Origin of the sequence: Martelella radicis (genome assembly GCF_014196625.1) — a bacterium.
Taxonomy (GTDB): domain Bacteria; phylum Pseudomonadota; class Alphaproteobacteria; order Rhizobiales; family Rhizobiaceae; genus Martelella; species Martelella radicis.
In genome coordinates this window covers 1-52,988 of sequence record NZ_JACIDZ010000015.1, presented here as the reverse complement: position 1 = coordinate 52,988, position 52,988 = coordinate 1, and the positions used below count along the sequence as shown (strand labels likewise).

General features: G+C 61.8%; 66 protein-coding genes (1 of these 66 running past the window's edge). 19 read left to right on the top strand and 47 right to left on the bottom strand.

What is annotated here, in order from left to right; all coding sequences use genetic code 11:
* The 10 genes from murJ to sppA all read right to left on the bottom strand — a co-directional run.
* A protein-coding gene (gene murJ, locus GGR30_RS19075) for a murein biosynthesis integral membrane protein MurJ (RefSeq protein ID WP_183489766.1) crosses the window boundary here: on the bottom strand, positions 1–280 show its 5' end (the start). The gene continues 1,289 nt to the left of window position 1, outside the view; 280 of the gene's 1,569 nt are visible here — the first part of the coding sequence; it begins with the start codon at positions 278–280; the stop codon falls past the left edge of the window.
* Positions 277–3,189, bottom strand: a complete 2,913-nt coding sequence (locus GGR30_RS19070; RefSeq protein ID WP_183489763.1) for a [protein-PII] uridylyltransferase — start codon at positions 3,187–3,189, stop codon at positions 277–279. Before GGR30_RS19070 ends, murJ begins: the two co-directional genes overlap by 4 nt.
* Before the next feature lie 54 nt (positions 3,190–3,243).
* A complete protein-coding gene (gene mutS / locus GGR30_RS19065; protein WP_343066523.1) occupies positions 3,244–5,973 on the bottom strand; it encodes a DNA mismatch repair protein MutS in 2,730 nt (909 codons plus the stop codon).
* Positions 5,974–6,427: 454 nt separating this feature from the next.
* Entirely contained in the window at positions 6,428–7,303 is an 876-nt protein-coding gene (gene olsB, locus GGR30_RS19060) for a l-ornithine N(alpha)-acyltransferase (protein WP_183490025.1), read from the bottom strand.
* 313 nt (positions 7,304–7,616) lie between these two features.
* Positions 7,617–8,105, bottom strand: a complete 489-nt coding sequence (gene lspA, locus GGR30_RS19055; RefSeq protein WP_183489757.1) for a signal peptidase II — start codon at positions 8,103–8,105, stop codon at positions 7,617–7,619.
* Positions 8,102–8,971 (bottom strand): TrmH family RNA methyltransferase, encoded by an 870-nt coding sequence (locus GGR30_RS19050; RefSeq protein ID WP_183489754.1) that lies wholly within the window; start codon positions 8,969–8,971, stop codon positions 8,102–8,104. The genes lspA and GGR30_RS19050 overlap by 4 nt, the downstream gene beginning before the upstream one ends.
* Positions 8,968–10,086: an RsmD family RNA methyltransferase gene (locus tag GGR30_RS19045; protein WP_183489751.1), complete on the bottom strand. Its 1,119-nt coding sequence runs from the start codon at positions 10,084–10,086 to the stop codon at positions 8,968–8,970. The genes GGR30_RS19050 and GGR30_RS19045 overlap by 4 nt, the downstream gene beginning before the upstream one ends.
* Before the next feature lie 81 nt (positions 10,087–10,167).
* A complete protein-coding gene (locus GGR30_RS19040) occupies positions 10,168–10,515 on the bottom strand; it encodes a LapA family protein (RefSeq protein ID WP_183489749.1) in 348 nt (115 codons plus the stop codon).
* Between the two features lie 47 nt (positions 10,516–10,562).
* Positions 10,563–10,859 (bottom strand): integration host factor subunit beta, encoded by a 297-nt coding sequence (locus GGR30_RS19035; protein ID WP_138750217.1) that lies wholly within the window; start codon positions 10,857–10,859, stop codon positions 10,563–10,565.
* A 25-nt stretch (positions 10,860–10,884) separates the two neighbouring features.
* On the bottom strand, positions 10,885–11,838 hold the full coding sequence (gene sppA / locus GGR30_RS19030) for a signal peptide peptidase SppA (RefSeq protein ID WP_183489746.1): 954 nt from the start codon (positions 11,836–11,838) through the stop codon (positions 10,885–10,887).
* Positions 11,839–12,079: 241 nt separating this feature from the next.
* On the opposite strand from sppA, the gene GGR30_RS19025 reads away from it, so the two are divergent.
* The 6 genes from GGR30_RS19025 (at position 12,080) to ptsN (ending at position 17,264) form a co-directional block, all read left to right on the top strand.
* Positions 12,080–12,733, top strand: coding sequence for an LPS export ABC transporter periplasmic protein LptC (locus GGR30_RS19025; protein ID WP_183489743.1), 654 nt, complete (start codon positions 12,080–12,082; stop codon positions 12,731–12,733).
* An 8-nt stretch (positions 12,734–12,741) separates the two neighbouring features.
* Entirely contained in the window at positions 12,742–13,305 is a 564-nt protein-coding gene (locus tag GGR30_RS19020; RefSeq protein WP_183489740.1) for an LptA/OstA family protein, read from the top strand.
* A gap of 6 nt (positions 13,306–13,311) precedes the next feature.
* Complete coding sequence (lptB, locus tag GGR30_RS19015) at positions 13,312–14,133, top strand: LPS export ABC transporter ATP-binding protein (protein WP_246414032.1); 822 nt, start codon at positions 13,312–13,314, stop codon at positions 14,131–14,133.
* Positions 14,134–14,276: 143 nt separating this feature from the next.
* On the top strand, positions 14,277–15,812 hold the full coding sequence (gene rpoN, locus GGR30_RS19010) for an RNA polymerase factor sigma-54 (RefSeq protein ID WP_183489736.1): 1,536 nt from the start codon (positions 14,277–14,279) through the stop codon (positions 15,810–15,812).
* Between the two features lie 349 nt (positions 15,813–16,161).
* Positions 16,162–16,737: a ribosome hibernation-promoting factor, HPF/YfiA family gene (gene hpf / locus GGR30_RS19005; protein WP_183489733.1), complete on the top strand. Its 576-nt coding sequence runs from the start codon at positions 16,162–16,164 to the stop codon at positions 16,735–16,737.
* A 62-nt stretch (positions 16,738–16,799) separates the two neighbouring features.
* On the top strand, positions 16,800–17,264 hold the full coding sequence (ptsN, locus tag GGR30_RS19000; RefSeq protein WP_183489730.1) for a PTS IIA-like nitrogen regulatory protein PtsN: 465 nt from the start codon (positions 16,800–16,802) through the stop codon (positions 17,262–17,264).
* A 92-nt stretch (positions 17,265–17,356) separates the two neighbouring features.
* On the opposite strand, the gene grpE is transcribed toward ptsN, so the two are convergent.
* The gene (gene grpE / locus GGR30_RS18995; RefSeq protein WP_183489727.1) at positions 17,357–17,980 is read right to left on the bottom strand and encodes a nucleotide exchange factor GrpE; all 624 of its coding nucleotides are present in this window, start codon (positions 17,978–17,980) and stop codon (positions 17,357–17,359) included.
* Positions 17,981–18,083: 103 nt separating this feature from the next.
* Positions 18,084–19,166 carry a heat-inducible transcriptional repressor HrcA gene (hrcA, locus tag GGR30_RS18990; RefSeq protein WP_183489724.1) on the bottom strand — a complete coding sequence of 361 codons (1,083 nt, stop codon included), beginning with the start codon at positions 19,164–19,166 and terminating at the stop codon, positions 18,084–18,086.
* Positions 19,167–19,326: 160 nt separating this feature from the next.
* Between hrcA and rph the strand changes: the two genes are divergently transcribed.
* The 5 genes from rph (at position 19,327) to GGR30_RS18965 (ending at position 22,966) form a co-directional block, all read left to right on the top strand.
* Positions 19,327–20,049 (top strand): ribonuclease PH, encoded by a 723-nt coding sequence (gene rph / locus GGR30_RS18985; RefSeq protein WP_183489721.1) that lies wholly within the window; start codon positions 19,327–19,329, stop codon positions 20,047–20,049.
* Positions 20,050–20,060: 11 nt separating this feature from the next.
* Positions 20,061–20,468, top strand: a complete 408-nt coding sequence (locus tag GGR30_RS18980) for a VOC family protein (RefSeq protein ID WP_183489718.1) — start codon at positions 20,061–20,063, stop codon at positions 20,466–20,468.
* 217 nt (positions 20,469–20,685) lie between these two features.
* Positions 20,686–21,330, top strand: coding sequence for an RdgB/HAM1 family non-canonical purine NTP pyrophosphatase (rdgB, locus tag GGR30_RS18975; protein ID WP_183489715.1), 645 nt, complete (start codon positions 20,686–20,688; stop codon positions 21,328–21,330).
* On the top strand, positions 21,327–22,514 hold the full coding sequence (hemW, locus tag GGR30_RS18970) for a radical SAM family heme chaperone HemW (RefSeq protein ID WP_210288116.1): 1,188 nt from the start codon (positions 21,327–21,329) through the stop codon (positions 22,512–22,514). The genes rdgB and hemW overlap by 4 nt, the downstream gene beginning before the upstream one ends.
* A 104-nt stretch (positions 22,515–22,618) precedes the next feature.
* Positions 22,619–22,966, top strand: a complete 348-nt coding sequence (locus GGR30_RS18965; protein WP_138750153.1) for a hypothetical protein — start codon at positions 22,619–22,621, stop codon at positions 22,964–22,966.
* Between the two features lie 276 nt (positions 22,967–23,242).
* Here GGR30_RS18965 and mnmA read toward each other — a convergent pair whose 3' ends face one another.
* The 3 genes from mnmA to wrbA all read right to left on the bottom strand — a co-directional run bounded on the left by mnmA (position 23,243) and on the right by wrbA (position 26,141).
* The gene (mnmA, locus tag GGR30_RS18960; RefSeq protein ID WP_183489711.1) at positions 23,243–24,436 is read right to left on the bottom strand and encodes a tRNA 2-thiouridine(34) synthase MnmA; all 1,194 of its coding nucleotides are present in this window, start codon (positions 24,434–24,436) and stop codon (positions 23,243–23,245) included.
* 95 nt (positions 24,437–24,531) lie between these two features.
* Positions 24,532–25,398: an N-acetylmuramoyl-L-alanine amidase gene (locus GGR30_RS18955; RefSeq protein ID WP_183489708.1), complete on the bottom strand. Its 867-nt coding sequence runs from the start codon at positions 25,396–25,398 to the stop codon at positions 24,532–24,534.
* A 143-nt stretch (positions 25,399–25,541) separates the two neighbouring features.
* Positions 25,542–26,141 carry an NAD(P)H:quinone oxidoreductase gene (gene wrbA, locus GGR30_RS18950; RefSeq protein ID WP_183489705.1) on the bottom strand — a complete coding sequence of 200 codons (600 nt, stop codon included), beginning with the start codon at positions 26,139–26,141 and terminating at the stop codon, positions 25,542–25,544.
* Between the two features lie 214 nt (positions 26,142–26,355).
* On the opposite strand from wrbA, the gene GGR30_RS18945 reads away from it, so the two are divergent.
* From GGR30_RS18945 to gpt, 3 genes are all read left to right on the top strand, one after another.
* On the top strand, positions 26,356–27,099 hold the full coding sequence (locus tag GGR30_RS18945) for a competence/damage-inducible protein A (RefSeq protein ID WP_183489702.1): 744 nt from the start codon (positions 26,356–26,358) through the stop codon (positions 27,097–27,099).
* A gap of 142 nt (positions 27,100–27,241) precedes the next feature.
* Positions 27,242–28,084 carry a universal stress protein gene (locus tag GGR30_RS18940; protein ID WP_183489699.1) on the top strand — a complete coding sequence of 281 codons (843 nt, stop codon included), beginning with the start codon at positions 27,242–27,244 and terminating at the stop codon, positions 28,082–28,084.
* Between the two features lie 215 nt (positions 28,085–28,299).
* The gene (gpt, locus tag GGR30_RS18935) at positions 28,300–28,797 is read left to right on the top strand and encodes a xanthine phosphoribosyltransferase (protein WP_183489696.1); all 498 of its coding nucleotides are present in this window, start codon (positions 28,300–28,302) and stop codon (positions 28,795–28,797) included.
* Positions 28,798–28,980: 183 nt separating this feature from the next.
* On the opposite strand, the gene GGR30_RS18930 is transcribed toward gpt, so the two are convergent.
* The 3 genes from GGR30_RS18930 to GGR30_RS18920 form a co-directional block, all read right to left on the bottom strand.
* Positions 28,981–29,187 carry a hypothetical protein gene (locus tag GGR30_RS18930; protein ID WP_024708259.1) on the bottom strand — a complete coding sequence of 69 codons (207 nt, stop codon included), beginning with the start codon at positions 29,185–29,187 and terminating at the stop codon, positions 28,981–28,983.
* Positions 29,188–29,262: 75 nt separating this feature from the next.
* Positions 29,263–30,576: a replication-associated recombination protein A gene (locus tag GGR30_RS18925; RefSeq protein WP_183489692.1), complete on the bottom strand. Its 1,314-nt coding sequence runs from the start codon at positions 30,574–30,576 to the stop codon at positions 29,263–29,265.
* Positions 30,573–32,021: a Do family serine endopeptidase gene (locus tag GGR30_RS18920; RefSeq protein WP_183490015.1), complete on the bottom strand. Its 1,449-nt coding sequence runs from the start codon at positions 32,019–32,021 to the stop codon at positions 30,573–30,575. The genes GGR30_RS18925 and GGR30_RS18920 overlap by 4 nt, the downstream gene beginning before the upstream one ends.
* Positions 32,022–32,211: 190 nt before the next feature.
* On the opposite strand from GGR30_RS18920, the gene GGR30_RS18915 reads away from it, so the two are divergent.
* Positions 32,212–32,595: a lysozyme inhibitor LprI family protein gene (locus GGR30_RS18915; protein ID WP_425488367.1), complete on the top strand. Its 384-nt coding sequence runs from the start codon at positions 32,212–32,214 to the stop codon at positions 32,593–32,595.
* 303 nt (positions 32,596–32,898) lie between these two features.
* Here GGR30_RS18915 and ilvD read toward each other — a convergent pair whose 3' ends face one another.
* Positions 32,899–34,734, bottom strand: a complete 1,836-nt coding sequence (gene ilvD, locus GGR30_RS18910) for a dihydroxy-acid dehydratase (protein ID WP_183489689.1) — start codon at positions 34,732–34,734, stop codon at positions 32,899–32,901.
* 251 nt (positions 34,735–34,985) lie between these two features.
* On the opposite strand from ilvD, the gene GGR30_RS18905 reads away from it, so the two are divergent.
* The 4 genes from GGR30_RS18905 to msrQ all read left to right on the top strand — a co-directional run bounded on the left by GGR30_RS18905 (position 34,986) and on the right by msrQ (position 37,238).
* Positions 34,986–35,228 carry a DUF1902 domain-containing protein gene (locus tag GGR30_RS18905; protein ID WP_183489686.1) on the top strand — a complete coding sequence of 81 codons (243 nt, stop codon included), beginning with the start codon at positions 34,986–34,988 and terminating at the stop codon, positions 35,226–35,228.
* A 6-nt stretch (positions 35,229–35,234) separates the two neighbouring features.
* Entirely contained in the window at positions 35,235–35,429 is a 195-nt protein-coding gene (locus tag GGR30_RS18900) for a type II toxin-antitoxin system HicA family toxin (RefSeq protein WP_183489683.1), read from the top strand.
* Positions 35,430–35,578: 149 nt separating this feature from the next.
* Entirely contained in the window at positions 35,579–36,562 is a 984-nt protein-coding gene (gene msrP, locus GGR30_RS18895) for a protein-methionine-sulfoxide reductase catalytic subunit MsrP (protein ID WP_183489681.1), read from the top strand.
* A gap of 16 nt (positions 36,563–36,578) precedes the next feature.
* A complete protein-coding gene (gene msrQ / locus GGR30_RS18890; protein WP_183489678.1) occupies positions 36,579–37,238 on the top strand; it encodes a protein-methionine-sulfoxide reductase heme-binding subunit MsrQ in 660 nt (219 codons plus the stop codon).
* A gap of 528 nt (positions 37,239–37,766) precedes the next feature.
* Here the strand turns inward: msrQ and rplQ are convergent.
* From rplQ to GGR30_RS18750, 28 genes are all read right to left on the bottom strand, one after another.
* Entirely contained in the window at positions 37,767–38,195 is a 429-nt protein-coding gene (rplQ, locus tag GGR30_RS18885; RefSeq protein ID WP_183489676.1) for a 50S ribosomal protein L17, read from the bottom strand.
* Between the two features lie 45 nt (positions 38,196–38,240).
* Positions 38,241–39,251: a DNA-directed RNA polymerase subunit alpha gene (locus GGR30_RS18880; RefSeq protein WP_138748399.1), complete on the bottom strand. Its 1,011-nt coding sequence runs from the start codon at positions 39,249–39,251 to the stop codon at positions 38,241–38,243.
* Positions 39,252–39,349: 98 nt separating this feature from the next.
* A complete protein-coding gene (gene rpsK, locus GGR30_RS18875; RefSeq protein ID WP_018065590.1) occupies positions 39,350–39,739 on the bottom strand; it encodes a 30S ribosomal protein S11 in 390 nt (129 codons plus the stop codon).
* Between the two features lie 138 nt (positions 39,740–39,877).
* Positions 39,878–40,246 carry a 30S ribosomal protein S13 gene (gene rpsM / locus GGR30_RS18870; RefSeq protein WP_106313074.1) on the bottom strand — a complete coding sequence of 123 codons (369 nt, stop codon included), beginning with the start codon at positions 40,244–40,246 and terminating at the stop codon, positions 39,878–39,880.
* A 316-nt stretch (positions 40,247–40,562) separates the two neighbouring features.
* The gene (locus GGR30_RS18865) at positions 40,563–41,213 is read right to left on the bottom strand and encodes an adenylate kinase (protein WP_183489674.1); all 651 of its coding nucleotides are present in this window, start codon (positions 41,211–41,213) and stop codon (positions 40,563–40,565) included.
* Entirely contained in the window at positions 41,210–42,547 is a 1,338-nt protein-coding gene (secY, locus tag GGR30_RS18860; protein WP_183489672.1) for a preprotein translocase subunit SecY, read from the bottom strand. The genes GGR30_RS18865 and secY overlap by 4 nt, the downstream gene beginning before the upstream one ends.
* 221 nt (positions 42,548–42,768) lie before the next feature.
* Positions 42,769–43,245 (bottom strand): 50S ribosomal protein L15, encoded by a 477-nt coding sequence (gene rplO / locus GGR30_RS18855; protein WP_183489670.1) that lies wholly within the window; start codon positions 43,243–43,245, stop codon positions 42,769–42,771.
* 14 nt (positions 43,246–43,259) lie between these two features.
* The gene (rpmD, locus tag GGR30_RS18850; RefSeq protein WP_024708091.1) at positions 43,260–43,460 is read right to left on the bottom strand and encodes a 50S ribosomal protein L30; all 201 of its coding nucleotides are present in this window, start codon (positions 43,458–43,460) and stop codon (positions 43,260–43,262) included.
* 12 nt (positions 43,461–43,472) lie between these two features.
* The gene (rpsE, locus tag GGR30_RS18845) at positions 43,473–44,042 is read right to left on the bottom strand and encodes a 30S ribosomal protein S5 (protein WP_183489667.1); all 570 of its coding nucleotides are present in this window, start codon (positions 44,040–44,042) and stop codon (positions 43,473–43,475) included.
* A gap of 173 nt (positions 44,043–44,215) precedes the next feature.
* On the bottom strand, positions 44,216–44,578 hold the full coding sequence (gene rplR, locus GGR30_RS18840) for a 50S ribosomal protein L18 (protein WP_183489664.1): 363 nt from the start codon (positions 44,576–44,578) through the stop codon (positions 44,216–44,218).
* A gap of 12 nt (positions 44,579–44,590) precedes the next feature.
* A complete protein-coding gene (gene rplF / locus GGR30_RS18835; protein ID WP_183489661.1) occupies positions 44,591–45,124 on the bottom strand; it encodes a 50S ribosomal protein L6 in 534 nt (177 codons plus the stop codon).
* Between the two features lie 42 nt (positions 45,125–45,166).
* A complete protein-coding gene (gene rpsH / locus GGR30_RS18830; protein WP_106313051.1) occupies positions 45,167–45,565 on the bottom strand; it encodes a 30S ribosomal protein S8 in 399 nt (132 codons plus the stop codon).
* 11 nt (positions 45,566–45,576) lie between these two features.
* The gene (rpsN, locus tag GGR30_RS18825; protein WP_183489658.1) at positions 45,577–45,882 is read right to left on the bottom strand and encodes a 30S ribosomal protein S14; all 306 of its coding nucleotides are present in this window, start codon (positions 45,880–45,882) and stop codon (positions 45,577–45,579) included.
* A 32-nt stretch (positions 45,883–45,914) separates the two neighbouring features.
* Positions 45,915–46,472 (bottom strand): 50S ribosomal protein L5, encoded by a 558-nt coding sequence (gene rplE, locus GGR30_RS18820; RefSeq protein WP_183489643.1) that lies wholly within the window; start codon positions 46,470–46,472, stop codon positions 45,915–45,917.
* Positions 46,465–46,776, bottom strand: coding sequence for a 50S ribosomal protein L24 (gene rplX, locus GGR30_RS18815; protein WP_183489640.1), 312 nt, complete (start codon positions 46,774–46,776; stop codon positions 46,465–46,467). The genes rplE and rplX overlap by 8 nt, the downstream gene beginning before the upstream one ends.
* A gap of 13 nt (positions 46,777–46,789) precedes the next feature.
* Positions 46,790–47,158, bottom strand: a complete 369-nt coding sequence (rplN, locus tag GGR30_RS18810) for a 50S ribosomal protein L14 (RefSeq protein ID WP_024708099.1) — start codon at positions 47,156–47,158, stop codon at positions 46,790–46,792.
* Positions 47,159–47,521: 363 nt separating this feature from the next.
* Positions 47,522–47,758, bottom strand: coding sequence for a 30S ribosomal protein S17 (rpsQ, locus tag GGR30_RS18805; RefSeq protein ID WP_183489637.1), 237 nt, complete (start codon positions 47,756–47,758; stop codon positions 47,522–47,524).
* Between the two features lie 21 nt (positions 47,759–47,779).
* Positions 47,780–47,980 (bottom strand): 50S ribosomal protein L29, encoded by a 201-nt coding sequence (gene rpmC / locus GGR30_RS18800; RefSeq protein WP_183489634.1) that lies wholly within the window; start codon positions 47,978–47,980, stop codon positions 47,780–47,782.
* Positions 47,981–47,992: 12 nt separating this feature from the next.
* Complete coding sequence (gene rplP, locus GGR30_RS18795; protein WP_106313035.1) at positions 47,993–48,406, bottom strand: 50S ribosomal protein L16; 414 nt, start codon at positions 48,404–48,406, stop codon at positions 47,993–47,995.
* Positions 48,407–48,443: 37 nt separating this feature from the next.
* Positions 48,444–49,157 carry a 30S ribosomal protein S3 gene (gene rpsC / locus GGR30_RS18790; protein ID WP_183489630.1) on the bottom strand — a complete coding sequence of 238 codons (714 nt, stop codon included), beginning with the start codon at positions 49,155–49,157 and terminating at the stop codon, positions 48,444–48,446.
* Positions 49,157–49,540, bottom strand: coding sequence for a 50S ribosomal protein L22 (gene rplV, locus GGR30_RS18785; RefSeq protein WP_024708104.1), 384 nt, complete (start codon positions 49,538–49,540; stop codon positions 49,157–49,159). The genes rpsC and rplV overlap by 1 nt, the downstream gene beginning before the upstream one ends.
* Before the next feature lie 2 nt (positions 49,541–49,542).
* Complete coding sequence (gene rpsS / locus GGR30_RS18780) at positions 49,543–49,821, bottom strand: 30S ribosomal protein S19 (RefSeq protein WP_024708105.1); 279 nt, start codon at positions 49,819–49,821, stop codon at positions 49,543–49,545.
* A 15-nt stretch (positions 49,822–49,836) separates the two neighbouring features.
* Positions 49,837–50,673 carry a 50S ribosomal protein L2 gene (rplB, locus tag GGR30_RS18775; protein WP_183489626.1) on the bottom strand — a complete coding sequence of 279 codons (837 nt, stop codon included), beginning with the start codon at positions 50,671–50,673 and terminating at the stop codon, positions 49,837–49,839.
* Positions 50,674–50,714: 41 nt separating this feature from the next.
* The gene (locus GGR30_RS18770) at positions 50,715–51,008 is read right to left on the bottom strand and encodes a 50S ribosomal protein L23 (protein WP_024708107.1); all 294 of its coding nucleotides are present in this window, start codon (positions 51,006–51,008) and stop codon (positions 50,715–50,717) included.
* Entirely contained in the window at positions 51,005–51,625 is a 621-nt protein-coding gene (gene rplD / locus GGR30_RS18765) for a 50S ribosomal protein L4 (RefSeq protein WP_183489623.1), read from the bottom strand. Before rplD ends, GGR30_RS18770 begins: the two co-directional genes overlap by 4 nt.
* Positions 51,625–52,320 (bottom strand): 50S ribosomal protein L3, encoded by a 696-nt coding sequence (gene rplC, locus GGR30_RS18760; RefSeq protein WP_024708109.1) that lies wholly within the window; start codon positions 52,318–52,320, stop codon positions 51,625–51,627. Before rplC ends, rplD begins: the two co-directional genes overlap by 1 nt.
* 129 nt (positions 52,321–52,449) lie before the next feature.
* Positions 52,450–52,758 carry a 30S ribosomal protein S10 gene (gene rpsJ, locus GGR30_RS18755; RefSeq protein ID WP_018065614.1) on the bottom strand — a complete coding sequence of 103 codons (309 nt, stop codon included), beginning with the start codon at positions 52,756–52,758 and terminating at the stop codon, positions 52,450–52,452.
* Between the two features lie 148 nt (positions 52,759–52,906).
* On the bottom strand, positions 52,907–52,988 hold an 82-nt coding region (locus GGR30_RS18750; protein ID WP_010051863.1), incomplete at its 5' end, for an EF-Tu C-terminal domain-related protein.

The window sequence follows — 52,988 nt, the reverse complement described above, 5'->3', positions numbered from 1 at the left end:
AGGAAAACAGGACGCCGAACACCTGCTCGGAAAAGCGCTTGGCGCCGTCAACACCGTTCTCCTCGATCTCCTTGGAGAACAGCGGCACGAAGGCGGCGTTGAACGCGCCTTCGGCGAAAAGCCGGCGGAACAGATTCGGGAAGCGGAAGGCGGCGTAGAACACGTCGGCCATGGCACCGTTGCCAAGCGCCGCCGCCATCATCGTCTCGCGGGCAAAGCCGAGAAGCCGGCTTGCGAATGTGGCGCCGCCGACAGTGGCGAACTTGCCGACGAGGCTCATTTACGGTTTCCGTCGTCTTTGGGCGGCGTGTTGTCCTGCCCGTTTTCCGCCGGCAGCAGCATGCCCTGCGGCATGCCCTTGCGATAGGCATCGCCCTTGTCTTCCAGCACCGCCTTCATCCGTTCCACGATCGCCGCCTGGCGGTTCTCATTGGTGATCTTGGCGCCAACCAGGTCGGTCACGTAGAAACTGTCGATCACCTTCTCGCCGAAGGTCGTGATCCGCGCCGTCTGGATATCGAGCGAAAGCTCTGAAAGCGTCTGAGTGACGTCGGCGAGAAGGCCCGTCCGGTCCAGGCACTCGATCTCGATCACGGTGAAGATATTGGAAAGCTTGTTGGTGACCGAGACATGGGTCGGCACGGAGAAGGCGTGCACCGTGCGGCGCTCGCGCGTGCGCGCGGCGATCAGGTCGTTCAGATGCTTGCGGCCGGTCAGCACGTCCTCGATCAGCCGGCCGATGGTTTTGGCGCGGCGCAGTTCATCCGCGTCGTCGTCGAAAGCGCGGTTGAGAAGGATCGTGTCCAGCGCGCGGCCGTCTGTGGTGGTGAAGATCTGCGCATCGGCGATATTGGCGCCGGTTGCCGCGCACGCGCCGGCGATGATCGACAGAAGGCGCGGATGGTCGGGCGCGAGAAGCGTGATCTCGGTGATGTCGTGGAAGGCGTGGGTGCGCACCATGGTCGCAAACAGCCTGCGCTCCTTGTCGGCATCGCGGATGAAGCGGGCATGGCGCACCTGGTCTTCCAGCGGCACGGAGAGCATGTAGTTCTGGTAGTGCAGATTGGCGTATTTGTGCCTCTCATTGTCGCCCCAGCCGTCCAGTGCATTGTCGAGCGCCTCGATCGCCCGTTCCGTGCGGGCCTTGCGGGAGACGGCGGAGAACCCGCCGGAGAGCAGGATCTCGGTCTCGTAATAGAGCGTGCGCAGAAGCTGCCCCTTCCAACCGTTCCACACATCCGGACCGACGGCGCGGATGTCGCAAACCGTCAGGATCAGCAGCATGTTGAGCCGGTCGAGCGATTGGACGTTGTCGGCAAAATCCACCACCGTCTTGCGGTCGTTGAGATCGCGGGTCTGCGAGGTCATCGACATCAGCAGGTGGAATTCGATCAGCCAGGAAACGAGCTCCGTCTGCTTGACGGAAAGGCCGAGCCTCGGGCAGATCTTGCGCGCAAGCCGGGCGCCGGCAATCGAATGATCCTCCTTGCGGCCCTTGGCGACGTCATGCAGCAGCACGGCGACATAAAGCGCCGTGCGGTCCTCAACCGAGGAAATCAGCCGAGCAGCGAGCGGATGCATCTCGCTCTCGCCGCCGGCATTGTCGATCTCGGACAGAACGTCGACGGCGCGGATCAGATGCTCGTCCACCGTGAAGTGGTGATACATGTTGAACTGCATCATCGAGACGATGCGGCCGAATTCCGGCAGGAAACGGCCGAGCACGCCGGCCTCGTTCATGCGCCTCAGATAAAGGGCCGGCTTGTTGCGCGAGGTCAGGATCGAAAGGAACAGCCTGTTGGCCTCCTCATTCTCGCGCAAGTCCGCATTGATCAGCGACAGCGAGCGGGTGACAACCTTCAGAGCGTCTGGGTGGAATTCGAGATCGTTGATGACGGCGACATAGAAGAAGCGGATGATCGCAACCGGATCCTTCTTGAACACGTCCGGCTCGGCAAGCGCGATACGGCCGCTGTCGGAGACGAACTCGATCGAACCGGGGATCTTGCGCTGGCGCTTGGCGAATTTCGACCAGACGGCGCGGGGAAGTGTCGGGGCAGCCTTGGCCTGTTGCTCCTCAAGGTCGGAGCAGAAGATGCGGGTCAGATCGCCGACGTCCTTGGCCACCAGGAAGTAATGCTTCATGAACCGCTCGACGGCGGAAAGGCCGGGCCGGTCCTGATAATCGAGCGCCTCGGCGATCTCGCGCTGGATGTCGAAAGATAGCCGCTCCTCCGCCTTGCCGGTGAGGAAATGCATGTGGCAGCGCACGGCCCAGAGAAAATCCTCCGCGCGCAGGAAAAGCTTCATTTCCTGGCGCGACAGCACGCCAAGATCGACAAGCTCGGTCGGCTCGGGCACCCGGTAGAAATATTTGGCGATCCAGAACAGCGTGTTGAGATCGCGAAGCCCGCCCTTGCCCTCCTTGACATTGGGAACGACCAGATAGCGCGTGTCGAAGGATTTCTGGTGGCGCTGGTCGCGCTCGGCAAGCTTGGCGGCGATGAACTCGGGCGCGGTATTGGCAACCACCTCATCGTCAAAACGATGTTCCAGCGTATCGGCAAGCGACTTGCGGCCAGCGACATAGCGCATCTCCAGGATCGAGGTGCGGATCGTCATGTCGGACTTGGAAAGCTTGATGCATTCGGCAACGCTGCGGGTGGCGTGGCCAACCTTCAGCCCCATATCCCACAACATGTAGAGCACATACTCGATCGACTTCAGCGTCTCGGCGCGATCGCCGCCGTCAATCAGGAACAGAAGGTCGATATCCGATCCCGGCGCCAGCGTGCCGCGCCCATAACCGCCGACGGCAGTGATGGTGAATTCATTATTGGCCTCGGGATAGACCGACTGGACCACCAATGTGTGGAGCGCAATCAGGATCTGGTCCTGAAGCCACGAAATCCGGCGCGCGCATTCCAGCCCGCCGCCATTTTCCTTCAATATCTCATAGGCGCGCTCGCGGCCGGCAGCATTTACCTCCTTCAGGCGAGTAAGCACGTCCTGGCGCAGCTTGTCAGGGTTTACGGCATGTTTTCTGGCAATTGCCCGCAACTCTGCCCGGAGCCTTGATGGATCAAGCGCTTCCGTCATCGCATAGGGACTGGACAGCGGCCTGTCGGCGCCGCTCTTGACTGTCTCACCGGTAGCGCGTTCACGCTGCTCGCTTGCGGGTCTCTGCATCGACTTGCCTTTTCACCTGCGGTTCTTTCGCCGCCGGTGTCGTCTTAAAGCAAATCACCCTTCAATGGAAACATCATCGTGCAATTTCCGCTTCAGCGCGTAGAGCGCCTCCAGCGCCTCGCGCGGGGTCATGTCGTCCGGCTTCAGCCCGTCAAGCATGGCTTCGACCCCGGACGTCCTCGGCTCGGCCTCGGGCGCGCGCATCGACGCCTGAAACAATGGCAAGTCGTCGATCAGGCTTGCCGCCGGGTTCTTGCGGTCGGCATCCTCCAGCCGCGCCAGAACGTTCTTCGCGCGTTTGACGACGACGGAGGGAAGGCCGGCGAGTCGCGCGACCTGAATGCCATAGGACCGGTCGGCCGCCCCCGGCCCGACTTCATGCAGGAAGACGACCTCGCCCTTCCATTCCTTCACCCGCATCGTGGCGTTGACGAGGCGCGGCAGCTTTTCCGAAAGCGCTGTCAGCTCGTGAAAATGCGTGGCGAACAGACCGCGGCAGCAATTGACGTCGTGCAGATGTTCGACCGCCGCCCAGGCGATCGACAGGCCGTCGAAGGTCGCCGTGCCGCGTCCGATCTCATCGAGAATGACCAGCGAGCGCGGCCCTGCCTGGTTGAGGATCGCAGCCGTTTCCACCATCTCGACCATGAAGGTCGACCGACCCCGCGCCAGATCGTCGGAGGCGCCGACGCGCGAGAACAGCCGGTCTACCACACCGATATGGGCCTTTGCCGCCGGCACATAGGCTCCGGTCTGCGCCAGAATGGCGATCAGCGCGTTCTGGCGCAGGAAGGTCGACTTGCCGCCCATGTTCGGCCCGGTCAGAAGCCACAGCCGCCCCTTGTCGCCGCTTTCGGGCGACAGCGTGCAGTCATTGGCAACGAACGGCCCCGCCGACTGGCGCGCCAAAGCCTGTTCGACCACCGGGTGGCGGCCGCCCTCAATCTCGAAGGCCGTGGTGCCGTCCACTGCCGGCCGGCAATAGGCCTCGGCCTCGGCAAGAACGGCAAAGCCAGCGGAAACATCGAACGCGGAAAGGGCATGGGCGCCCCGCTTCAAGAGTTCAGCACTGTCGATCACGGCCTGGCGCAGCGCCTCGAAGGCTTCCAGTTCGATTGCCAGCGCCTCGCCTGCGGCATTGGCGATCCGGCTTTCCAGATCGGCAAGCTCGGCGGTGGTGAACCGCATGGCGTTCGCCATGGTCTGGCGGTGGATGAACTTCGCCTTGGCCTCATCGCCTTCCGTCAGCGACTTCGAATTGCCGGCCGTCACCTCGATGAAATAGCCAAGCATGTTGTTGTGCTTGATCTTCAGAGCCTTGACACCGGTCTCTTCGGCATATTGCGCCTGAAGGCCTGCGATCACGCGCCGCGAGGCATCGCGAAGCCCGCGCGCTTCATCGAGGCGCTGATCCGCCCCCTCGCGCACGAATCCGCCGTCGCGTTTCAGGAGCGGCAGTTCATCGGAAAGCGTCGCGGCGAGTTCTGTCTCAAGCCTCGCGGGCAGGCCGGCGAGCGCTTTGAGCGCGCCCGAAAGCTCGTCAGGCAGCAACGCAGGCCTCAGAAGCTCCGCGATAGCGCGGGCCGACTCGAGCCCTTTCAGAATCGCTCCGAGGTCGCGCGGCCCTCCGCGATCAAGCGCCAGTCGAGACAGGGCGCGCGGCATGTCCGGCAATTGCTTGAGATGATCGCGAAGCGAAGAGGCAAGGTCGACTTCATCGAGAAAGAAACCAACCGAATCAAGCCGCCTATGTACCTCCTCAGGGTCCGTCAGCGGCGACATCAGCCGCTCGCCCAGAAGCCGCGCGCCGCCGCTGGTGACCGTCCGGTCGATGGCCTTGAGGAGCGAGCCGTCGCGACCGCCATTCATGGTGCGCACGAGTTCGAGATTGGTGCGGGTCGCCGGATCGATGAACATTGACGCCGAAGCGCCGTCCTGCTCGGGAATGCCGAGTGCCGGGCGTTCGTTGATCTGTGTCTTCTCGACATAGGCAACGGCGGCGGCGGCGGCCGAAAGCTCAGGCCGCGAAAACCGGCCGAAGCCGTCCATCGTCGCCACGCCGAAGAAGCGCGACAGCCGGTCCTTCGCCGTGGCGCTGTCGAACAGTACGGCCGGCTGCGGCGCGACCGCGCGGCCGAGAAGATCGAAGACCGGCCGCAGCCTCTCCTCGGCGAAAAGCGTATCGGAGACGATCAGTTCGCGCGGTTCGACCCGCATGATGTCGGCGGCCAGGCGGCTTTCCGAGGTGGCGCACAGGCGAAAGACGCCGGTGGAAATATCGATCCAGGCGAGCCCGTAGGCCGCATCACCCTCGCCCTTCACCCGCGCAAGCGCCATCAGGAAATTGCTCTCGCCGGGGGCGAGCAGCTTTTCCTCCGTCAGCGTGCCGGCGGTGACAAGCCGGGTGACATCGCGCCGGACAACGGACTTCGCGCCGCGCTTCTTCGCCTCGGCGGGGTCTTCCGTCTGCTCGCAAACGGCGACGCGAAAGCCGAGGGCGATCAGCTTCTGCAGGTAATCATCGGCCGCATGGACCGGCACGCCGCACATCGGGATATCGCGGCCGAGATGCTGGCCGCGTTTGGTCAGCGTGATCGACAGCGCCCGCGCCGCCTCGACGGCGTCATCGAAAAACAGCTCGTAGAAATCGCCCATACGATAGAACAGCAGGAGATCCGGATTGGCCGCCTTGATCTCGATATACTGCTCCATCATCGGCGTCGCCGATGCCCGGCTTTCCTCTGAAATCAGTTCTTCGGTCGGAATACGATTATCGTCTGCCACGGTCACTTGCTTGCATGGATTGATGATTGCGCCGGACGGGTCCAAACGACCGCATCCTTGCCTCCCTTTCATGTGTCATGAAATCGGAAGCGTCGGAAGAGCGGGAAAAGAGAAAGCTGGGCAAAACCTTCAGCACGACGACGAGCGGTCGCCTGAGGTTCAACGCGGAACCGCAATCACCGGAGAGCCGCCTCCAAGGCGGCCCAGGCTGCCGACAAAGCCATCCTTTTTGCGGTCGTCATCCTCGGGCTTGACCCGAGGATCTAACCACCGTTCCGCACGAACGGTGTTCGCGTTTCATAAAATATTGAATTTAAATAGATTTTTCGTCCGAGACGCTTGTTACGGGGATGCGTGCTTAGATGCTCGGGTCAAGCCCGAGCATGACGAATGAGGGCGAGGTGAGCTTTGTCAACAAACCAGGCCACATCAAGGCGGACGACGCTCCGAAAATTCAGCTCGCGAAACGGCCGGCGTCGGCGCCGTAATAGTTCAGATAGCGGTCGGAGATCGACGAGATCGGCAGAACCACGAGCACATCGGTCGTGTTGAAGGCATGGTCGATCACCGCACCGTCGCCAACCATCGCGCCGAGGCGCAGATAGCCCTTGATCAGCGGCGGCAGACCGGTCAGCGCCCGGCGTCCGGACGCTTCCTCGGCGCTCATCAGGTTCATGTCCACGGCAAGTTCCGGCCGCGCATTGACCGCCCATTCGCCGGTGGCGCGGGCATTGTGGTAGAGGAAGGAGAGCGCCATGGCGTGCTCTGCCGGGTCCGTGCCGTGGAACGAGGCGCAGCCAAACATGACGCCGATATTGTGCTTCAACGCATAGGCCCAGTTGCCCTGCCAGAGCAGTTCGACCGTGCGCTTGCTGCGATAATCCGGCAGCACGCAGGAGCGGCCGAGCTCCATGAAACGGGTATCGGGATGACGGGCGACGAGCTTGTCGGTCTGGTATTCCGCATCGGAATAGAACCCGCCATGCTCCATCGCCACCTCGTGGCGCAGCAATCGGTAGGTTGCCACGATCTGGTCCTCGACATCGCCGTCAAGCTTGGTGTCGAGCACGAGCAGATGATCGCAGATTTCGTCCCACTGGTCGAAATCGCGCTTGGCGCGCATGGCGTCCGCTGGAAGGCGCGCCTGCATCTCCTCGACGAAGACGCGATAGCGCACCGCCTGCGCGGCCTCGATCTCGCCTGGCGTGCGCGCAATGCGGGTCTCAAGGGAGCCTATGCGACCCAGGATACCTTCCTGCAGAAGTTCCGTGCTCACGGCCGGGGCCGCGCCGGCGCGTTCGGCAGCCTGAAGAAGATCGAGCGCTTCCATGGTCATCGCGTGTTCCGGATCGTTCATCTTGGATGTCATAAACCATCTAACTGCGACACGTTCGTGACAGTCGCATCCCGCCATTCTGGAGGTCACTTCGTTTGGAAGAGGTCCTCTCGCGTCAATTTTCCGCCGCCTCTCATGTGCCGCAACGGCACGGTCCCAACGTGTAAAAGACTAGTACATGGCGGAAGCGAGGTCCAGAAGGTTTTGACGCCTCATCAACATCCGAAGACGCCACGGGACCTCGACAGCGCCCGGACAATGCCTTGATGTTCAAGCGCTTTCTAATTTGAAGGCGGGCATGAACGGCTCAGTCGCCCTCACGATCGGGCCTTTTGAACAGAAACTCCTGGACGAAGATCATCACCGCTCCGACCGTGATGTAGCTGTCGGCGAGGTTGAAGATCGGGAAGGTCCAGCCGCCGACGTGAAAACGGATATAGTCGACGACATGCCCGTAGATGAAGTGATCGAGAATATTGCCAAGAGCGCCGGCTACCACCAGCGCAAAGCCGAGGAGCGCCCAGGTCTGCCGGGAATCGGTCTTCAGCCAGAGATAGATGACGACCGCGACGATGACGAGCCGCATGCCGACCAGCGCCCAGCCGTTCGTATCCGACAGAAGCGAGAAGGCAATGCCGGGATTATAGGTCTTGAACAGGCCCAGGAAGGGCAGGACGTCGATCGTCCGGTGAAACGGCAGATAAAGCTCGACCGCATATTTGACCGCCGCATCGATGAGGAGCGCGATGACGACGAAGGCGATGGCCGGGCCGGGGCGCGAAAGCGGCGATCTCATCGGCTTTTCTCCGGTGCGTCGAGCGAAAGAAGATGCCGGCGCGCCTCGTAGAGCATCACCCCGGTGGCAACCGCAAGATTGAGCGAATCAGCCCTGCCCTGCTGCGGAATGCGGGCAAGCCGCCCTGCGCCTTCGGCGAGTTCCGGAGGAAGCCCCTGCTGCTCATTGCCCATCAAAAGCACGACCGGCCTTTTCGTGTAGTCGATGGTTCGGTAGTCGACCGAGCCCGCGAGATGCGTGGCGACGACCTCGACGCCGCTTGTCCGCGCCCAGTCGAGAAATTCGCGCGGTTCGGCCCGCGAGACCGGAAGGGCGAAGACCGAGCCCATGGTGGCGCGCACGGTCTCCAGCGAAAACGGATCGGTCGTCTCGCCGACGAGAATCACCCCTGCCGCGCCCGCCGCATCGGCGGTACGGATAATGGTGCCGAGATTGCCCGGATCGCGCACCCTATCAAGCGCCACATAGGTCTCGGTCTTCGCCGGTCGGATATCGGCAAGCGGGCGGTAATGGCTTTCGAACACGCCGACGACCATTTGCGGGTTGTCGCGCCGCGTGATTGCCGAAAGCACCTTCTCCGAAACCTCCAAGACCAGGCCGCCGGAGGCGATCGTCTTGGCGGCGACCTTTTCCACCTGCGCCTTGCCCTTGGCCGCCTTGGCATAGATCAGCGTGCGGATCGACCAGTTGAGTTCCAGCGCGTCGATGACCAGCTTTAGCCCCTCGGCCATGAAGGTTCCGGTCTCCTCGCGGTGCTTCTTCTGCGACAGCGCGCGGATATCCTTGATGATCGGATTGGAAAGGGATGTGACTTCCTTCACCGTGCCGACGCGCGGCGCGCGCCTGTCGTCTCGCTCGAAGCTCATTGGGGCAACCACCGCGCATAAAGGGATGTTGAAAGGGCGCGGCCGGGCTGATCGCCGGAAAGCCCCGCCTCGCGAATGACAAGTTCGCCCGATTCGACCACGCCGCCGAAACCGCGCATCGTCTCCATCATCAGTTCGTGAACCGAATAGAAGCTGGCGCGGATCGAATAAGCCGTCAGGACGAAGCCGAGCGCATCCGGCTTCAGGATGGAGCGGCAGAGATCCAGCATGCGCGGCAGATGCTCGAACAACTGCCAGACCTCGCCATTCGGCCCGCGTCCGAATTTCGGCGGATCGGTGAGGATGATGTCGTAGTGGTTGCCGCGCCGTTCCTCGCGCTCGATGAACTTCATCGCATCGTCGCAGATCCAGCGGATCGGACGATCGTTGAGGCCGGAGAGCGCCTGGTTCTCGCGCGCCCAGCCGATCGCCTTCTTCGACGCATCGACATGGGTCACTTCAGCGCCGGCGGCAGCGGCGACCAGCGAGGCGACGCCGGTATAGCCGAAGAGGTTGAGCACTTTGGGCGGGTTCTTGCCGCCGCGAGCCGTCTCCAGCACATCGCGCATCCACTGCCAGTGGGCGACCTGTTCGGGAAAAACGCCGACATGGCGGAAGGCGGTGAAACGGCCGAGGAAATCGATATCCATGATCCGCAGCGGCCAGGTCTCGCCAAGGGCAGCCTTGGGAAAGCGCCAGCGGCCCATGCCGTCCTCGTCCGTGTCGCCGGTAAAGATGGCATCGGCGTTGGCCCAGATCTTTTCATCAAGGAGCGGCGGCCACAACGCCTGCGCCTCGGGACGGACGATGCGGTAGTCGCCATATTGCTCGAGCTTCAGGCCATGGCCGCTGTCGATCAGGTGAAAGCCGTCGGCGGAAATGGACTGGAGAATAGTCGGCACGCGTTCTGCCGGGCGCTCGCCTTCGCGCATCGCGATCCACTGCGGCTCGGGCTGGCGGCTGCGGCGTTCGGTCTGCTTGTCCGCCGGGGCTCCGGCCTTGCGCCGCTCGGCGCGGCCATCGGGACGCACGCCCTTGCGCTGCCGGTCAGGCTTGGCCTGCGGCTTGCCGCCAGCCTTGTTGCGGCGGGTCTTGTCGGCTCTGGAAGGCGTCATGAAAGGCGATTATCCCGCGAGTGTTGGAAAGCTGCGGTTTATCAGCCCTGTGACGAAAATGGCAAGTCTTCTCGCATCGTCTCAGGAGGACGGCAGCTGATCAAGCGGGCGGACAGACGAAACTTCGGTGCTCCGCGCCTTCTGCTTGTCGGCCTCCGCGCGCCAGAGAGCGGCCTCGCGCTTGCTAGACTTTGCGGTCTTGCGGTGCTTGCGCTGGGAGATCCAGGTGAACAGCGCGCCCAGCAGAATGCCGAGAATGAAGGCGATGAAGATGTAGACGAAGAAGGGCGCGGAGACGGAGAGCACGTTATCGCTGGCATTGAAGGGGTTCAGCGCCATGGTGACCGATTGCCGGTTGGCAACCGACAACAGAACCAGAACCACCCCGATGGGCAGAAGGATGATGAGATTGACAAGCTTTGACATCATGCGCCTCGAACGCGTTTCATTATTTCCGGCGATCCGGCCCGCAGCCGTTAGTCGTCGTCTTTCTGGTCGGGATTGAGGCGCTCGCGCAGCTCCTTGCCGGTCTTGAAGAACGGCACCCACTTCTCTTCAACGAAAACGGTGTCGCCGGTGCGCGGGTTCCGTCCCGAACGCGAAGGGCGGTTCTTGACCGAAAAAGCGCCGAAGCCGCGCAGTTCGACGCGGTTGCCCGCCGCCAGCGCATCCGCGATCTCGTCCAGAATTGCATTCACGATATTCTCGACATCGCGGTGATAGAGATGCGGGTTTCGCGCCGCAACAATCTGTACCAATTCCGACTTGATCACGCCCAGCCCCTCAACTCTATGATTTTCATTGCCAATCAGTCTGCCCCACGGACACCAGCCCGTCAACAAGCCCGGTCTGACGAAGGATGTCTTCGCTAACGAACCAACCCAATCCGAGCGATTCGAGCAGTCTGGCCCCCATTCTTGCTAAACCGACCCCGAACCCATCCCTGTTTACGTTATCCCAAGACCGGATTTCAAGGGAGTCCGAAACGCCGTTTGCGGCAAGATAGGCGATAATTTCGTCGCGACCGCCGATTTCGTCGACAAGACCGGCATCAACGGCCTGACGTCCGGTCAGGATCCGGCCGTCGGCCAGCGTCAGCGCCTCTTCGCGCGGCATATCGCGACGCTCGGCGACGAGATCGACGAACCAGTCATAGCTGTCCATCACCATGGCGCGCACCATCGCCTTCGCATCCGCACTCGCATCATCGAACGGCGAGGGCTCGGCCTTCATCGGCGCGGATTTGATCGAATCCACCGACACGCCGATCTTGTCGAGCAATTCCTTTGCCTGCGGATAGAGAAAGATCACGCCGATTGAGCCGGTGATCGAGGTGTCCCCGGCGAAGATGCGGTCGCCGGCAAGGGCGATCATGTAGCCCGCCGAGGCGGCCTGCGTGCGAATTTCGCTGACGACAGGCTTTTTCTCCGCGACGACGCGCAACGCCTTGTAGAGCGCTTCGCCGCCGAATGTCGTGCCGCCCCCGGTCGAAAGCGAGACGACGAGCGCCTTCGCCGCCGGATCCTCGCCAATCTCACGGATCGTCTCGAGCATCGCCGGGTCGTCGCCGATCACGCCCGAGATCGTAAGCTGCGCGACATGGGGACGTGCGAGCATGGTGCCAGGCTCCGCTCCGCCATAGGCCTTGTAAAGGGCGACGACGAGAAGAACGGCAACCACGAGCGCGGCCGCTCGCCACCAGCCCACGCGCCGTCTGAGGCGCCTGCGCTCAAGGATATCCGATAGGTTCATCAATGCCCTCACAGTGTTTTGAACGGCGCTTGCCGCTTTCAAGCTTGGCGAATGTGCGTTCCGGACTCATCTGATGTCAATCGCGGACGGGGCTAATTTAGGCCGGCAAACTTGTTCTGGCCCGCAAAACATACTACCCATGGGCCCTGACAGGTAACGGCTTCGGGCGCAGAGTGTCTTGGCTCCAATGCGGATGACAGGCTGTGCGACAGCGACGAGACGGCACGACATGAGTATGGCAATGACAGCGCATGAAGGCGTCGGCCCTTCGATCGAGGAAAGCTTCCGCAAGGCGCGGCGGCATTCCGGCCATGTGCGCCGCCTCAAGTTCCTGCTGCCGCTGGCCGCCGTGGTGATCACGATCGGACTTGTCGCGACGACCTTCCTGCGTTCGATCGTGCCCGACAATATCACGCTTGATGCCGCCTCGATCGAAAATGGCATGATCGTCATGACAAACCCCGGCATGTCTGGCCGCAATTCCGATGGCATCCGCTATTCGCTGAAAGCCGATCGCGCGCTGTTGCCGGCTGCCAATCCGGATGACAGCACGGTGCTGCTCGAAAACGTCATCGCCACCGTCCCGGTCGAGGATAGCGTTACAGCCGTGGTCGACGCCGCGCGCACGCTCTATGATCGCACCACCGAGAAGCTGACGATCAATGACCCTTTCACCATCGAGCTATCGAACGGCATGCATGCGGACTTCACCTCGGCCGAGATAGACATCAAGGCCGGAACGCTTTCCAGCGACACGCCGGTATCCGTGACGTCGCCGCAGGCATCGGTGGTTGCCGAAAACGTGAATATCATCGATAACGGTCAGAAAATCCGGTTTGGCGGCGGCGTTCACGTAACGCTGTCTCCGTCGGCGCTGGCCCGCACCGGACAATGAGGTTTCGGATGGATCTGAGCAATTTGAAATTCTGCACGCCCCGGCGCTCGACCGCAGCAACGCTCGCGCTTCTGTGCGCGCTGGCGTTGCCCGCCGGGCAAGGTTTCGCGCAGTCGACCCAGACGAGTGGTTTCCAGCTTTCCGGCGACGAGCCGATCGACATCGATGCCGACGAATTCGAAGTGGATGACGCCACCAAGCTGATTACCTTTTCCGGCAATGTCGTCGCCAATCAGGGCGTCAACCAGGTCAAGGCCGGCAAGATGACCGTGCGCTATGCCGGCGGCTCGACCGGGATCGCCTCGGGCCAGGGCGATATCGAGCGGATCGATCTCAGCCAGTCGGTGGAGCTTCTGACCGACACGCAGACGGCGACCGGCGATACCGGCTATTTCGACATGGTCACCCAGCATTTCGTCCTGGAAGGCAACGAGGTGGTGCTGAAAGAAAACGGCAATGTCTTCGTCGGCTGCAAGCTCACCGTCAACATGGTGACAAGCCAGGCCAAGCTCGACGCCTGCGGCAAGCGGGTGCAGATCAGGCTGAACCCGCAGTCACGGCCGGGCGACTGATCACGCATGCCGAAAAGAACGACAAGAAAAACGCTCTCCACCGCCGAGCGCCCGTCCGTTGCCGCAACCCTGCCCCAAAACGGAAACCGCGAGGACGGACGCTATGACGGTACGCTGATCGCGCAGGGCCTGACCAAGACCTACCGCAGCCGTCGCGTCGTCAATGGCGTCTCGCTCGTCGTGCGCCGCGGCGAGGCCGTCGGCCTGCTCGGCCCCAATGGCGCGGGCAAGACGACCTGTTTCTACATGATTACGGGCCTTGTGCCAGTTGACGAGGGTAGTATCGCGCTGCACGGCCGCGACGTGACGGGCCTGCCGATGTATCGTCGCGCACGCCTCGGCGTCGGCTACCTGCCGCAGGAAGCCTCCATTTTCCGGGGGCTCAGCGTCGAGAACAACATCCGCGCCGTGCTCGAACTGACCCCGCTGAAGAAAAAGGAGCGAGAGGAGAAGCTCGAGCAGCTTATGGAGGAGTTCGGCATCGCCAAGCTGCGCAAGTCATCGGCCGTGGCGCTTTCCGGCGGCGAACGCAGGCGCCTCGAGATCGCCCGCGCGCTTGCGACCGACCCGGCCTTCATGCTGCTGGACGAGCCCTTTGCCGGCGTCGACCCGATCTCGGTCGCCGATATCCAGAACCTGATCCGCCACCTCACGCGACGCGGCATCGGCGTCCTGATCACCGACCATAACGTCCGCGAAACGCTGGGCATGATCGATCGCGCCTACATTATTCATGCGGGCGAAGTGCTGACCCACGGCAAGGCCGACGAGATCGTCGCCAACAGCGATGTGCGCCGCTTCTACCTCGGAGACAATTTCAGCCTGTAGATCGGCTTTGCCGGGCGATGATTCAGGCTTGATCATCAAGCAATTTCTGTGCCAGTCTCTCCTTTGCACGTTTTAATTTGTTCAGTACGCAGACGGACGCCCGAGACGGCTGACCGTTGCGGTGTAAGGGTTTTGCTCGCAACATGGCACTAAGCGCCAATCTTTTCCTCCGCCAGAACCAGTCACTCGTCATGACGCCGCAGTTGATGCAGTCAATCCAGTTGCTCCAAATGCCCCATGCCGAGCTCAGCCAGTTCATAGCCCAGGAGGCGGAAAAGAACCCGTTGCTGGAGGTCGGCGGCGAGGAAGATGCCGGCGACGAACGCTCCGAAACATCCGAGACGCACGAGCCTCACGGCTCGGAAATGGCCAGCGACTGGTATTCCGACGACCAGCAGGCCAATGGCACGGCCCGCCTCGGCGACAGTCTCGACAGCAATTTCGACAGCGCCTACGGCGATGACGGCGCGCCCGCCCGGCCCGACGCGCCAGAACTGATGAGCCAGTGGAAATCCATGCCCGGCGGCGTTGGCGGCGACGACCATGTCGACCTTGACGAATTCGTCGCCGGAAGGCCGTGCCTGCGCGACCATCTGACCGGCCAGATCGCGCTTACCTTCAAGCGCTCCGACGAACAGGCGATCGCCCGGCATCTGGTCGATTATCTGGACGAGGCCGGCTATTTCCGGGCCGACACGGCGGAGATCGCCGAGCGGGCCGGGCTGACGGTCGACAGGCTGGATACCGTCCTGGCGCGACTGAAGACACTCGATCCGCCCGGCATCTTCGCCCAGTCGCTCTCCGACTGCATGCGCCAGCAATTGCTGCAGACCGAAAGCCTGACCCCGGCGATGGCCGCCCTCGTCGACAATCTCGAGCTGGTCGCCCGGCGCGATTTCACCAAGCTGAAAAAGCTCTGCGGGGTCGAAGAGCAAGACCTTCTGGGCATGATGCATGCGCTTCGCCGGCTGAACCCGAAACCGGCCAGTGCCTTTTCAAGCCAGCCGCCCGAAGCGGTCCTGCCCGATGTGATCGTGTCGGCACGCAAGGACGGCGACTGGCAGGTGGAGCTTAACCCCGACACGCTGCCGCGCGTTCTCGTCAATCGCTCCTATCTCACCGAGATCAAGGCATCCCGGGGCATGTCGGAGGCCGATGACGCCTTTTTGAACACATGCCTGCAGACCGCCAACTGGCTGACGCGCAGCCTCGACCAGCGCGCCCGCACCATCCTGAAGGTCGCGAGCGAAATCGTGCGCCAGCAGGACGCCTTCCTCAAGCACGGCGTCGACCATCTGCGGCCGCTCAACCTGAAGACCGTGGCGGACGCGATCAAGATGCACGAATCGACCGTCAGCCGCGTCACCTCCAACAAGTTCATCCTGACGCCGCGCGGCCTGTTCGAACTGCGTTATTTCTTCTCCGTCTCGATCGCCTCCGACCAGGCGGACGGCAGCGCCCTTTCGGCGGAATCCATCCGCCACAAGATCCGCCGGATGATCACGGCCGAAACGCCCGAAGCGGTGCTATCCGATGACGACATCGTCGCCGCCCTGAAGGAAGAGGGCATCACGCTTGCCCGGCGCACCGTCGCCAAATACCGCGAAGCGATGTCGATCCCCTCCTCCGTCCAGCGCCGCCGCGAAAAACGGGCCTATGCGAAGGTCGTCGGCGCCTGAGCCCCTCCTTTTGGACCTGCGGCAAAAGCGCAGGCGTGATTGACTTCCGGGAACATGAACTGTAGAGCATCCGCCGCAAGAGGGGCGCCGCCTCAGCTAACGAGACGGGACGCAGATGCCTCCAGGACCGGGAAAGCGGCAAACCGACCGCACCCGGCGGCAAAAACACGCAGAAGAATATTGCGGATATCCCGCTGGCAAACGGCTGAAAAATGCCCAAATGAGTTATGATGACTATGTGTCATCTCAGTGCCGTACGGGATACCGGCGGCCAGGCGTGGAAGTTCTTGGAGGAGAACAAGGCTTGGCTTAAACTGGTGTCCGCCAACGATAGAAGAAGGGAAGATCCATGAGTGTTCGCGTCTCGGGAAAACAAATGGAAGTCGGAGAGGCTTTCCGTGAAAAAATCGAAGACCAGATCGAGGAAGCGGTCACCAAATATTTTGACGGCGGCTATTCCGGCCAGGTCACGGTCGAGAAATCCGCAGGCGGTTTCGAGGCCGACTGCAAGGTCCATCTCGACAGTGGCGCCGTGCTGCACGCAGCCGGCAAGGCCCATGACCCCCAGGCCGCCTTCGAAGCTGCGTTCGAACGCATTGCCAAGCGCCTGCGCCGCTACAAGCGCAAGCTGAAGGATCATCATAACGCCAACGGACATGCCGATTTCGCCGAAGTCGCCTATTCGGTCATGGACCTGCCGCAGGAAGATGAGGGCGAGATACCGGAAGACTACGCGCCGGCCATCATTGCCGAAGCAAAAACCGAAGTCCGCACGATGGCAGTGGCAACGGCCGTCATGGCACTCGATATGACCGACAAGCCACTGATGCTGTTCCGCAACCCGGACAACAAGACGCTCAACATCGTCTATCGCCGCCCCGATGGTAATATCGGCTGGATCGACACAGCCGGCATCAAGGGCTGAACCCACTTCGGCGGGTGCCGTTCAGGCGCCCGCCTTCAAGCCGCAACCCAGGATACCAGGATATGGCCCTTGACGACCTGCTGAAACAGGAGGCGATCATCCCCGCCCTCAAGGCAAACTCCAAGAAGCAATTGTTGCAGGAGTTGGCTGCCAGAGCGGAGGCCGTGACGGGAATTCCCGAGCGCGAGATCTTCGAAGTGGTGCTCCAGCGTGAGCGCCTCGGCTCAACCGGTGTCGGCAACGGCATCGCCATTCCGCACGGAAAACTGCCGAAACTCGATCACATATGCGGCGTCTTCGCCCGCCTTCAGCATCCTGTCAATTTCGAGGCGCTGGACGACCAGCCGGTCGACCTCGCTTTTCTTCTGCTCGCCCCCGAGGGCGCCGGCGCGGATCACCTGAAAGCGCTGTCGCGCGTCGCGCGGCTCCTGCGTGACCAGGAGCTGGTCAAGAAGCTGAGGGCCTCCAATTCGGAAAGCGCGATCTTCGCCTTTTTGAATTCCGATCCGGATTCTTCCGCGGCCTGACCCTGGGCGCCTGATACTGCGGATTTTTCCATCAAAAAAGGCGTCCCGCTCAAGCGAAACGCCTCTCTTTGCGTTTATCCGCGAAGCCGCACTTATTCCGGCTTGTCCTCTGCAGGCTGTTGCTGCGCGGCTTCCGCCTTCGGCCCGCCCTTCGAGACGCCGACCATGGCCGGGCGCAGGACGCGATCGCCGATCATGTAGCCGGTCTGGACGACCTGAACCACCGTGTTGGAGGGGATCTCCGGGTTCGGCACCTCGAACATCGCCTGATGGAAATGCGGGTCGAATTTCTGCCCTTCCGCCTCGATCGTCTTCACGCCATGGCGTTCCAGCGCCGAAAGCATGGAGCGTTCGGTCATCTCCACGCCTTCGACAAAGCCCTTGATCTCGTCAGAGCGCTTGTCTTCGGGCAGGCTGTCGAGCGCGCGGCGCAGATTGTCGGACACGCCGAGCATGTCGCGCGCAAACGCCGTGACCGAATAGGCCTTGGCGTCCTTCACGTCGCGGGCGGTGCGCCGGCGCAGGTTCTCCATCTCGGCGGCGAGCCTGAGCAACTGGTCGCGCTGCTTTTCGTTTTCCTCACGCAGAAGATCGATCGGATCGGGTTCAGCGATCTCGGCATCCGCAGCCTCCTCGACAGGCGCATCCGCCTCAAGGTCAACCACCGTCTCGTTGATTTCCTCGTCAGTGCCGTTTTTCTTGGTCTCGTCGGTCATGACGTCTCCGCAGGTTGCAGTTTGTTCTTGAATCTCTCGGGCCACGATATCGAGGTTCACTCCCGAAAAATCAAGGCCCTCCCCCGGTATTCACAGGGCTCGCTCAGCGAGAACGCGACATTCGTGACAGAAGATGGGCCGTGTAGTCGACCATCGGCACCACCCGGGCATAGTTGAGCCGGGTCGGTCCGATCACGCCGACCGCGCCGACGACCTGATTGTCGCTGTCGCGATAGGGCGCGACCACGAGCGAGGAGCCCGACAGCGAGAACAGCTTGTTCTCCGAGCCGATGAAGATGCGCACGCCCGAACCGCTTTCGGCCAGGCTGATCAGTTCGATCAGGCTTTCCTTTTTCTCAAGGTCGTCGAACAGCATTCTGAGCCGGTCGATATCGGATGCATCGGCAACGCCTTCGAGAAGATTGGCGCGCCCGCGCACGATCAGCCGTCCGGGCTTGCCCTCCTCCGAACTGCCCGACCAGACGGCAAGGCCGCGTCCGACGAGATCCTGCGAAAGCTGGTCGAGTTCGTGGCGCACCTCGTCCTTCAGCCGTCCCAGAACCGATCTCAGTTCCGGCAGGGTCTGGCCGTTCAGATGCGCGTTGAGGAAATTCGCCGCCGCCGTCAGCTGCGAGGAGGTCGTGCCGGCGGGCAGGTCGATAATCCGGTTTTCCACCTCGTTGTGCTCGCCGACAAGCACGGCCAGCGCCTTGGTCGGCTCCAGGCGGATGAATTCGACATGCTTGAGCACGGTATTGCTCTTCGACGTCATCACCAGCCCCGCCCCCCGAGACATGCCGGAGAGCATCTGGCTCGCCTCGTTCAACAGCCCGTCGACGGGCTGGCCGCGATCGACGCTCTTCATGTGGCGCTCGATCTCGGACCGTTCGCTTTCGGCAAGATCGCCGACCTGCATATAGGCATCGACAAAGAAGCGCAGGCCGCTTTCCGTCGGCAGGCGACCGGCGGAAACATGCGGTGCATAGATCAGGCCGAGTTCCTCGAGGTCGCTCATCACATTGCGCACCGAGGCCGGCGACAGCGACATCGGCAGGAGCCGCGACAGGTTGCGCGAGCCGAGCGGCTCCCCGCTTTCCAGGTAGCTCTCGACAATCGCGCGGAACACCTCGCGCGAGCGGTCGTCCAGTGTCATTGCCGAATTGTCTGCTCTTCGATCTGCTGTCATGCTTCAAATGGCCGGATGGTTCGTCTGCTTCGCCCTTTAATATAGTGCCGGCGCGCCGCTTCGCAATTCGTCTTTGCAGATGACGGGCCTGCCGTTTTTCTTTGCAAAAGCCGCCTCTTCCTTCTAGAACCGCCGCAACGAAAACCGGAAGGACCACACCATGCGGCCATCAGGCAGACAACTCAACCAGATGCGCAATGTTTCCTTCGAGCGTGGCTTTTCCAAGCACGCGGAAGGCTCCTGCTTCGTCAAATTCGGGGATACGCATGTGCTGTGCACGGCCTCCCTCGAAGAGCGCGTTCCGCCGTGGCTGCGCAATGGCGGCAAGGGCTGGGTGACGGCCGAATACGGCATGCTGCCGCGCGCGACCGGCGATCGCATGCGCCGCGAGGCCTCCGCCGGCAAGCAGGGCGGCCGCACGCTGGAGATCCAGCGCCTGATCGGCCGCTCGCTGCGCGCCGTCGTCGATCTCGAAGCCCTTGGCGAACGCCAGATCAGCGTCGACTGCGACGTCATCCAGGCAGACGGCGGCACACGCACCGCCTCGATCACCGGCGCCTGGATCGCGCTGCATGATTGCCTGAAATGGATGGAAGCCCGCAGCATGGTCAAGACCGACAAGGTGCTGAAGGACCATGTGGCGGCGATCTCCTGCGGCATCTTCGCCGATCAGCCGGTCATCGACCTCGACTATCTGGAGGATTCGTCCGCAGAGACCGACGCCAATTTCGTCATGACCGGTACCGGCGGCATCGTCGAGATCCAGGGCACCGCCGAGGGCAAGCCCTTCTCGCAGGACGAATTCCTGACGCTCCTGGACCTGGCCCGCAACGGCATTTCCGATCTGGTGGACCTGCAGAAGAAGACCATCGCCGGCGCCTGAAGGAGCCCGCCATGCCGATCGCAGCCGTTCTGGAAACCGCGCTCTATGCCGCAGACCTCGATGCCGCCGAAGGCTTTTACGGCGGCGTTCTGGGGCTTGAGAAGATCGCGCGCGTTGAAAACCGGCATGTGTTCTTCCGCTGCGGCCCCGGCGTGCTGCTGGTCTTCAATCCGGAGGAGACGAAAAAACCGGCAAGCCCCGGTTCGCTGCCCGTGCCGACCCACGGCGCGCGCGGTCCCGGCCATGCCTGCTTCCGGCTTGAAGGCGACGATTTCGACGCGATGATCGACCGGCTTGCCGCTGCTGGCATCGCGATCGAAACCGATTTCCGCTGGCCCAACGGCGCCCGCTCGATCTATTTCCGCGACCCCGCCGGCAACAGCCTGGAATGCGCGGAGGCGAAACTCTGGGGGCTTTGATGGCAATTGCCGGTTCGCTCCAATCAATCTCTCCCCTTGAGGGAGAGATGCCCCGACAGGGGCAGAGAGGGGTGAACCCTCTCCGAGAGCGCGGAGCCTGCGGCTTATGCCCGATACCCCTCTCTGTCGCGTTCGCGACATCTCCCCCTCAAGGGGGGAGATTGATTTGGCGGCAACACGACGCAACCGAACATCACTTCGTTCATCAGGAACTGACATGCGCAAACTCGAAACCAAGACCATCGTCGTTGCCAGCCACAATGCCGGCAAGATCGCCGAGATCGCCGAGCTGATCGGCCCGCTCGGCTTCTCGGCCAAATCAGCGGCAGAACTCTCCTTCGACGTGCCTGAAGAGACCGGGACGACCTTCGAGGAAAACGCCGCGATCAAGGCGCGGGCATCGGCGGAAAAATCTGGCCTGCCGGCCCTTGCCGATGACTCTGGCATCGTCGTCGACGCGCTTGACGGCGCGCCCGGCGTCTACACCGCCGACTGGGCCGAGAAGGAAGACGGCAGCCGCGATTTCATGATGGCGATGGAAAAGGTGGAAAAGGCGCTTGCCGAAAAAGGCGCGACAGCGCCCGAGGCTCGCACCGCCCGCTTCGTCTGCGTGCTCTGCCTGGCCTGGCCCGACGGCCACACAGAAACCTTCCGCGGCGAAGTGGAAGGCAATCTCGTCTGGCCGCCGCGCGGCGAAAAGGGCCATGGCTATGATCCGGTGTTCCAGCCGAAGGGTCATGACAGAACCTTCGGCCAGATGGAGCCTTCGGAAAAGGCCGAGGGCGGCCCGGCCGATGGCGGCGCGCTCTCCCACCGCGCCCGCGCCTTCAAGCTGTTCACCGAAACGGGGCTCTCGCTCTGACAAACGACCCGGCGACGACAGCAGGCATCAATGGCGGTGACGGCGAACCGGGTTTCGGCGTTTATCTGCACTGGCCGTTCTGCGCGGCCAAATGCCCCTATTGCGACTTCAACAGCCATGTCCGCCATCAGCCGGTCGACCAGAAGCGCTTTGTCGCCGGCTTCCTGAGAGAAATCTCCCATATGCGGGCGCTCTCGGGCCCGCGCGCCGTCACCAGCATCTTCATCGGTGGCGGCACGCCGTCGCTGATGGAACCACAAACGCTGGGCGCAATCCTTGAGGGCGTCGCTGCGGCCTGGCATGTGCCGGACGGGATCGAGGTGACGCTGGAGGCCAACCCCTCGAGCGTCGAGGCCGAACGGTTCCGCGGATACCGCGCTGTCGGCGTCAACCGCGTCTCCATGGGCGTGCAGGCATTGAACGACCGCGAACTGCGCTTTCTCGGACGCCTTCACAATGTCGAGCAGGCGCTTGGGGCGATCCGGCTGGCGCGCGAAATCTTTCCGCGCATGTCCTTCGACCTGATCTATGCACGTCCGGGGCAAACGGCGGAAGACTGGGAGCGTGAACTGAACCAGGCGATCGACCTTGCCGCCGACCACCTGTCGCTCTACCAGTTGACCATCGAGGAAGGCACCCGCTTCTTCGACCTCTATAACCGGGGCAAGATCGTCGTGCCGGACGAGGATCAGGCGGCGCATCTCTACGAGGTGACGCAGGCCGTGACCGCGGCGCGCGGCCTTCCGGCCTACGAGGTTTCCAACCATGCCCGCCCCGGCGCGGAAAGCCGGCACAACCTCACCTATTGGCGCTATGGCGATTATGCCGGCATCGGCCCGGGCGCCCATGGGCGCTTAGGGACCGCTTCGGGCAAGATCGCGACGGCAACGGAAAAGCACCCCGAAACCTGGCTTCAGGCGGCCGAGACCAATGGCCATGGCATGATCGAGCAGACAGTGCTCTCTCGGGAAGAGCAGGCCGACGAGCTTCTCCTGATGGGGCTTCGGGTGAAGGAAGGCGTCGATCTCGCCCGCTGGTCCTCGCTCTCGGGCAAGCCGATGGATGCCGAGCGCGAGGATTTCCTTTTGAAACTCGGCCTGATCGAGCGCATCGGCAATGCCCGCCTGCGCGCCACGCCCGAAGGCATGCTGCTTTTGAACAGGATCGTCGCGGAACTTTCCTGACGAGCGGGTTGCAAGCTGCTATAAGCACACGCGGAACCCGCCTTGAGGGCAGCGCGTTCATGATCAAACACCGGAAAAATACGTAAGCGAAGAAAGACCGTCAGATGGCAAGCTCGAGCTACACCCACAGAATGATCCGCGACCGGCTGAGCGCGGCCATCTGCATCATTTTCGGCATCTATATGGGCTATCTCGCCCATTCCGACGGCGTGGCGCTGACGCCGTCGCTGTTTTACGGGCTGGTCGCCTTCGTGCTGCTCGCCATGCTGCTGATGATCCTCCGGAACTTCATCTATGCCCTGATCATCGCCGGCCTCATCGTCTGGCTCGCGGCCTATCTCGGCTTCGGCTGGGCCGACCAGCTGATCGCCTATATCGAACAGCTTCTCCGGCTCGGCTACCAGGAATCGCTGAAGCTGTTCATGTCCGCAGAAGCGCCGATCGCCACCTGAGCGGAGCGGTTTGTGGACGAAGCCTGCCCCACTCTCCGCCGTCATGCTCGGGCTTGTCCCGAGCATCTAAGCACGTTTCAACGTGACAGGCGTCTCGGGCGAAAAAATCTTTTTACATCAACCTCTTCCAAAAGGCCAACGCCGCCCGTGCGGAACAGTGGTCAGATCCTCGGCACAAGGCCGAGGATGACGTCCGTAAAATGGTTAGGCTTGTGAACGAACCGAGCCGCTCGCGATATGACCCGCCGGCCTGCCGCCGCCGAGACGCGATGACGTTCAGGCCGCGAGCCCCGTCAGCAGGCTCTTCAGCGCCGCTTCGGCATCGGCGGAGCGTTCCGAACGATCAATGAAACCGCCGCCGAAGACGCGGGCGTCATTGCCAGGCGCGTCATAAAGCACGCAGGCCTGGCCGCTGGCGATCCCCGCCTCGCCTTCCAGAAGATCGACATAGACGCCGTTGTCGTCCGCATGCAGCATCACCGGCAGCGGCGGACGCGTGGAGCGGACCTTGGCGAAACAGGAAAACCCGTCCGCCGCCGCCTCTTCGAGCGGCCCGTCGCCCAGCCAGTTGACATCGCGCAGATAGATGCGGCGCGTCTCCAGCGCCTCGCGCGGGCCGACGATGACGCGGCGCGAGCGGGCATCGAGATAGACTACGTAGAGCGGCTCGCCGGTGGCAACGCCAAGCCCCTTGCGCTGGCCGATCGTGTAGCGAACGATCCCCTCATGCCGGCCGAGCACGCGGCCGTCGAGATGCACGATCTCGCCGGAAAGCTCGGCATTCGGCTTCAGCTTGGCGATCACGTCGGAATACTTGCCCTGCGGCACGAAACAGATGTCCTGGCTGTCCGGCTTGTCGGCAACGATCAGGCCCATTTCTTCCGCCAGCCGCCGCGTATCGGCCTTCGGCAGGCCGCCGAGCGGAAAGCGCAGGAAATCGATCTGCTCCTGCGTGGTGGCAAACAGGAAATAGCTCTGGTCGCGCTCGGCATCCACCGGACGGTAAAGCGCGCGTCGCATCGGATTATCCGGCGTCGGGTTCGCCTTGGAGCGGATGTAGTGGCCGGTCGCCAGCGCATCGGCGCCAAGCTCCCTCGCCGTCGTCAGAAGATCGGCAAACTTGACCGTCTGGTTGCAGGCAACGCAGGGGATCGGCGTCTCGCCGGCGATATAGCTTTCGGCGAACGGGTTGATCACCGTCTCGCGAAACCGCGCTTCATAATCAAGCACATAATGGGGAATGCCGAGCCGCTCGGACACGCGTCGGGCATCATCGATATCCTGTCCGGCGCAGCAGGAGCCCGCGCGGTGCACGGCCGCGCCGTGATCGTAGAGCTGAAGGGTGATACCGAGGACGTCATAGCCCTCACGCTTCAAAAGCCCGGCAACGACCGAGCTGTCGACGCCGCCGGACATGGCGACGACAACGCGCGTGTCCTCCGGCTTCTTGTCAAAACCAAGTGAATTCATGATCCGCCAGTCCAGTTCAAGGTTGGATGTCAAACCGTTTATGTTGGCGGTGATATAAAGGCCCTGCCGGCTGGACGCAAGCCGAGCCTTGATGCTCAGGCGGCAAACTCCGGCGCGATATAGGCCGCATGCACCCAGCCTGTGACGACGCCCTCCCGGCCATCAGGGTTTTCCGGCGCGACAAAGGCCCAGTCTCCCTGCCGCTGCATGATCTTCACCCGCGTACCCTTCAGAAGCGTTCCGGGCGGCACCACCTTCTCGAACGTCGCGCCCGGCCCGCCGCGCAGGTTGAGCCGGCCCGCCGTCACCACGGCTGCGGGCTCGCGGTCCTCCGCCTCGCCGAGGAGCGCGCGGAACCGCTCGAAGGGAAAGGCCGGACCGGGATCGGTCTTCCAGCCGCGCGTGTCGATCTCCTCGTGGCTGACGATTGCCCGGATCGGATAATGGCCGACAAGCGCCTGAACAAGGTCGATCCCGGTCGCAATCTGCGCTTCCGGGAAAAGCGGCCAGGCGAAGCTGCCAGACCCGACTCGGGGCTGCGGCGCCATCTGATAACCGCCCGCCTTTTTCAGCGCCCGCTCGGAAAAGCGCTTGCCATAGGCATCGGTGAACTCGCCGAGCCCGTTCGGCTTCAGCCAGCCGGGATTGACGAATTCGATGCCGACGGAATGGGCGTTCAGCCCTTCAAGCGTGCCGTAGCGCGACGGCCCGGCATGCCAGGCGGTGCGGTCGAAGGGCGCGATCTGCCAGGCCGTGCCGTCACGGTCGATCACCACATGGGCGCTGGAGCCGCGATTGGAGGAACCTGCCGCCGCCCCCATCAGCCAGTCGCGGCTCGCCTTTCCGTTCCAGCCGGTGGTGTAGTGCAGCACGATGACGACGGGCGGTTTCTGCCGCCTGGCGCCGAGATTGGAGGATTGCCCGTACCAGATGCCCGGAATTTTATGGTTTTCGATCCGCATCGCGCGGCTCCTTCCTGCCTGTTTGAAACTGCAGGAATCCTAAGCGTGGCGGTCGAAGCGGGAGCCGCCGGGGAAAACCGGGGATACAAAAACGCGCGGGCCCCGGGGGCGCCGCGCGTCTTCGATAAGGTCAGCTAAAAGGCTTAGGCTGCGAGCTTGGCGGCAACCTTGGCAACATGTGCGCCCTGGAAGCGGGCGGCCTCGAGCTCGACAGCCGAGGGCATGCGCGATCCGTCGCCGTCCGTGATGGTGGAAGCACCGTAGGGCGAACCGCCCTTGATCTCGTCAACGCCCATCTGGCCGGCAAAGGCATAAGGCAGGCCGACGACGACCATGCCGTGATGCATGAGCGTCGGGATGAAGCCGAGCGTGGTGGATTCCTGGCCGCCGTGCTGCGTGGCCGAAGCGGTGAACACCGAGCCGACCTTGCCAACGAGCTTGCCGGTTGCCCAGAGCGCGCCGGTCTGGTCAACAAAGTTGCGCATCTGCGAGGCCATGGTGCCGAAACGGGTGCCGGCGCCGAAGACAATCGCATCATACTGGTCGAGTTCGTTCGGGTCGGCGATCGGCGCCTCTTGGTCGAGCTTGAAGTGCGATGCCTTGGCGACCTCTTCGGGAACCAGTTCGGGAACGCGCTTGACGGTCACGTCCGCGCCTTCGGCAGCGGCGCCTTCGGCAACGGCTTTCGCCATGGCTTCGATATGGCCATAGGCCGAATAGTAGAGAACGAGAACTTTAGCCATCTGAAAACTCCAATCGAATGGGCTTGAAATCTGTGCCCCGGAGATAGGCCCTCGGATACGGCAAAGTCCAGATGCCGGGCCATAGACGCACTGTTCACCCATCGGACGCGCGCAAGGCGGCCGCAACGGTCACCGGCAGGCTTGAAGAAACACAAGCCAGGGTCCACAACATAGCGACAAACCTGCTTTCAACAGAATGACGGATCTGATCACAATGAGCGAAGACGACAATCCGACCGCAGCGATGCTCGCCATCGGCGACGAACTTCTGTCCGGCCGCACGAAGGACAAGAATATCGGCCATCTGGCAGAAGCGATGACGCTCATCGGGATCGGCCTGAAGGAAGTGCGGATCGTCGCCGACGACGAGGCCGCGATCGTCGAGGCGGTCAATGCGCTGCGAGAGCGCTATACCTATGTCTTCACTTCCGGCGGCATCGGCGGCACCCATGACGACATCACCGCTGATTCGGTTTCCGCCGCCTTCGGCCTGCCCTGCATCTACAATGACGAGGCGATGCGCCGGCTCGCCGCCCATTACGAGCGGCGCGGGATCGACTTCAATGGCTCGCGCCAGCGCATGGCGCGCATGCCGGAAGGCGCGAGCCTGATCGACAATCCGGTGTCCACCGCCCCCGGCTTCGTCATCGGCAATGTCCATGTCATGGCGGGGGTGCCGAGCATTTTCGAGGCGATGCTCGACAATGTGATCCCGACTCTGAAGGGCGGCGCGCCGCTCGTTTCGAAAATCGTGGAATGCCCTTTCGGCGAGGGCGACATCGCGGCGCGTCTCGGCGAAATCCAGAAGGCCCATCCGAAGACCTCGATCGGCTCCTATCCCCGTTTTTCCGCCGAAGGCTTCCGCACGCAGCTCGTTATCAGGGCGAGAGCGGAGGCCGACGCCGAGGCGGCGGCCGCGGATATCCGCGCCATGCTGGAAGCAATGCCGGGCGCCTGATCGAAGCGCCGCCTTACCCGAAAGACGCGTTTCGGTTCTTCGCTTTTTCTGGCATTAGGCTTAAACTGGAAGAGCAGCAACGGCCGGCGCGTCCGCCGGCGCTTGATACGGGTGGGAGCCAAGCCCGAGAGGAGTGTTTGAGATGACCTACAAGACCATACTCGCCGTCATGGAATCACCGACGCAGGCCGGCGGCTTCCTCGATTACGCCATTGAAATCGTTCGCTCCTTCGACGCACATCTGATCGGCCTCCATGCAGAGACCGTCAACCCGACGCCGATCATCGCGCCGATGGAGATACCCGATCCCATTTCCATCCAGTCGCTGCAGGACATGGCCGAAAAGCGCAGCGCCGAGCTCGGCGAGATCTTCCGCAAGCGCGCGGCGCGCGAAGACATCTCCCATGAATGGCGCAAGATCGTCTCCGCCTCCGGCTTTGCCGGATCCTCGGTCATCGACAGCGCCCGCTCCTGCGATCTGATCATCGCCCCGCAGGTCAGCCCCGACGCGCCCGGAGACGCCCGCGCCGATTTCGAGAGCTTCCTGTTCGAGAGCGGACGCCCCGTGCTGCTGGTGCCGCATGTGGACAAGGTGGCAAAACCCTTCAACCGCGTGATGGTCGCCTGGAACGGCTCGCGCGAGGCCGCACGCGCTACCTTCGATGCCCTTCCCTTCCTGAAGAAGGCCGGCGAGGTCGAGATCTTCTCGGTCAATCCACATGACAGCAAGGATCAGGAAAGCGGCCTCACGGGTGCGGAAATCGCCTCGACGCTCGCTCGCCACGGCGTCAACGTGATCGCCACCAGCGCGCACGCGGACAAGGCCAAGGCGGCAACCATCATCGAGAACCGCCTGTCGGACAATTCCGTCGACCTTCTGGTCATGGGCGCCTATACGCATTCCAGGCTGTGGGAGATGCTGTTCGGCGGCGTGACCCGTACGCTGCTGGAATCGATGACGGCGGCGACGCTGATGTCGCGCTGATCCCACGATCAGCCATCTTTCCGGCGGCAGAAAGACCGCATGTCTTGCCTTTTGGCGATGAATGCGGCTAATAGCGATGCCCAACGGCAGGCCGTCGCCTGCCCCGGGCATCGCATCCGCATTTTGCATGCTTTCGGGGCGGGTCGGCTGCCACTGGGCCGGACGGAGTCGTCGGCCGTCAAACCCTTTGCGTCACCCGTGTCCCGGAGCCTTTCATGTCCCTTCCCGAAAAAGCCTTTCCCGTATCCTGGGATCAGTTTCACCGCGATGCGCGCGCGCTTGCCTGGCGCCTGTCCGGTCTTGACCAGACCTTCCACGCCATCGTCTGCGTCACGCGCGGCGGCCTCGTGCCGGCGGCGGTGATCTCGCGCGAGCTGGAAATTCGGCTGATCGAGACGGTCTGCATCGCCAGCTATCACGACTATACGAGCCAGGGCGAGACGAAGCTTCTGAAGGGGATTTCCGAGGAACTGACGAAGACCGGCGGCGAAGGTGTGCTGATCATCGACGACCTGACGGACACGGGCAACACGGCGCGGGAAGTGCGCGACATGCTGCCGAAGGCGCATTTCGCCTGCGTCTACGCCAAGCCCAAGGGCGTGCCGACCGTCGACACTTTCGTCACAGAAGTCAGCCAGGACACCTGGATCTATTTCCCCTGGGACATGGGCTTCACCTATCAGGAGCCAATCAAGAAGGGCCCGGCGCAGTAAGCCGAGCCGTTCCGGTTTAGCGCATCGGCCCGAAAATCGGAATCGATTTTCGGAAAGCGCGATGCGTAGATTCAATAGGTTAGAGCGCCGTGCGTCCGAATGGACGCACGGCGCTCTAGAAAAACAACAAACGCCCGACCAGCTTCCCTTCTGGTCGGGCGTTTGCGTCGCGCGGCAGGGGGGTTACCGCTTGCGGAGACGGGCGCGGGCTGCGGGCGCGAGATAGTGGGTCAGCACGGGTCCCGCGACCCAGGCGATCAGCAGCATCGCCGGCAGCAGGAATATCCGGGCATCATAAAGCGGCGGCACGGTGAGGATCACCGCAACAACCGCGGCGCAGCCAATGGCAATAACAATGTAAGCAAGAACGCGGGCGGGCAGGTTATCCATTGCAGTTCTCCCTTCGTGTTGCTGAATAAACGCCGCATGAAGAGAAGAGTTCCCGCGAGGACCTGTCGAAAGCTGTCAGTCGCCGTTGCGCTCGCGCCTCAGCTTATCCCACCACTGAAGGCGCTTGTTGATCTCGCGCTCGAAACCGCGTTCGGGCGGCCGGTAGAATTTCTGCCGACCCATTTCGGTGGGAAAGTAATCCTGACCCGAAAACGCATCCGGCTCGTCGTGGTCATAACGGTAACCGGCATTGTAGCCCTCTTCCTTCATCAGCTTTGTCGGAGCGTTCAGGATATGTTTGGGCGGCATCAGCGAGCCATGGCGTTTGGCCGCGGCCATGGCGGCATGGAAGGCGACCTCCACGGAGTTCGATTTCGGCGCCGTGGCGAGGTAGACGCAGGCTTCCGCAAGCGCCAGCTCGCCCTCGGGCGAACCCAGATAGTCATAGGCATCCTTGGCGGCAGAGGCGATCAGCAGGGCCTGCGGGTCGGCAAGGCCCACATCCTCGCTTGCCATACGGACCAACCGACGGCCGATATAGAGCGGATCTTCGCCCGCATCGAGCATGCGTGCCAGATAATAAAGCGCTGCATCCGGGTCCGAGCCGCGAACGGACTTATGCAGGGCCGAAATCAGGTTGTAATGTCCGTCCTGGCCCTTGTCATAGATCGGCGCGCGGCGCTGGACGATGTTCATCAGGCTTTGCGGATCGAGCCGCTCGTCCGCACGGGCCGAACGCCAGACTTCCTCGGCGAGCGTCAGGATCGCCCGGCCGTCGCCATCGGCCATCATCACCAGGGTTTCGCGCGCATCGTCGTCAAGCGGCAGCGCCCTGCCCTCCGCCTCCTCGGCGCGCTTCATCAGCTCGGCCAGGCTTTCGGCATCATGGGAGCGGAAGGTCAAGACGCGGGCGCGCGACAACAGGGCGGCGTTCAGCTCGAAGGACGGGTTTTCGGTGGTCGCGCCGACGAGGATGATGGTGCCATCCTCCATCACGGGCAGGAAACTGTCCTGCTGGGCGCGATTGAAGCGATGGATCTCGTCAACGAACAACAGGGTCTGCCGCCCGTTCATGCGCCTTGCACGGGCTGATTCGAACACCTTCTTCAGGTCCGCCACGCCGGAAAAGATCGCCGAAATCTGCTCAAAGGCGAGATCGGCCTCGCCGGACAGAAGCCGCGCCACCGTGGTCTTGCCCGTGCCCGGCGGCCCCCAGAAGATCATCGAGCCCAGCGAGCCGGAGCCGATCATGCGCGTCAGCGCACCGTCCGGCCCGGTCAGATGCGGCTGGCCGGTGACCTCGCCGAGCGTCTTCGGGCGAAGCCGGTCGGCGAGCGGTCGCTTGTTTTCGATGTCCTCGGGGACGTGCGGGGCAAAAAGGTCGTTCATCTGAATATCTGGTTTATCATCCTGCCGCCGCGATTGATGGAAAGACGCCAGTAGCCGGGCTTTTCGCCCGCCACATCCTCCAGCGTCGCGGTGGTATCGATCGGCGCGTCATTGACGGCAACGATGACGTCGCCCCTGGCGAAACCGATCCGCTGGGCCGTGGAGCCCTGTTCGATATCGCTCACCACCACTCCATCATCGATCCCCGAAAGGCGCAACTCCTCGGCCACGCGCGGCGAGACGTTTTCCACCGTAAGCCCCGAGAAAGGCGAGGAACCAGCGATCACACGGGTATCGCGCGGCGGGTCTTCCGGGGCCAGATCAAGCGGCAGGGCGACGTGGCTCACCTGCCCGTCGCGCTCGACCGTCAGATCCGCGGTGTTGCCGATGCCGGCAACCGTCAGCCGATAGAGCAGCGCATCGGGATGTTCGACCGGAATGTCGTTGACGGCGATGATGACGGAGCCGGTTTCAAGGCCGGCCTTCTCCGCCGGACTGCCCGGGCGGGTGGCGGAAATGATCGCGCCGCGCGCCGCCTTCAGCCCCAGCGCCTCGGCAATGTCGGAGGTGACGGGACCGAAGGTCGCGCCGACATAGGGCCGCTGGAAGCGCGTCTCGCCGTCTTCGGCCGCCTTCAGGAACACCTTCACCATGTTGGCGGGAATGGCGAAGCCGACGCCGTTGGAACCGCCGCCGGAGGAGAAGATCGCCGTGTTGATGCCGATCAGCTCGCCCTTCATGTTCAAGAGCGCGCCGCCGGAATTGCCGGGATTGATCGCCGCGTCCGTCTGCAGGAAGAAGCCGAATTCGCCGTCATTGACGGCATTGCGCGCGCGGCCGGAGATGATGCCGCTGGTCACCGTCTGGCCGACGGCGAAGGGATTGCCGATGGCAAGCGAGATATCACCGACCTCGACGTCATCAGAATTGCCGATCGGAACGGTCGGGAACTCCTCGTCCGCCTCGATCTTCAGCACGGCAAGATCGTAGCGGTCGTCCTTCAACAGCACCGTACAGGGAAATTCACGGCCGTCGGCAAGGGCGACGCGCACGTCATCGGCCCCTGCGATCACATGATTGTTGGTGATCACCATGCCGTCACCGGTGACGATCACGCCGGAGCCGAGCGAGGTCTGCCGCTCGGAGCGGCCCGGCATCTGCTCGCCGAAGAAGCGGCCGAAGAACGGATCGGAGAAGAGCGGCGACATGCGCCGCTGGACCATGCGCTCAGCATAGACATTGACGACGGCGGGCGCGGTTTCCTTCACCAGCGGCGCGTAGGAGAGCATCACGTCAGCCTGCGCCGCGGGCACCTGCCGCTCCTGCGCGAACACCTGATTGCCGGACAACGCCAGCGCAATCGAAAGCGCGCCTGCCACGGCGAAGCGCCTTGACCTGACCCGCGCCCGATGCGGCGCGGCGCGAACTCCGGTATCTGAAATCATCGGCTCGTTCATCACATCCATTGGCATTCAGAATTCCTTCATGTGTCACGACATAGCCTTCCCGGCGCTATAGAGATGTTACGCCGGGCGGAGAATCAAGGCTAGAAAGCCTCTTTGGCCAAAGCATGATTTCGCCGTAATTGCTGCCGCATTTTCAAACCGGCAGGAAACCAGTGATGAGGAGATCAGAATGAACCGCAAGTCCTATCTCGCATTCGGCGGCCTGCCCGCCGCCATGGCGCTGGCGCTCACGCTTTCGCTTTCAGCCCCCTTCGGCGGCGACGAGGCACGGGCCGCCAGCTTCGATTGCTCGGCATCCGGCCTCAACGCCAACGAGAAAACCATCTGCGACAACCGTCAGCTCAATGATGACGACGTGAAGATGGCGACCATGTACACCATGCTGAAGGGCCTCTTCGCCATGGGCGTTTCCGGCAACATGGCCGACGACCAGAAGGCCTGGCTAAAAACCCGCGAAGCCTGCGGAACCGACGTATCCTGCATCGAAAAGGCCTATGAAGTGCGCATCGGCCAGCTTCAGAAGCTTTATGACGGGATCGACAAGCCGCTTTGATTCTATACGCTTGCTTATTTGAAAGGCGCGGCCCTCAGGGACCGCGCCTTCAGTTTGTTGACAAAACATGCGTAACCCTCATCCGTCATACCGGCCTTGAGCCGGTATCCAGGGCCATAGAGCAAGGACTATCGCCCTTAAGACACTGCGACAAAGGGTCTTTTGTGGCCCTGGCCCCCGGCTCAAGGCCGGGGTGACGGACAGTGAGGAGCAGGCGTCTTGCATCTGCAGCCGGTTTCTCAGTAGCCAGAAGGCGCGGACCCAACGGCCCGCGCCTTCTCCATTCTTGAACCAATCCCTTACCTATTCCGGCAAAATCCTGACCGCGCCCTTGTCGGCGCTGGCGGCAAACGCAGCATAGGCCTTCAGCGCGGTCGTGACCTGGCGGCGGCGGGGTTTTTCCGGCTTCCAGCCCTTTTCGTCCTGCGCGCTGCGGCGGGCTTCAAGCTCCGACGGCGAGATGCGCAGGTTTATGGTGCGGCCGGGAATGTCGATGTCGATCATGTCGCCGTCGCGCACGAGGCCGATGGCGCCGCCATTGGCCGCTTCCGGCGAGGCGTGACCGATGGAAAGACCGGACGTGCCGCCGGAAAAGCGGCCATCGGTGATCAGCGCGCAATCCTTGCCGAGACCCTTCGACTTCAGATAGCTGGTCGGATACAGCATTTCCTGCATGCCCGGCCCGCCCTTCGGCCCTTCGTAACGGATGACGACGACGTCGCCGGCCTTCACCTCGTTGGAAAGGATGCCCTTGACGGCCGCGTCCTGGCTTTCGAAGACGACGGCAGGACCGGAGAATTTCAGGATGCTCACGTCAACGCCGGCCGTCTTCACGATGCAGCCATTAACCGCGATGTTGCCCGTCAGCACGGCAAGCCCGCCATCCTTGGAGAAGGGATGCTCGGCATTGCGGATCGCGCCGGAGACGCGATCGAGATCGAGCTCGGCCCAGCGGCGGTTCTGCGAGAACGCTTCCTGCGAGGGCACGCCGCCGGGGGCCGCCATGTAGAAATTGCGCACGCTTTCCGAATTGGTGCGGACGATATCCCACTGGTCGATCGCATCGCCAATGGTGGCCGAATGAACGGTCGGGCTTTCGCGCTTGATCAGGCCCGCCCGGTCAAGCTCGCCGAGGATCGCCATGATGCCGCCGGCGCGGTGGACGTCTTCCATGTGAACATCGTTTTTCGCCGGCGCGACCTTGCACAGGCACGGCACATAGCGCGACAGCCGGTCGATATCGTCCATGGTGAAATCGAGTTCGGCCTCATGGGCAGCCGCCAGAATGTGCAGCACCGTATTGGTGGATCCGCCCATGGCGATATCCAGCGTCATGGCGTTCTCAAACGCCGCCTTGCCGGCGATGGTGCGCGGCAGAACGTTCTCGTCATCCTGCTCATAGTAACGGCGGGTAATATCGACGATCTGGTGACCGGCTTCCACGAACAGGCGGCGGCGATCGGCATGGGTCGCGAGCGTCGAGCCATTGCCCGGCAGCGAAAGGCCAAGCGCTTCCGTCAGACAGTTCATCGAATTGGCGGTGAACATGCCCGAGCAGGATCCGCAGGTCGGGCAGGCCGAGCGCTCGATCGACTGGACATCGGCATCGGAAATCCGGTCATCGGCGGCGGCAACCATGGCATCGACCAGGTCGAGCGCCTGTTCCTTGCCGTTCAACACCACCTTGCCGGCTTCCATCGGACCGCCGGAGACGAAGATCGTCGGGATGTTGAGGCGCAGCGAGGCCATCAGCATGCCGGGGGTGATCTTGTCGCAATTGGAGATGCAGACCATGGCATCGGCGCAATGGGCATTGACCATGTATTCGACGCTGTCGGCGATGATCTCGCGCGACGGCAGCGAATAGAGCATGCCGTCATGGCCCATGGCGATGCCGTCATCCACGGCAATGGTGTTGAACTCCTTGGCAACGCCGCCGGCCGCCTCGATCTCGCGGGCGACAAGCTGGCCGAGGTCCTTCAGGTGCACGTGACCCGGCACGAACTGGGTGAACGAGTTGACGACGGCGATGATCGGCTTGCCGAAATCGCCTTCCTTCATGCCGGTCGCGCGCCAGAGACCGCGCGCGCCGGCCATGTTGCGTCCATGGGTCGTCGTTCTGGAACGATAGGCTGGCATGGGTCTTCCTTTCCAAAAAAAATCGGGCGTCAGTACGGGAGCTCCTCTTCTCCGTACAGCCCTTTTCGGGCGAAAATCCGCCGTGTTGATTGTGTCGTAACGCAATTCACGAGGCCTGTCACTATCGCTTGGGGCGAAAATGGTACTCTCCGGTACGGTTGAGCGCGACCTGACAATCTGCTTTCAACGGCCCATATTTCGTGCGAAAGTTCCGGCTGAGATGCCTATCTTGAGAAGCTTGGGAGCGGGCGATGAAGCGAGATTCGATCACTGTGCAGGCCATGTGGGATGACGAGGCACATGTTTGGGTCGCAAGCAGCACGGATATCGATGGGCTTGCCGTTGAAGCGGAAACAGTGGAACAGCTTCGCATCAAAGTGGTCAACGCCATCTCCGATCTTATCGAATTGAACGGACTGGCTTTTGACGCGAGAGAAATTTCCGTCCACATCCTGGCTGATCACATGGCAAAAGTGCCCAACCCAAGCTTCTAGCGCGTTATGGCGGGCTATCTACGTGAACTCAAGAAACGTCTGACCGAGGCCGGATGCGAATACGTCCGGCCCGGCAAAGGCGATCACGAAATCTGGCGAAGCCCGATCACCAACCGGCACTTCACCGTCGATAGCGGCACAAAATCCCGGCACACTGCCAACGAAACCCTGAAGCAGGCAGGTTTGCCCAAAGCCTTTTGACAGCAGCGGCGGGAATTGATCATCTCGGATAAATCCCCACTCACACGCACCACACGAAAACGTGGTTCAGATGTTTATTGTGAAGGGCGAAACTATCGGCGATCTTTCACCGTAGAGTGTCATGAATGCCAAATCGGGAGGCAGAGATCATGCCAGCATACAAACCGCCGCACATTCCGGCCTCCGAAATCACGCCGGAGCACATCTATCTGAAGCGCCGCACGCTTCTGGCCGCGGGCCTTGCAGCCGGCGCCACCTTCGTCACGGGCGCCGGCAGCGGCGAAGCGAACGCGGCAACGCTTGTCCAAGGCGAGGCGCTGAAGACCGTGCCCGGCCCCTTCCCCAAGCCGAAGCGCGCGGAAACCAGCTTCGAGGACATCACCCACTACAATAATTTCTACGAGTTTGGCACGGGCAAAGCCGATCCGTTCAAGAACTCCGAAAACTTCAAGCCCTACCCCTGGACCTTCGAAATCGGCGGCATGGTGCAGAAGCCGCAGACCGTCGATATCGAAACGCTGATGACCAAGTTTCCGCTGGAAGACCGCGTCTACCGCATGCGCTGCGTGGAAGCCTGGTCGATGGTCATTCCCTGGGTCGGCATTCCCCTGAAATCGATCCTCGACATGGCGGAACCCACCGGTTCCGCCAAATATGTCGCCTTCGAAGGCGTGGTGCGGCCGAAGGAAATGCCCGGCCAGAGCGGCTTCGGCCAGCCGATGCCGTGGCCCTATGTGGAGGGCCTCAGGCTCGATGAGGCCAACCACCCGCTCACCATCATCGCCGTCGGGCTTTATGGCAAGACGCTGCTGAACCAGTCCGGCGCGCCGATGCGCCTTGTGGTGCCGTGGAAATACGGCTTCAAGGGCATCAAGTCGATCACGAAGATCACGCTCACGGATACCCAGCCGCCCAACAGCTGGAACCTGCTGCAGCCGAGCGAATATGGCTTTTACGCCAATGTGAACCCGAATGTTCCGCATCCGCGCTGGAGCCAGGCCACGGAGCGCGTCATCGGCGAAGGCGGCGGCCTGTTCGGCGGCGGCAAGCGCATCGACACGCAGATGTTCAACGGTTACGGCGACGAGGTGGCAAGCCTCTACGCCGGCATGGACCTGGCGAAGTATTACTAGGCCGGCAGAGCGAGACATGGCCCGAACCAAAGCCAAATCATCCGGCGCCGCCTGGTGGCGGCCCGCCTCCGTCTGGACGCTCTATGCCGTCGGGCTTCTCCCGGCGTTATGGTATTTCTGGCTCGGCGCGACCAACAATCTCGGCGTCGATCCGGTCAAGACCTTCGAACACCTGCTCGGCATCTGGGCGCTGCGCTTCATCCTGCTCACGCTCTGCGTCACCCCGCTGCGCGATCTCGCCGATATCAACCTTTTGCGCTATCGCCGCGCGCTCGGCCTGCTCGGCTTCTATTATGTGAGCTTTCACTTCCTGGTCTATCTGGTGCTCGACCAGCAGATGAATTTCTCCGTCGTGGTCCAGGACGTCATCAAGCGGCCGTTCATCACCTTTGGCATGATCGCGCTCGTGCTGCTCATCCCGTTGGCGCTGACCTCCAACAACTGGGCAATCCGCACGCTGAAACAGAACTGGATCCGGCTTCACAGGCTAGTCTATGTGATCGCCGCCCTCGGCACGCTGCATTTCGCCATGGGCCGCAAGGTCATCGGACCGGAGATCATGTTCTATATCGCAGCGTGCGTTCTGCTGCTTGGCTACCGCCTCCTCCGCCCCAAGCTGATGGAGCGCAAGCGCGCGAGGAAGAAGGCGGCTCGAATGGCGGCCGGCGCCGGTTAGATTATGGCTGCACGGTATTCATCCAACGCACTTGCCTGCATCACTGAAGCATGAGCGGCCTCGCCCTGCTTCCGCCCAATATCGCCCTCCCCAGCTTCACCGCAGGGAAACAGCAGCCGGCGACAAGCGCCAGGCACGCGCACAACCGTCCGCCTTGGCGAATGGATCTCATGGGCGCTGCGGGTGATCATAACGTCTACAATCGTCGTCTCGCTGAAACATGTGCGGTAGACGGTTCCTGTGCCCAAGCAAAACCCGTGGCTTTATGACCTCACCATATCAACGGCTCTCGGCCTTCTGCACACTTGGTTGAGACGCTCCTGTCCCTCTCGGTGTCATCCTCTGGCTCGACCCGAGGATCCAGGCGGCGCTTTCCGAGTGGCCCGGATACTCGGGTCGAGCCCGAGCATGACCCGAACCGAGACGGATCAAGTCGGCATGACGGCAATAACGAATCGTAGGTTTCAACGAAAAAAGCCGGAGGCTTTCGCCCCCGGCTCTTCAATACTCAGGCAATGAAAGCGCGTTTTACGCGGCTTCCATTTCCGAATCGGCTTCGGCCTCGACGCGGGCCTTGTCGGCTGCGCCCTTGGCATCCACATCGCGGTCAACGAATTCGATGACGGCGAGCGGGGCGTTGTCGCCGTAGCGGAAGCCGGCCTTCATGATGCGGGTGTAGCCGCCGTTACGCTCGGCGTAACGGGAAGCCAGAACGTCAAACAGCTTCTTGACGGCTTCGACATCCTTGACCTGCGCGATCGCCTGACGGCGAGCATGCAGATCGCCGCGCTTGCCGAGCGTGATCAACTTCTCGACGATCGGGCGAATTTCCTTCGCCTTCGGCAGAGTGGTGACGATCTGCTCATGGACGATGAGCGAGACGGCCATGTTGGCAAACATCGCCTTGCGATGGCTTGCCGTTCTGTTCAGCTTGCGGCCTGCATTCTTATGGCGCATTGCTATTCTCCTTCACTTGCAGGCTTGAGCCCGCAGTATGACTGGTTAGTACTGATCCTCGTACCGCTTGGCGAGGTCCTCGATATTTTCCGGCGGCCAGGCCGGCACTTCCATGCCCAGATGCAGACCCATGGAGGCCAGCACTTCCTTGATCTCGTTGAGAGACTTCCGACCGAAATTCGGCGTACGCAGCATTTCGGCTTCGGTCTTCTGGATGAGATCGCCGATATAGACGATGTTGTCGTTCTTCAGGCAGTTGGCCGAACGGACCGAAAGCTCGAGTTCGTCGACCTTCTTGAGAAGGGCCGGGTTGAAGGCGAGTTCGGTGACGTCGTCCTCTTCCTGATCCTTCTGCGGCTCCTCGAAGTTGACGAAGACCGAAAGCTGGTCCTGGAGAATGCGGGCTGCAAAGGCAACCGCGTCTTCACCGGAGACCGAACCATCCGTCTCGATCGTCATCAGAAGCTTGTCATAGTCGAGAACCTGGCCCTCACGGGTGTTCTCGACCTTGTAGGAGACCTTGCGGATCGGCGAGTACAGGCTGTCGACCGGGATGAGACCGATCGGCGCGTCTTCCGAGCGGTTACGCTCGGCCGGCACGTAGCCCTTGCCGTTGTTGACCGTGAACTCCATGCGGATTTCAGCAGCTTCGTCCAGCGTGCAGATGACGAGGCCCGGATTGAGGATCTCGATGTCACCAACGGTCTGGATGTCGCCTGCAGTCACCACGCCCGGGCCCTGCTTGCGCACGACCATGCGCTTGGCTTCATCGCCTTCCATGCGGATGGCGATTTCCTTGATGTTCAGCACGATGTCCGTCACGTCCTCGCGGACGCCCGGGATCGAGGAGAATTCGTGCAGCACGCCGTCGATCTGGACGGCGGTGACGGCAGCGCCGCGCAGCGACGACAACAGAACGCGACGCAGCGCGTTGCCGAGCGTCAGGCCGAAGCCGCGTTCCAGCGGTTCGGCGACGAGCGTCACCTTCTTGGCCCCGCTGGAGGTGAACTCCACCTTCGAGGGCTTGATCAATTCCTGCCAGTTTTTCTGGATCATGTTTCTACCTTTCGTTCGCCGCACTATCCAATCGTGACGGCCGAGCTTCGTAGAACCAGCGCTTCATTGCTGAGACGCCGGAGCAAAATGACAGACGATTAAACGCGGCGCTTCTTGCGCGGGCGGCAACCATTGTGCGGGATCGGCGTCACATCGCGGATCGAGGTGATGACGAAACCGGCAGCCTGGAGCGCGCGCAGAGCCGATTCGCGACCGGAACCGGGACCGCAAACTTCGACTTCCAGCGACTTCATGCCGTGTTCCTGAGCCTTCTTGGCGCAGTCTTCGGCAGCGATCTGAGCGGCAAACGGGGTCGACTTGCGCGAACCCTTGAAGCCCTTGGCACCGGCGGACGACCAGGCAATTGCGTTGCCCTGTGCATCCGTGATGGTGATCATCGTGTTGTTGAACGACGAATTGACGTGGGCAACGCCCGACGAGATATTCTTGCGCTCGCGGCGGCGAACGCGGGTGGCTTCCTTGGCCATGACTTCCCTTTCGTTGATCTCTTCACCGCCGTAGTCCCAGCGGCTCCACCGACGGGACCCTTTGCAAGGCCCCAATCAATTACGCAGAAAGCCGGCGTGAAACCGCCGGCTTGTTCCGGAATGAAAATATTCCGTGAATTACTTCTTCTTGCCTGCAATCGCCTTTGCCGGGCCCTTGCGGGTACGGGCATTGGTGTGCGTGCGCTGGCCGTGAACCGGAAGGCCACGACGGTGGCGCAGGCCACGGTAGCAACCAAGGTCCATCAGGCGCTTGATGTTCATCGAGTTCTCGCGACGCAGGTCACCTTCAACCATGTAGTCACGGTCGATCTGCTCACGGATCGACAGAACTTCCGCATCTGTCAGCTCATGCACCCGGCGCTCTGCCGGAATGTTAGCTGCCGCGCAGATGTCCTGAGCGAATTTCGGTCCGATCCCGTGAATATACTGCAGCGCGATGACAACGCGCTTGGCAGTCGGGATGTTGACGCCAGCAATACGAGCCACGCCGATTCTCCTTAAGTATCTTAAAGGGCAGTTTGCCCTGCTCGGGCACTTACCGGTTTCTTGCAGGCGAACGCGTCGCCTCAAATAGCTCTGCCGCAACAAAAACCCGTGGCAAAACACGTCCTGTTTAATTTCAAAAAAGGACTTTAACCGTTTTGCCCCATGTCGCGAGTTGGAGCGCTCATAGCGGAAACTGCATCTGAATGCAACCGCTTCCTTCACTTTTATGACGTCCGAAGCCCGTGAGGACAGCCGGACGCCTCCAAATCGTGTTTGCCGCTCGGCTCCTGCGTTAGGCAGCAGCCTTGCGGCAAAATCAGACCTTCGCCAGAACCTTCTCGATGCTGGCGGTCACGGTGTCCATGTCGGCCATGCCGTCAACCGAGGACAGCTTGTTCTTGGCATAGTAATAGCCGATCAGCGGCGCCGTTTCCTTGTAATAGGCCTTCAGGCGCTTCTCGACCGTCTCGCGGTTGTCGTCCGGACGCCGCTTGAACTCGGTCGAGCCGCACTTGTCGCAGACGCCGCCCACCTTCGGTTTGTGGAACTCGTCGTGATAGCCCGTGCCGCATTTGGCGCAGCTATAGCGACCGGCGATTCGTTCCGTCAGCGTCTCGTCATCCACCTGGATCTCGATCACCGCGTCCAGTTCGATGCCCTTTGCGGAAAGCATCTTCTCGGTGGCATCCGCCTGCACCAGCGTGCGCGGGAAACCATCGAGAATGAAGCCGTCCTTGCAGTCGTCCTGATCGATTCGTTCCGACACGATGGCAATCACGATATCGTCGGAGACGAGGCCGCCGGCGTCCATGACAGCCTTGGCCTTCTTGCCGACCTCGGTCTCGGCGGCAACGGCGGCACGCAGCATGTCGCCCGTCGATAGCTGCGGAATGCCGTGATTGGCGACGATACGCTGCGCCTGCGTTCCCTTGCCGGCGCCCGGCGGTCCCAGAAGTATAAGTCTCATCGTCCCCTCTTTCCTCCCCGCAATTTCGATTTCTTGATCAGCCCTTCATACTGCTGGGCGATCAGATGTCCCTGTATCTGCGAAACGGTGTCCAGCGTGACACTGACGATGATGAGAAGCGACGTGCCCCCCAGCGCCAGCGAAACGCCCGTGCGCGCCACCAGGATCTCCGGCAGGATGCACACGAACACCAGATAGATCGCACCGACCACGGTAATGCGAGTCAGAACATAGTCTATGTACTCGGCCGTGCGCTCGCCCGGACGGATGCCCGGAATGAAACCGCCATGCCGCTTCAGATTGTCCGCGGTCTCCTTCGGATTGAAGACGATCGCGGTGTAGAAGAATGCGAAGAACGCGATCAGCGCGCCATAGGCCACCATGTAGAGCGCCTGGCCATGGCCGAGCGATGCGATGATGGCCGTTGCCCAGCTCGGAAGCTCGTTCGAGGAGAACCCGGCAAGCGTCGCCGGCAGAAGCAGCAGCGAGGAGGCGAAGATCGCGGGAATGACGCCCGAGGTATTGAGCTTCAGCGGCAGGTGCGAGGTATCGCCCTGGAACATGCGATTGCCGACCTGACGCTTCGGATACTGGATCAGAAGCCGGCGCTGGGCGCGCTCGACGAAGACGATCAGCGCAAAGATGGCGACGACGACGACAAGGATGCCGACGGCGACGAAGGCAGAGATCGAGCCGACGCGCGACAGTTCCAGCAGGTTGCCGACAGCGGCCGGAAGGCCGGCGACGATGCCGGAGAAGATGATCAGCGAGATGCCGTTGCCGATGCCGCGCGAAGTGATCTGCTCGCCGAGCCACATCAGGAACATCGTGCCGCCGACCAGCGTGATGACGGTCGAGAAGATGAAGAACCAGCCCGGATCGGTGACGAGATTGTTGCCCGACTGCAGCCCGATGGCGATGCCGTAGGCCTGCGCTGTCGCAAGCACGACCGTGCCGTAGCGCGTGTACTGGTTGATGATCTTGCGGCCCTGTTCGCCTTCCTTCTTCAGCGCTTCGAGCGACGGCACCACGGCCGTCAGAAGCTGCACGATGATGGAGGCCGAAATATAGGGCATGATGCCGAGCGCGAAGATCGCCATGCGCTGCACCGCGCCGCCCGAGAACATGTTGAACATGCCCAGAATGCCTTCGGACTGGCCCTGGAAAGCCTGCGCATAGGCATCAAGATTGATGCCGGGAAGCGGAATATGCGTGCCGAGCCGGTAGACGAGGAGAGCGAGAAGCGTAAACCAGATTCGCTTCTTCAGATCCGTCGCCTTCGCGAAGGTCGAGAAATTGAGATTGGATGCAAGTTGTTCCGCTGCAGAAGCCATGCGTATCTCCGCGTCGCCGCACGGCCGCCACAGGCGCCCGATGCGATTAAGTGCCAGATCACGTCAGCCGACGCGCTGCCCGCAAAAGGCGCTCATCGGCATTCGCGACAAACCACCCGCAGGACACGAACGATCGGGGCCGGCCGGTGGTCGAGGCACATATGGAAGAAAAAACGCCCGGTGTGAAGCACTCCGGGCGATCATTTTTCAAATCAGCGCTTTTACTCAGCGTTCTTGGCGCCAGCCAGAACGGTTATCGAACCGCCGGCCTTTTCGATCTTCTCGATCGCGGGCTTGGAAGCCCCGGCAACCTCGAGCTTGAGCTTCGCCTTCAGTTCGCCGTCGGAGAGGATGCGGACACCGTCCTTAACGCGGCGAATCACGCCGGCTTCCTTCAGCACTTCGGCGGTCACCGTGGTCTTCGCATCCAGCTTCTTGGCATCGACGGCGGCCTGCAGGCGGCCGAGCGAGACTTCGACGAAGTCCTTGGCGAAGATGTTGGTGAAGCCACGCTTCGGCAGACGGCGGTAGATGGGCATCTGGCCGCCTTCGAAACCGTTAATGGCAACGCCCGAACGCGACTTCTGACCCTTGACGCCGCGGCCGCCGGTCTTGCCGGTGCCCGAGCCGATGCCACGGCCGACGCGCTTCTTCGAATGCGTTGCGCCTTCGCGGTCCTTGATTTCATTGAGTTTCATAATCTACTCCCGTCTCACTTCTCGTCGACGACGCGCACGAGATGGGACACCTTGTTGATCATGCCGCGCACAGCAGGCGTATCTTCCAGGGTGCGGACGCGATGCATCTTGTTGAGGCCGAGACCGATCAGCGTCTGGCGCTGGACGGCGGGACGGCGGATCGGGCTGCCGATCTGCTCAACGGTGACAGTCTTCTTGGTGCTAGCCTTGGCCATGTGTGCCTCCCCTTACTCGTCGACGACAGCGCCGGCGGCCTGGCGGCGAGCCTGGAGCGTAGCGTATTTGAGGCCGCGCTGCGCTGCGATGTCCTTGGGATGCATCTGGCTCTTCAGGGCATCAAAGGTGGCGCGAACCATGTTGTAGGGGTTGGACGAACCGGTCGACTTGGCGACGACGTCGGCAACACCCAGGGTTTCGAAAACGGCACGCATCGGACCACCGGCGATGATCCCGGTACCGGCCTTGGCGGTGCGCAGAAGAACCTTACCAGCACCGTGGCGGCCCTTGACGTCATGATGCAGCGTACGGCCGTCGCGCAGCGGCACGAAGATCATTTCGCGCTTGGCGGCTTCGGTGGCCTTGCGGATGGCTTCCGGCACTTCACGCGCCTTGCCGTGGCCGAAGCCAACGCGGCCCTTGCCGTCACCAACGACGACGAGTGCTGCAAAACCCATGCGGCGGCCGCCCTTGACGGTCTTGGCCACGCGGTTGATAGCGACGAGCTTGTCAACGAATTCGCTGTCGCGCTCATCCCTGTTCTGGCGATCGTCGCGCGATCCCCGTCTGTCCTGTGCCATTGTCCTGTTCCTTTTTCTTTTCCGGGTGCAATCGGCAAATGCGAAGGCCGCTTGCGCCATCTCTGGCATGGGCGGCCGGTGATTGACCGAAGGCGACTTGGGCTCCGAAGAGACAGTATCGCCTTGGCCGAATTTAAGGAGCGCCCCTCCGATAAAGGGCGCTCAAAGCTTCATCAGAAGCTCAGGCCACCTTCGCGGGCGCCGTCGGCGAGAGCCTTGACGCGGCCGTGAAAGATGAAAGCGCCGCGATCGAAGACGACTTCCTTGACGCCTGCCTTGGTGGCGCGCTCGGCGACGAGCTTGCCAACGGCTTCGGCAGCTTCACGATCCGCGCCGGTCTTCAGGGAAGACTTGAGCGAAGCGTCGAGCGTCGAGGCGGCAGCCAGCGTGCGGCCGGCCGTATCGTCGATGATCTGGGCGTAGATGTTCTTGGACGAACGGTGAACCGACAGACGCGGACGACCGTTTGCCACCTTCTTGACCTGGCGGCGCACGCGCGCGGCGCGGCGTGCAATGGTTTCTTTCCTGCTAGCCATAACGCGTGTTCCTTACTTCTTCTTGCCTTCCTTGCGGACGATGCGCTCTTCCGCGTATTTCACGCCCTTGCCCTTGTAGGGCTCGGGACCGCGATATTCGCGAATGTTCGCAGCGACCTGGCCGACAACCTGCTTGTCGATGCCGGTGACGGTGATTTCCGTCGGCTTCGGGCAGGCAATCGTGATGCCTTCCGGCGGCTGATAGACAACTTCGTGGGAGAAGCCGAGCGACAGCTGCAGGTTCTTGCCCTGCATGGCCGCGCGGTAACCAACGCCGTTGATCTCGAGCTTGCGCTCGTAGCCTTGGGTGACACCATTGATGATGTTCTCAACCATCGTCCTGGACATGCCCCACTTGGAGCGGGCGTCCTTGGACTGGTTGATCGGGGAAACAACGATCGCGTTGTCCTCGAGCTTGACGCTCACTTCGTCATTGGCGACGAATGAAAGCTCGCCCTTGGGGCCCTTGGCTGTGACTTTCTGGCCTTCTACGGTCGCAGTCACACCAGCCGGAACCTGAACGGGTCTTTTACCGATACGAGACATTTTATCTACCTGTCTGTTTCGTTAGGAGGATCTGCCTGAGCCTTAGAAGACCGAGCAGAGAACCTCTCCACCAACATTCTGTTCGCGCGCCTGGTGATCAGCCATCACACCCTTGGGGGTGGAAAGGATCGTGATACCCAGACCATTTGCGACCTGCGGAATGGACTTGACCGAGACATAGACCCGGCGGCCCGGCTTGGAAACGCGGGCGATCTCGCGGATCACGGACGCGTTTTCATAGTACTTCAGCTCGATTTCGATCTCGGACTTGCCGTTTTCGAATTCGGTCTGGGTGTAGCCGCGGATGTAGCCTTCCGACTGCAGCACGTCCAAAACGTGGGCGCGCAGCTTGGAAGCCGGCGTGGTCACGGAGGACTTGCGGCGCGAGGCGCCATTGCGGATACGGGTGAGCATATCGCCCAGGGGATCAGACATTGCCATTGGACGCCTCCTTACCAGCTCGACTTGACGACGCCCGGCACCTTGCCGGTGTTGCCGAGATCACGCAGCGCGATACGGGACATGCCCAGCTTGCGATAATACGCACGCGGACGGCCGGATACTTCGCAGCGGTTGCGGATACGCGTCTTGGAGCCGTCGCGGGGCATGTCCGCCAGCTTCAGGGAAGCGCGGAACCGCTCTTCGATCGGCAGTTCCTGGTTCTTGATGATCGCCTTCAGCTCGGCACGCTTCTCGGCGTCCCGGGCGACCGTCTTGCGGCGGCGCTTGTTCTTTTCGACTGCGCTTACTTTCGCCATGTCGTTTTCCTTTTCTACGCTCGTCGTTACGGTTATTTGCGGAAGGGGAAGTTGAGCGCAGTCAGCAGCGCCCGTGCTTCGTCGTCCGTGTTCGCCGTCGTGCAAACGATGATGTCCATGCCCCACATCTGATCGACCTTGTCGTATTCGATCTCCGGGAACACGATGTGCTCCTTGATGCCCATGGCGAAGTTGCCACGGCCGTCAAAGCTCTTCGGATTAAGGCCGCGGAAGTCACGAACGCGCGGCAGCGCGATGTTCACCAGGCGGTCAACGAATTCATACATGCGGTTGCCGCGCAGCGTCACCTTGGCGCCGATCGGCATGCCTTCGCGGACCTTGAAGCCGGCGATGGAATTGCGCGCATGGGTGATCACGGCCTTCTGGCCAGCAATCGCGGCCAGATCAGCGGCAGCATTCGTCGGCTTCTTGGAGTCACCGACAGCCTCGCCAACACCCATGTTGATCACGACCTTGTCCAGGCGCGGGATCATCATCGGGTTGGTGTAGGAAAAGCCTTCCTGCAGCTGAGCGCGGATCTTTTCATTGTATGCCGTCTTCAGGCGCGGCTCATACTTTGCTTCAGCCATCGATCACTTCTCCCGAACGCTTTGCATAGCGGACCTTCGTCTCACCCTCGACCTTGAAGCCAACGCGGGTCGGCTTGCCGTCCTTGGGATCGGCGATCGCGAGGTTCGAAAGGTGAACCGGCGCTTCCTTGGTGATGATGCCGGCTTCGGCGGTCTGCGTCTGCCGCTGATGGCGACGCACAACGTTGATGCCCGAAACGACGGCACGGTCTTCCTTCGGGAAAACCTTTACGACTTCACCGGTGCGACCCTTGTCTTTACCGGCGATCACGACGACCTTGTCGCCCTTTTTGATTCTCTGCATGTTCCGCGCTCCCTTACAGAACTTCCGGAGCCAGGGAGATGATCTTCATATGGCTCTTGCCACGCAGCTCGCGCGGAACCGGCCCGAAGATACGCGTACCAATCGGCTCTTTGTTGTTGTTGATCAGAACAGCAGCATTGCTGTCGAAGCGGATGACGGAGCCGTCAGCGCGGCGGATGTCCTTTGCCGTGCGAACGACAACGGCCTTCATCACATCGCCCTTCTTGACGCGCCCGCGCGGAACAGCCTCTTTTACCGATACGACGATGATGTCGCCGATCGAGGCATATTTACGCTTTGAGCCGCCCAGAACCTTGATGCACATGACACGACGCGCGCCGGAATTATCCGCCACGTCGAGGTTTGTTTGCATCTGAATCATATCAGGTCGCCTTCTTGTTGTTACCGGCCCGGTTGGGCACCTCTGCCCCCTAGACCAGCTTAATCGACACGTATCAAAGCGCCCGCCCTGTCAGAATGACCCCGGCGGTCGCTCGAATTTCCTGTCCAGCACTTTCAAAACCGTGCCGCCCGAAAAGGATTTCTTCCGGGGTCTACACCGTGTGCAAGAGCCAGAGCGTCTTATGTGTAGCGTCTTTCGGGGCGCAAATGTCTCCAACCTGGAGAATGCCCTTACGGAAAAGGCCGCCCGTTGCCGGACGCCCCCGCATCTCAATGCCGTGCTACATACAGATATTTCGCCAAAGCGCAAGGGCCTCGGCGAAATAGCTGTTCAATTTTGGGCTTAAGCCTGGGCGGAAACGACCGTCCAGCGCTTGTCCTTGGAAATCGGAGCGCATTCCTCGATGAATACGGTATCCCCGACCTTGTACTGGTTGTCGGCGTCGTGCGCCTTGTACTTCTTCGAGCGGCGTACAGTCTTCTGCATCAGCGGGTGGGCGAAACGACGCTCAACCCGGACTACGACCGTTTTATCGTTCTTGTCGCTTACGACAACGCCTTGCAGGATGCGTTTAGGCATTTTCTTGTCGGTCCTTTAATCTCAAGCCTTGCCGGCTGCCGCCTTCTGGGCGGCAATGGTTTTCACACGCGCGATGTCGCGGCGCACTTCCTTGATGCGCGCCGTTTTTTCCAGCTGTCCGGTCGCCTTCTGGAAGCGCAGGTTGAACTGCTCCTTCTTCAGGTTGGCGAGCTCGTCCTTGAGCTGGTCTTCGGTCATGGCGTGTACGTCAGAAGTCTTCATCAGTACCACTCCTTATTCTGCGATACGCTGGATAAAGCGCGTCTTGACCGAGAGCTTGGCTGCGCCGAGACGCAGGGCTTCACGTGCAATTTCTTCGCTCACACCATCGATTTCGAACATGATCCGGCCGGGCTTTACGCGGGCCGCCCAGTAATCGACACCGCCCTTACCCTTACCCATACGCACTTCGGTCGGCTTCGAGGTGACCGGCGTATCGGGGAAGATGCGGATCCACACGCGGCCGGCACGCTTCATGTGACGGGTGATCGCGCGGCGGGCCGCCTCGATCTCGCGCGCGTTGACGCGGTTGGGTTCCTGCGCCTTCAGCCCATATTCACCGAAAGCCAGGTCGCTGCCGCCCTTGGCGACGCCATGGATGCGGCCCTTGAACTGCTTGCGGTACTTTGTACGCTTTGGCTGCAACATTTTCTTCTATCTCCGAACTTCGCGGAAAACGCCCTTATCAGGCGTTTTCGCGGCGGCGATTGTTGCCGCTGTTACCCTTGTTGTCGCCCTCGGTCGCGCGACGCTCGGAGGCCATCGGATCATGCTCAAGGATTTCGCCCTTGAAGACCCAGACCTTGATGCCGCAAATGCCGTATGCGGTTTCAGCTTCGGCCGTGCCGTAGTCGATGTCGGCGCGCAACGTGTGAAGCGGAACGCGGCCTTCGCGGTACCATTCGGTACGTGCGATTTCGGCGCCGCCAAGACGGCCCGAGCAGACGATACGGATGCCTTCGGCGCCGAGACGCATGGCCGACTGGACCGAGCGCTTCATGGCGCGGCGGAAGGCAATACGGCGTTCCAGCTGCTGCGCGATCGACTGGGCGACCAGCGTGGCATCGGTTTCCGGCTTGCGCACTTCAACGATGTTGAGGTGCATTTCCGAGTCGGTCATCGTCGACAGCTTGCTGCGCAGCTTTTCAATGTCTGCGCCCTTCTTGCCGATGATGAGGCCCGGACGCGCCGAATGAATGGTGACGCGGCACTTCTTGTGCGGACGCTCGATGACGACCTTGGAGACGCCGGCCTGCTTCAGTTCCTTCTGGATGAAGCTACGGATCTTCAGGTCTTCATGCAGCAGCTTGCCGTATTCGTGATTGTCGGCGAACCAGCGGCTGTCCCAGGTACGGTTGATGCCGAGGCGGAAACCGATCGGATTGATTTTCTGACCCATTATGCGGCCTCCTCTTCGACTTCACGGACGACGATCGTCAGATGCGAAAACGGCTTGAGGATGCGCGATGCGCGGCCCCGGCCACGGACCATGAAGCGCTTGGCGACAATCGACTTGCCGACATAGGCTTCCGCGACGATGAGCTGGTCAACGTCGAGGTCGTGGTTGTTTTCAGCATTGGCGATGGCCGATTCGAGCGTCTTGCGGACGGTCTCGGAAACCCGCTTCTGCGAGAATTCGAGATCGGCCAGAGCCCGGTCAACCTTCTTGCCGCGAATCATGGCGGCGACGAGGTTGAGCTTCTGCGGGCTGACGCGGATCGTGCGCGTAACGGCCTGCGCCTCGTTTTCCTTAAGCCGGCGTGCGGCTTTTGCCTTGCCCATTGTTACTTCCTCTTCGCCTTCTTGTCGGCGCCGTGACCGTAGTAGGTCCGCGTCGGTGCAAATTCACCGAACTTGTGGCCGACCATCTCTTCCGACACGGATACCGGAATGTGCTTGGAACCATTGTAGACGCCGAAGGTCAGGCCGACGAACTGCGGCATGATCGTGGAACGGCGGCTCCAGATCTTGATCACTTCGTGGCGACCGCCTTCACGCACCTTCTCAGCCTTCTTGAGAAGATAGCCGTCAACAAACGGTCCCTTCCATACTGAACGAGCCATTTCAGACTACCTCTCTTACTTCTTCTTCTGGTGGCGCGAGCGCATGATGAACTTGTCGGTCGACTTGTTCTTGCGCGTGCGCTTGCCCTTGGTGGGCTTGCCCCAGGGCGAAACAGGGTGGCGACCACCGGATGTACGGCCTTCACCACCACCGTGCGGGTGGTCGATCGGGTTCATGACGACGCCGCGAACATGCGGACGCTTGCCCCGCCAGCGCGAACGACCGGCCTTGCCGTCATTCGTGTTGGAATGGTCGGGGTTCGATACAGCGCCGATCGTGGCAAGGCAAGAGCCAGGCACGAGACGCTGTTCGCCGGAATTCAGGCGCAGGATAGCCATGCCCTGGTCGCGGCCGACGAGCTGCACGTAGGTGCCAGCCGAACGGGCGATCTGGCCGCCCTTGCCCGGCTTCATCTCGACGTTATGAACAATCGAGCCGACCGGAATGTTCTGCAGCGGCATCGCGTTGCCGGGCTTGACGTCGATCGCGCTGTCGGCAGCAATAACCTTGTCGCCAACGGCCAGACGCTGCGGTGCCAGGATGTAGGCAAACTCACCATCCGCATAGTTGATGAGCGCGATGAAAGCCGACCGGTTGGGGTCGTATTCCAGACGCTCGACCGTGCCTTCAACGCCGAACTTGCGACGCTTGAAGTCGATCATGCGGTAGGTGCGCTTGTGACCGCCGCCCTGGAAGCGAGCCGTCACGCGGCCGTAGTTGTTACGGCCACCCTTCGAAGACAGGCCTTGCGTCAAAGCCTTGACGGGCTTGCCCTTGTAAAGCTCCGAACGCTCGACGATCACCAGTTGGCGCTGGCTCGGCGTTGTCGGATTGAATGTTTTCAATGCCATTTTCTCATTCCCTATTGGGTCTTTACCCTACCGGGTCTGTTTCAAACGCCGGTCGTCACGTCTACGGACTGACCTTCGGCCAGCGTGACGATCGCCTTCTTGACGTCCTTCTGCTTGCCGGAGAAGTTCCGGAAGCGCTTGATCTTGCCCTTGCGCACGAGCGTGTTCACGGACTTGACCTTGACGCCGAAGAGCTCTTCGACAGCGGCCTTGATCTCGGGCTTGCTCGCATTCTTCGCAACGTTGAAGACAACCTGGTTATTGTCCGAAACCAGCGTCGACTTCTCGGTGATGACCGGCGAAACGATCACGTCGTAATGGCGGATATCGCTCATTTGAACCGCTCCTCCAGAGCTTCGACTGCGGACTTGGAAAGCACGAGCTTTCCGCGGCGCAGAATGTCGTAAACATTGATGCCCTGAACCGGCAGAACATCGATATTCGGAATGTTGCGGGCGGCAAGCTTGAAGTTGCCGTCGACGTCCGAACCGCCGATGATCAGAGCGTTTTCCAGGCCGAGGCCGGCAAACTGCGCGATGAGCGCCTTGGTCTTTGCTTCCTTGGCGACGAGATCATCAACGATGATAAGGTCTTCAGCCTTCAGCTTCGACGACAGCGCATGCTTCAGAGCCAGTGCACGAAGCTTCTTCGGCAGGTCATGACCATGATCGCGGACGACCGGACCGTGGGCGCGACCACCGCCGCGGAACTGCGGCGCACGCTTGGCGTGGTGGCGGGCGTTACCCGTGCCCTTCTGCTTGTACATCTTGGCGCCGGTCAGAGCGACTTCCGAACGACCCTTGGTCTTGTGGCTACCCTGACGCTTCTTGGCGAGCTGGTAGCGGACCATGCGGGCGAGGATGTCTTCGCGCGGTTCCAGGCCGAAGATCTCGTCCTTCAGGCTGACCTTGCCGGCGTCCTTGCCCTCAAGTGTTTTGACGGTGAGATCCATTACTCGGCTCCATTCGTTTCGGCCGCGCGCAGGCCTGCAGGCCGCGGCGCATTTTCAGGCACACCGGACTTCACAGCGTCGCGAACCGTGATCCATGCGCCCTTGGAACCGGGAACGGCTCCCTTGACGAGGATCAGACCGCGCTCTTCATCGGTGCGGACGACTTCGAGGTTCTGGGTGGTGACGCGTGTCTGGCCCATGTGACCAGCCATCTTCTTGCCCTTCCAGACCTTGCCCGGATCCTGGTTGGAACCGGTCGAACCATGCGAACGGTGCGAGATCGAGACACCGTGGGTGGCGCGAAGACCGCCGAAGTTGTGGCGCTTCATCGCACCGGCAAAACCCTTACCGATGGTGGTGCCGGTCACGTCGACGAGCTGACCCGACACGAAATGGCCGGCCGTCAGTTCGGCGCCGATCTCGAGCAGGTTGTCTTCCGAAACGCGGAACTCGACCAGCTTGGCCTTGGGCTCGACAGAACCCTTGGCGAAATGGCCGCGCAGCGCCTTCGACGTGTTCTTGACCTTCGAACGGCCCGCACCGAGCTGAACGGCGGTGTAGCCGTTTTTATCTTTCGTGCGCGTTGCGACGACCTGGCAGCCGTCCATTCGCAAAACTGTTACCGGGATATGCTCTCCTGCGTCATTGAAGACGCGGGTCATTCCCACCTTCTGTGCTATTACACCTGAACGCATCGGTTCGTTCCTTTTAGAGTTCCGGCCAAGCCCTTGCGGCCCTGGCGTGTCTCTGTTTGGGACGTCATGCGCATCGCATCACAGCGCGCGCAGCGATTGGTCCCGTTTAATTATCCCTACCCTGAAAGATCAGAGCTTGATTTCAACGTCGACGCCGGCAGCCAGATCGAGCTTCATCAGAGCATCGACCGTCTGGGGGGTCGGATCGACAATGTCGAGCAGGCGCTTGTGGGTGCGCATTTCAAACTGCTCGCGGCTCTTCTTGTCGATATGCGGGCCACGGTTGACCGTGAACTTCTCGATCCGGGTCGGCAGCGGAACCGGACCGCGCACATTGGCGCCGGTACGCTTGGCCGTGGAAACGATCTCACGCGTGGAGGCATCAAGGATCCGGTGATCAAACGCCTTCAGGCGGATGCGGATATTCTGGCCGTTCATGCGACTCGTCCTTGTCTTCTTCTTCTTGCCGCCTTCTCGTCATCGATCAGGCGCATTCGTTGAACTTCGACCGCTCTCTTCAATCTTCAAAAGTAGGGACAGGTTGCCCCGTCCCTACCTCGCAATCAAAGTGCCTGTCGCGCGTCGATTACTCGACGATCGATGCCACGATGCCGGCGCCGACGGTGCGGCCGCCTTCGCGGATGGCGAAGCGCAGCTTTTCTTCCATC

What these genes read in the sequence shown, in the direction of transcription:
- wrbA (WP_183489705.1), bottom strand. Translation starts at nt 26,141, where the DNA reads ATGGCTAAAGTTCTCGTTCTCTACTATTCGGCCTATGGCCATATCGAA.
- rpsC (WP_183489630.1), bottom strand. Translation starts at nt 49,157, where the DNA reads ATGGGTCAGAAAATCAATCCGATCGGTTTCCGCCTCGGCATCAACCGT.
- ilvD (WP_183489689.1), bottom strand. Translation starts at nt 34,734, where the DNA reads ATGCCAGCCTATCGTTCCAGAACGACGACCCATGGACGCAACATGGCC.
- rpsH (WP_106313051.1), bottom strand. Translation starts at nt 45,565, where the DNA reads ATGGCAATGTCTGATCCCCTGGGCGATATGCTCACCCGTATCCGCAAT.
- msrQ (WP_183489678.1), top strand. Translation starts at nt 36,579, where the DNA reads ATGGCCCGAACCAAAGCCAAATCATCCGGCGCCGCCTGGTGGCGGCCC.
- secY (WP_183489672.1), bottom strand. Translation starts at nt 42,547, where the DNA reads ATGGCTTCTGCAGCGGAACAACTTGCATCCAATCTCAATTTCTCGACC.
- GGR30_RS18865 (WP_183489674.1), bottom strand. Translation starts at nt 41,213, where the DNA reads ATGAGACTTATACTTCTGGGACCGCCGGGCGCCGGCAAGGGAACGCAG.
- GGR30_RS18900 (WP_183489683.1), top strand. Translation starts at nt 35,235, where the DNA reads ATGGCGGGCTATCTACGTGAACTCAAGAAACGTCTGACCGAGGCCGGA.
- GGR30_RS18920 (WP_183490015.1), bottom strand. Translation starts at nt 32,021, where the DNA reads ATGATTTCAGATACCGGAGTTCGCGCCGCGCCGCATCGGGCGCGGGTC.
- rplR (WP_183489664.1), bottom strand. Translation starts at nt 44,578, where the DNA reads ATGGCTAGCAGGAAAGAAACCATTGCACGCCGCGCCGCGCGCGTGCGC.
- rdgB (WP_183489715.1), top strand. Translation starts at nt 20,686, where the DNA reads ATGCGCAAACTCGAAACCAAGACCATCGTCGTTGCCAGCCACAATGCC.
- rpsE (WP_183489667.1), bottom strand. Translation starts at nt 44,042, where the DNA reads ATGGCACAGGACAGACGGGGATCGCGCGACGATCGCCAGAACAGGGAT.
- grpE (WP_183489727.1), bottom strand. Translation starts at nt 17,980, where the DNA reads ATGACCGACGAGACCAAGAAAAACGGCACTGACGAGGAAATCAACGAG.
- GGR30_RS18770 (WP_024708107.1), bottom strand. Translation starts at nt 51,008, where the DNA reads ATGAGCGATATCCGCCATTACGACGTGATCGTTTCGCCGGTCATCACC.
- rpsQ (WP_183489637.1), bottom strand. Translation starts at nt 47,758, where the DNA reads ATGCCTAAACGCATCCTGCAAGGCGTTGTCGTAAGCGACAAGAACGAT.
- olsB (WP_183490025.1), bottom strand. Translation starts at nt 7,303, where the DNA reads ATGGAAGCGCTCGATCTTCTTCAGGCTGCCGAACGCGCCGGCGCGGCC.
- sppA (WP_183489746.1), bottom strand. Translation starts at nt 11,838, where the DNA reads ATGAACCTATCGGATATCCTTGAGCGCAGGCGCCTCAGACGGCGCGTG.
- rpsJ (WP_018065614.1), bottom strand. Translation starts at nt 52,758, where the DNA reads ATGAACGGCCAGAATATCCGCATCCGCCTGAAGGCGTTTGATCACCGG.
- mnmA (WP_183489711.1), bottom strand. Translation starts at nt 24,436, where the DNA reads ATGAATTCACTTGGTTTTGACAAGAAGCCGGAGGACACGCGCGTTGTC.
- rpsK (WP_018065590.1), bottom strand. Translation starts at nt 39,739, where the DNA reads ATGGCCAAGGAAGCCACCCGCGTTCGCCGCCGCGAGCGCAAGAATATC.
- GGR30_RS18940 (WP_183489699.1), top strand. Translation starts at nt 27,242, where the DNA reads ATGACCTACAAGACCATACTCGCCGTCATGGAATCACCGACGCAGGCC.
- GGR30_RS19070 (WP_183489763.1), bottom strand. Translation starts at nt 3,189, where the DNA reads ATGCAGAGACCCGCAAGCGAGCAGCGTGAACGCGCTACCGGTGAGACA.
- lspA (WP_183489757.1), bottom strand. Translation starts at nt 8,105, where the DNA reads ATGAGATCGCCGCTTTCGCGCCCCGGCCCGGCCATCGCCTTCGTCGTC.
- GGR30_RS18955 (WP_183489708.1), bottom strand. Translation starts at nt 25,398, where the DNA reads ATGCGGATCGAAAACCATAAAATTCCGGGCATCTGGTACGGGCAATCC.
- rplN (WP_024708099.1), bottom strand. Translation starts at nt 47,158, where the DNA reads ATGATTCAGATGCAAACAAACCTCGACGTGGCGGATAATTCCGGCGCG.
- rplQ (WP_183489676.1), bottom strand. Translation starts at nt 38,195, where the DNA reads ATGCGCCATAAGAATGCAGGCCGCAAGCTGAACAGAACGGCAAGCCAT.
- GGR30_RS18925 (WP_183489692.1), bottom strand. Translation starts at nt 30,576, where the DNA reads ATGAACGACCTTTTTGCCCCGCACGTCCCCGAGGACATCGAAAACAAG.
- GGR30_RS18905 (WP_183489686.1), top strand. Translation starts at nt 34,986, where the DNA reads ATGAAGCGAGATTCGATCACTGTGCAGGCCATGTGGGATGACGAGGCA.
- GGR30_RS18965 (WP_138750153.1), top strand. Translation starts at nt 22,619, where the DNA reads ATGGCAAGCTCGAGCTACACCCACAGAATGATCCGCGACCGGCTGAGC.
- rplF (WP_183489661.1), bottom strand. Translation starts at nt 45,124, where the DNA reads ATGTCTCGTATCGGTAAAAGACCCGTTCAGGTTCCGGCTGGTGTGACT.
- GGR30_RS19050 (WP_183489754.1), bottom strand. Translation starts at nt 8,971, where the DNA reads ATGAGCTTCGAGCGAGACGACAGGCGCGCGCCGCGCGTCGGCACGGTG.
- rpoN (WP_183489736.1), top strand. Translation starts at nt 14,277, where the DNA reads ATGGCACTAAGCGCCAATCTTTTCCTCCGCCAGAACCAGTCACTCGTC.
- rpsN (WP_183489658.1), bottom strand. Translation starts at nt 45,882, where the DNA reads ATGGCGAAAGTAAGCGCAGTCGAAAAGAACAAGCGCCGCCGCAAGACG.
- ptsN (WP_183489730.1), top strand. Translation starts at nt 16,800, where the DNA reads ATGGCCCTTGACGACCTGCTGAAACAGGAGGCGATCATCCCCGCCCTC.
- msrP (WP_183489681.1), top strand. Translation starts at nt 35,579, where the DNA reads ATGCCAGCATACAAACCGCCGCACATTCCGGCCTCCGAAATCACGCCG.
- rpmD (WP_024708091.1), bottom strand. Translation starts at nt 43,460, where the DNA reads ATGGCCAAGGCTAGCACCAAGAAGACTGTCACCGTTGAGCAGATCGGC.
- hpf (WP_183489733.1), top strand. Translation starts at nt 16,162, where the DNA reads ATGAGTGTTCGCGTCTCGGGAAAACAAATGGAAGTCGGAGAGGCTTTC.
- GGR30_RS19025 (WP_183489743.1), top strand. Translation starts at nt 12,080, where the DNA reads ATGACAGCGCATGAAGGCGTCGGCCCTTCGATCGAGGAAAGCTTCCGC.
- GGR30_RS18945 (WP_183489702.1), top strand. Translation starts at nt 26,356, where the DNA reads ATGAGCGAAGACGACAATCCGACCGCAGCGATGCTCGCCATCGGCGAC.
- rplO (WP_183489670.1), bottom strand. Translation starts at nt 43,245, where the DNA reads ATGAAACTCAATGAAATCAAGGACCGCGAAGGCGCAACGCATTCGAAG.
- GGR30_RS19020 (WP_183489740.1), top strand. Translation starts at nt 12,742, where the DNA reads ATGGATCTGAGCAATTTGAAATTCTGCACGCCCCGGCGCTCGACCGCA.
- rplE (WP_183489643.1), bottom strand. Translation starts at nt 46,472, where the DNA reads ATGGCTGAAGCAAAGTATGAGCCGCGCCTGAAGACGGCATACAATGAA.
- lptB (WP_246414032.1), top strand. Translation starts at nt 13,312, where the DNA reads ATGCCGAAAAGAACGACAAGAAAAACGCTCTCCACCGCCGAGCGCCCG.
- hrcA (WP_183489724.1), bottom strand. Translation starts at nt 19,166, where the DNA reads ATGACAGCAGATCGAAGAGCAGACAATTCGGCAATGACACTGGACGAC.
- rplV (WP_024708104.1), bottom strand. Translation starts at nt 49,540, where the DNA reads ATGGGCAAGGCAAAAGCCGCACGCCGGCTTAAGGAAAACGAGGCGCAG.
- rplP (WP_106313035.1), bottom strand. Translation starts at nt 48,406, where the DNA reads ATGTTGCAGCCAAAGCGTACAAAGTACCGCAAGCAGTTCAAGGGCCGC.
- rplX (WP_183489640.1), bottom strand. Translation starts at nt 46,776, where the DNA reads ATGCAGAGAATCAAAAAGGGCGACAAGGTCGTCGTGATCGCCGGTAAA.
- GGR30_RS18880 (WP_138748399.1), bottom strand. Translation starts at nt 39,251, where the DNA reads ATGATCCAGAAAAACTGGCAGGAATTGATCAAGCCCTCGAAGGTGGAG.
- GGR30_RS18930 (WP_024708259.1), bottom strand. Translation starts at nt 29,187, where the DNA reads ATGGATAACCTGCCCGCCCGCGTTCTTGCTTACATTGTTATTGCCATT.
- rpsS (WP_024708105.1), bottom strand. Translation starts at nt 49,821, where the DNA reads ATGGCTCGTTCAGTATGGAAGGGACCGTTTGTTGACGGCTATCTTCTC.
- rplB (WP_183489626.1), bottom strand. Translation starts at nt 50,673, where the DNA reads ATGGCATTGAAAACATTCAATCCGACAACGCCGAGCCAGCGCCAACTG.
- GGR30_RS18915 (WP_425488367.1), top strand. Translation starts at nt 32,212, where the DNA reads ATGAACCGCAAGTCCTATCTCGCATTCGGCGGCCTGCCCGCCGCCATG.
- GGR30_RS19040 (WP_183489749.1), bottom strand. Translation starts at nt 10,515, where the DNA reads ATGATGTCAAAGCTTGTCAATCTCATCATCCTTCTGCCCATCGGGGTG.
- rplC (WP_024708109.1), bottom strand. Translation starts at nt 52,320, where the DNA reads ATGCGTTCAGGTGTAATAGCACAGAAGGTGGGAATGACCCGCGTCTTC.
- rplD (WP_183489623.1), bottom strand. Translation starts at nt 51,625, where the DNA reads ATGGATCTCACCGTCAAAACACTTGAGGGCAAGGACGCCGGCAAGGTC.
- rpmC (WP_183489634.1), bottom strand. Translation starts at nt 47,980, where the DNA reads ATGAAGACTTCTGACGTACACGCCATGACCGAAGACCAGCTCAAGGAC.
- rph (WP_183489721.1), top strand. Translation starts at nt 19,327, where the DNA reads ATGCGGCCATCAGGCAGACAACTCAACCAGATGCGCAATGTTTCCTTC.
- GGR30_RS19045 (WP_183489751.1), bottom strand. Translation starts at nt 10,086, where the DNA reads ATGACGCCTTCCAGAGCCGACAAGACCCGCCGCAACAAGGCTGGCGGC.
- GGR30_RS18980 (WP_183489718.1), top strand. Translation starts at nt 20,061, where the DNA reads ATGCCGATCGCAGCCGTTCTGGAAACCGCGCTCTATGCCGCAGACCTC.
- gpt (WP_183489696.1), top strand. Translation starts at nt 28,300, where the DNA reads ATGTCCCTTCCCGAAAAAGCCTTTCCCGTATCCTGGGATCAGTTTCAC.